Annotated in this window: 48 protein-coding genes and 1 tRNA gene (1 of these 49 running past the window's edge); 21 read left to right on the forward strand and 28 right to left on the reverse strand. The window is 42.9% G+C overall.

Features of this window, described 5'->3' with window-relative positions:
- The first annotated feature begins 215 nt into the window (after window positions 1-215).
- Both purM and purN read left to right on the forward strand, forming a co-directional pair.
- On the forward strand, window positions 216-1,265 hold the full coding sequence (gene purM / locus JMX50_RS01100) for a phosphoribosylformylglycinamidine cyclo-ligase (RefSeq protein WP_201628111.1): 1,050 nt from the start codon (window positions 216-218) through the stop codon (window positions 1,263-1,265).
- Window positions 1,265-1,966: a phosphoribosylglycinamide formyltransferase gene (gene purN / locus JMX50_RS01105; protein ID WP_201628112.1), complete on the forward strand. Its 702-nt coding sequence runs from the start codon at window positions 1,265-1,267 to the stop codon at window positions 1,964-1,966. Before purM ends, purN begins: the two co-directional genes overlap by 1 nt.
- 213 nt (window positions 1,967-2,179) lie before the next feature.
- On the opposite strand, the gene JMX50_RS01110 is transcribed toward purN, so the two are convergent.
- Window positions 2,180-3,568: an NAD-dependent succinate-semialdehyde dehydrogenase gene (locus JMX50_RS01110; protein WP_201628113.1), complete on the reverse strand. Its 1,389-nt coding sequence runs from the start codon at window positions 3,566-3,568 to the stop codon at window positions 2,180-2,182.
- 573 nt (window positions 3,569-4,141) lie between these two features.
- On the reverse strand, window positions 4,142-5,131 hold the full coding sequence (locus JMX50_RS01115; RefSeq protein ID WP_201563060.1) for a LysR family transcriptional regulator: 990 nt from the start codon (window positions 5,129-5,131) through the stop codon (window positions 4,142-4,144).
- A 935-nt stretch (window positions 5,132-6,066) separates the two neighbouring features.
- On the opposite strand from JMX50_RS01115, the gene JMX50_RS01120 reads away from it, so the two are divergent.
- Window positions 6,067-7,653, forward strand: a complete 1,587-nt coding sequence (locus JMX50_RS01120) for an isocitrate lyase (RefSeq protein ID WP_201620139.1) — start codon at window positions 6,067-6,069, stop codon at window positions 7,651-7,653.
- Window positions 7,654-7,944: 291 nt separating this feature from the next.
- Entirely contained in the window at window positions 7,945-9,639 is a 1,695-nt protein-coding gene (locus tag JMX50_RS01125) for a CYTH and CHAD domain-containing protein (protein ID WP_201628114.1), read from the forward strand.
- Between the two features lie 116 nt (window positions 9,640-9,755).
- Here JMX50_RS01125 and JMX50_RS01130 read toward each other — a convergent pair whose 3' ends face one another.
- Together JMX50_RS01130 and JMX50_RS01135 are read right to left on the reverse strand one after the other, a co-directional pair.
- Window positions 9,756-10,370: a nitroreductase family protein gene (locus JMX50_RS01130; protein ID WP_413786801.1), complete on the reverse strand. Its 615-nt coding sequence runs from the start codon at window positions 10,368-10,370 to the stop codon at window positions 9,756-9,758.
- Between the two features lie 190 nt (window positions 10,371-10,560).
- On the reverse strand, window positions 10,561-11,088 hold the full coding sequence (locus tag JMX50_RS01135; protein WP_201628116.1) for a L,D-transpeptidase: 528 nt from the start codon (window positions 11,086-11,088) through the stop codon (window positions 10,561-10,563).
- Between the two features lie 146 nt (window positions 11,089-11,234).
- Between JMX50_RS01135 and JMX50_RS01140 the strand changes: the two genes are divergently transcribed.
- Entirely contained in the window at window positions 11,235-12,521 is a 1,287-nt protein-coding gene (locus JMX50_RS01140) for a hypothetical protein (RefSeq protein ID WP_201628117.1), read from the forward strand.
- Window positions 12,522-12,798: 277 nt separating this feature from the next.
- Here the strand turns inward: JMX50_RS01140 and JMX50_RS01145 are convergent, their stop codons facing one another.
- Window positions 12,799-14,037 carry an argininosuccinate synthase gene (locus JMX50_RS01145; protein WP_201563070.1) on the reverse strand — a complete coding sequence of 413 codons (1,239 nt, stop codon included), beginning with the start codon at window positions 14,035-14,037 and terminating at the stop codon, window positions 12,799-12,801.
- A gap of 398 nt (window positions 14,038-14,435) precedes the next feature.
- On the opposite strand from JMX50_RS01145, the gene pyrC reads away from it, so the two are divergent.
- From pyrC to JMX50_RS01160, 3 genes are all read left to right on the forward strand, one after another.
- Entirely contained in the window at window positions 14,436-15,506 is a 1,071-nt protein-coding gene (gene pyrC, locus JMX50_RS01150) for a dihydroorotase (RefSeq protein ID WP_201628118.1), read from the forward strand.
- Between the two features lie 456 nt (window positions 15,507-15,962).
- Window positions 15,963-16,658 (forward strand): ribonuclease T, encoded by a 696-nt coding sequence (gene rnt / locus JMX50_RS01155; protein WP_201628336.1) that lies wholly within the window; start codon window positions 15,963-15,965, stop codon window positions 16,656-16,658.
- Window positions 16,659-17,006: 348 nt separating this feature from the next.
- Window positions 17,007-17,082: transfer RNA gene (locus JMX50_RS01160), tRNA-Glu, on the forward strand.
- Window positions 17,083-17,365: 283 nt separating this feature from the next.
- Here the strand turns inward: JMX50_RS01160 and JMX50_RS01165 are convergent.
- From JMX50_RS01165 to JMX50_RS01215, 11 genes are all read right to left on the reverse strand, one after another.
- Entirely contained in the window at window positions 17,366-17,989 is a 624-nt protein-coding gene (locus tag JMX50_RS01165) for a BLUF domain-containing protein (RefSeq protein ID WP_201628119.1), read from the reverse strand.
- Window positions 17,990-18,448: 459 nt separating this feature from the next.
- Window positions 18,449-19,246: a 2-C-methyl-D-erythritol 4-phosphate cytidylyltransferase gene (gene ispD, locus JMX50_RS01170; protein WP_227670847.1), complete on the reverse strand. Its 798-nt coding sequence runs from the start codon at window positions 19,244-19,246 to the stop codon at window positions 18,449-18,451.
- A gap of 132 nt (window positions 19,247-19,378) precedes the next feature.
- Window positions 19,379-19,687: an FtsB family cell division protein gene (locus JMX50_RS01175; RefSeq protein ID WP_183620640.1), complete on the reverse strand. Its 309-nt coding sequence runs from the start codon at window positions 19,685-19,687 to the stop codon at window positions 19,379-19,381.
- Between the two features lie 150 nt (window positions 19,688-19,837).
- A complete protein-coding gene (gene eno, locus JMX50_RS01180; RefSeq protein WP_201628120.1) occupies window positions 19,838-21,154 on the reverse strand; it encodes a phosphopyruvate hydratase in 1,317 nt (438 codons plus the stop codon).
- Window positions 21,155-21,512: 358 nt separating this feature from the next.
- Window positions 21,513-23,861 (reverse strand): heavy metal translocating P-type ATPase, encoded by a 2,349-nt coding sequence (locus JMX50_RS01185; protein WP_201628121.1) that lies wholly within the window; start codon window positions 23,859-23,861, stop codon window positions 21,513-21,515.
- 320 nt (window positions 23,862-24,181) lie between these two features.
- On the reverse strand, window positions 24,182-24,406 hold the full coding sequence (locus JMX50_RS01190) for a heavy-metal-associated domain-containing protein (protein WP_087814437.1): 225 nt from the start codon (window positions 24,404-24,406) through the stop codon (window positions 24,182-24,184).
- A gap of 205 nt (window positions 24,407-24,611) precedes the next feature.
- Window positions 24,612-24,866, reverse strand: a complete 255-nt coding sequence (locus tag JMX50_RS01195) for a heavy-metal-associated domain-containing protein (RefSeq protein ID WP_087814436.1) — start codon at window positions 24,864-24,866, stop codon at window positions 24,612-24,614.
- 36 nt (window positions 24,867-24,902) lie between these two features.
- The gene (kdsA, locus tag JMX50_RS01200; protein ID WP_201628122.1) at window positions 24,903-25,778 is read right to left on the reverse strand and encodes a 3-deoxy-8-phosphooctulonate synthase; all 876 of its coding nucleotides are present in this window, start codon (window positions 25,776-25,778) and stop codon (window positions 24,903-24,905) included.
- A 256-nt stretch (window positions 25,779-26,034) separates the two neighbouring features.
- Window positions 26,035-27,669 (reverse strand): CTP synthase, encoded by a 1,635-nt coding sequence (locus JMX50_RS01205; protein WP_201563085.1) that lies wholly within the window; start codon window positions 27,667-27,669, stop codon window positions 26,035-26,037.
- 230 nt (window positions 27,670-27,899) lie between these two features.
- Complete coding sequence (locus tag JMX50_RS01210; protein ID WP_201628123.1) at window positions 27,900-28,976, reverse strand: porin; 1,077 nt, start codon at window positions 28,974-28,976, stop codon at window positions 27,900-27,902.
- Window positions 28,977-29,557: 581 nt separating this feature from the next.
- Window positions 29,558-31,756: a malate synthase G gene (locus tag JMX50_RS01215; RefSeq protein WP_201628124.1), complete on the reverse strand. Its 2,199-nt coding sequence runs from the start codon at window positions 31,754-31,756 to the stop codon at window positions 29,558-29,560.
- A gap of 714 nt (window positions 31,757-32,470) precedes the next feature.
- On the opposite strand from JMX50_RS01215, the gene JMX50_RS01220 reads away from it, so the two are divergent.
- Complete coding sequence (locus JMX50_RS01220) at window positions 32,471-33,184, forward strand: tRNA-(ms[2]io[6]A)-hydroxylase (protein ID WP_201628125.1); 714 nt, start codon at window positions 32,471-32,473, stop codon at window positions 33,182-33,184.
- Window positions 33,185-33,367: 183 nt separating this feature from the next.
- Here the strand turns inward: JMX50_RS01220 and JMX50_RS01225 are convergent, their stop codons facing one another.
- The 6 genes from JMX50_RS01225 to mtgA form a co-directional block, all read right to left on the reverse strand.
- A complete protein-coding gene (locus tag JMX50_RS01225) occupies window positions 33,368-33,598 on the reverse strand; it encodes a hypothetical protein (RefSeq protein WP_201628126.1) in 231 nt (76 codons plus the stop codon).
- Between the two features lie 129 nt (window positions 33,599-33,727).
- Window positions 33,728-34,093, reverse strand: coding sequence for a hypothetical protein (locus tag JMX50_RS01230; protein ID WP_201628127.1), 366 nt, complete (start codon window positions 34,091-34,093; stop codon window positions 33,728-33,730).
- A 126-nt stretch (window positions 34,094-34,219) separates the two neighbouring features.
- Window positions 34,220-34,477 (reverse strand): hypothetical protein, encoded by a 258-nt coding sequence (locus tag JMX50_RS01235; RefSeq protein WP_201628128.1) that lies wholly within the window; start codon window positions 34,475-34,477, stop codon window positions 34,220-34,222.
- Between the two features lie 129 nt (window positions 34,478-34,606).
- A complete protein-coding gene (locus tag JMX50_RS01240) occupies window positions 34,607-34,777 on the reverse strand; it encodes a hypothetical protein (RefSeq protein ID WP_201628129.1) in 171 nt (56 codons plus the stop codon).
- Window positions 34,778-35,122: 345 nt separating this feature from the next.
- Window positions 35,123-37,402 (reverse strand): polyphosphate kinase 1, encoded by a 2,280-nt coding sequence (gene ppk1 / locus JMX50_RS01245; RefSeq protein WP_201628130.1) that lies wholly within the window; start codon window positions 37,400-37,402, stop codon window positions 35,123-35,125.
- Window positions 37,403-37,572: 170 nt separating this feature from the next.
- Entirely contained in the window at window positions 37,573-38,259 is a 687-nt protein-coding gene (mtgA, locus tag JMX50_RS01250; RefSeq protein WP_201563101.1) for a monofunctional biosynthetic peptidoglycan transglycosylase, read from the reverse strand.
- A gap of 334 nt (window positions 38,260-38,593) precedes the next feature.
- Here mtgA and JMX50_RS01255 point away from each other — a divergent pair, with 334 nt between their 5' ends.
- The 6 genes from JMX50_RS01255 (at window position 38,594) to JMX50_RS01280 (ending at window position 43,695) form a co-directional block, all read left to right on the forward strand.
- On the forward strand, window positions 38,594-38,923 hold the full coding sequence (locus tag JMX50_RS01255; protein ID WP_201628131.1) for a glutaredoxin family protein: 330 nt from the start codon (window positions 38,594-38,596) through the stop codon (window positions 38,921-38,923).
- 66 nt (window positions 38,924-38,989) lie between these two features.
- On the forward strand, window positions 38,990-40,177 hold the full coding sequence (locus tag JMX50_RS01260; protein WP_201628132.1) for an alpha-hydroxy acid oxidase: 1,188 nt from the start codon (window positions 38,990-38,992) through the stop codon (window positions 40,175-40,177).
- 154 nt (window positions 40,178-40,331) lie between these two features.
- Window positions 40,332-41,330 (forward strand): rhomboid family intramembrane serine protease, encoded by a 999-nt coding sequence (locus JMX50_RS01265; RefSeq protein WP_201628133.1) that lies wholly within the window; start codon window positions 40,332-40,334, stop codon window positions 41,328-41,330.
- A 76-nt stretch (window positions 41,331-41,406) separates the two neighbouring features.
- Window positions 41,407-42,219 (forward strand): MipA/OmpV family protein, encoded by an 813-nt coding sequence (locus tag JMX50_RS01270; RefSeq protein WP_201628134.1) that lies wholly within the window; start codon window positions 41,407-41,409, stop codon window positions 42,217-42,219.
- 129 nt (window positions 42,220-42,348) lie between these two features.
- Window positions 42,349-43,194, forward strand: a complete 846-nt coding sequence (locus tag JMX50_RS01275; RefSeq protein WP_201628135.1) for a DMT family transporter — start codon at window positions 42,349-42,351, stop codon at window positions 43,192-43,194.
- Between the two features lie 72 nt (window positions 43,195-43,266).
- The gene (locus tag JMX50_RS01280; RefSeq protein ID WP_201628136.1) at window positions 43,267-43,695 is read left to right on the forward strand and encodes an Hsp20/alpha crystallin family protein; all 429 of its coding nucleotides are present in this window, start codon (window positions 43,267-43,269) and stop codon (window positions 43,693-43,695) included.
- 102 nt (window positions 43,696-43,797) lie between these two features.
- On the opposite strand, the gene JMX50_RS01285 is transcribed toward JMX50_RS01280, so the two are convergent.
- The 4 genes from JMX50_RS01285 to fumC all read right to left on the reverse strand — a co-directional run bounded on the left by JMX50_RS01285 (window position 43,798) and on the right by fumC (window position 46,685).
- The gene (locus JMX50_RS01285; protein ID WP_320157649.1) at window positions 43,798-43,968 is read right to left on the reverse strand and encodes a HigA family addiction module antitoxin; all 171 of its coding nucleotides are present in this window, start codon (window positions 43,966-43,968) and stop codon (window positions 43,798-43,800) included.
- Window positions 43,969-44,139: 171 nt separating this feature from the next.
- Entirely contained in the window at window positions 44,140-44,409 is a 270-nt protein-coding gene (locus JMX50_RS01290) for a type II toxin-antitoxin system RelE/ParE family toxin (RefSeq protein ID WP_201628137.1), read from the reverse strand.
- Window positions 44,410-44,427: 18 nt separating this feature from the next.
- A complete protein-coding gene (locus tag JMX50_RS01295; protein WP_201628138.1) occupies window positions 44,428-44,859 on the reverse strand; it encodes an adhesin in 432 nt (143 codons plus the stop codon).
- 422 nt (window positions 44,860-45,281) lie between these two features.
- Window positions 45,282-46,685, reverse strand: a complete 1,404-nt coding sequence (gene fumC / locus JMX50_RS01300) for a class II fumarate hydratase (RefSeq protein ID WP_201563121.1) — start codon at window positions 46,683-46,685, stop codon at window positions 45,282-45,284.
- Window positions 46,686-46,826: 141 nt separating this feature from the next.
- On the opposite strand from fumC, the gene JMX50_RS01305 reads away from it, so the two are divergent.
- Window positions 46,827-47,549: a 5-formyltetrahydrofolate cyclo-ligase gene (locus tag JMX50_RS01305; RefSeq protein WP_201628139.1), complete on the forward strand. Its 723-nt coding sequence runs from the start codon at window positions 46,827-46,829 to the stop codon at window positions 47,547-47,549.
- Window positions 47,546-47,803 carry a hypothetical protein gene (locus tag JMX50_RS01310; protein WP_201628140.1) on the forward strand — a complete coding sequence of 86 codons (258 nt, stop codon included), beginning with the start codon at window positions 47,546-47,548 and terminating at the stop codon, window positions 47,801-47,803. Before JMX50_RS01305 ends, JMX50_RS01310 begins: the two co-directional genes overlap by 4 nt.
- A gap of 141 nt (window positions 47,804-47,944) precedes the next feature.
- Here the strand turns inward: JMX50_RS01310 and JMX50_RS01315 are convergent, their stop codons facing one another.
- A complete protein-coding gene (locus JMX50_RS01315; protein WP_227670848.1) occupies window positions 47,945-49,306 on the reverse strand; it encodes a Na+/H+ antiporter family protein in 1,362 nt (453 codons plus the stop codon).
- A 331-nt stretch (window positions 49,307-49,637) separates the two neighbouring features.
- On the opposite strand from JMX50_RS01315, the gene lon reads away from it, so the two are divergent.
- The 4 genes from lon to JMX50_RS01335 all read left to right on the forward strand — a co-directional run bounded on the left by lon (window position 49,638) and on the right by JMX50_RS01335 (window position 55,357).
- A complete protein-coding gene (lon, locus tag JMX50_RS01320) occupies window positions 49,638-52,256 on the forward strand; it encodes an endopeptidase La (protein WP_227670849.1) in 2,619 nt (872 codons plus the stop codon).
- A gap of 269 nt (window positions 52,257-52,525) precedes the next feature.
- On the forward strand, window positions 52,526-53,476 hold the full coding sequence (locus JMX50_RS01325; protein WP_201628141.1) for an META domain-containing protein: 951 nt from the start codon (window positions 52,526-52,528) through the stop codon (window positions 53,474-53,476).
- Window positions 53,477-53,515: 39 nt separating this feature from the next.
- Window positions 53,516-54,628, forward strand: a complete 1,113-nt coding sequence (locus JMX50_RS01330; RefSeq protein WP_201628142.1) for an META domain-containing protein — start codon at window positions 53,516-53,518, stop codon at window positions 54,626-54,628.
- 171 nt (window positions 54,629-54,799) lie between these two features.
- Window positions 54,800-55,357 (forward strand): superoxide dismutase family protein, encoded by a 558-nt coding sequence (locus JMX50_RS01335; protein WP_183620600.1) that lies wholly within the window; start codon window positions 54,800-54,802, stop codon window positions 55,355-55,357.
- 130 nt (window positions 55,358-55,487) lie between these two features.
- On the opposite strand, the gene topA is transcribed toward JMX50_RS01335, so the two are convergent.
- Window positions 55,488-57,671: the 3' portion of a type I DNA topoisomerase gene (gene topA / locus JMX50_RS01340; protein ID WP_201628143.1), read on the reverse strand. 495 nt of this gene lie beyond the right edge of the window; the window shows 2,184 of its 2,679 coding nt (coding positions 496-2,679); the start codon falls outside the window, past its right edge — the gene reads right to left on this strand; the stop codon is at window positions 55,488-55,490.

Consider the following 57,671-nt stretch of genomic DNA (forward strand, 5'->3'; position numbering starts at 1 on the left):
CAAAAAATCAGTCATTTTTTGTTTCTTAAATTTTTATTGCGCTCTATTTAGCCTTTATTAGCACTCTTCGTTAAATATCGGCCAAATATTGGTAAGTTGCTTTGCGAGAGGGGGTCGTTTTTGGGTATAATGCGCGCACTATCTGCAAAATTAACACGACCGATCCGCTTTTCTACTGACAGACCTTCATTCCCTATAAAATTTGTGAGATGACCATGAGTAACAAGCCTTCTTTAAGCTACAAAGATGCTGGCGTTGATATTGATGCTGGCGATGCGTTGGTACAACGTATTAAATCAGTGGCAAAAGCCACCTCTCGTCCTGAGGTTGTGGGCGGACTTGGCGGTTTTGGGGCGCTTTGTCGTATTCCGACTGGTTACACCTCACCGTTATTGGTTTCGGGCACTGACGGTGTCGGCACCAAGCTTAAACTGGCATTACAACTAAACCGCCATGACACCATCGGTATCGACTTGGTCGCCATGTGCGTCAATGATTTATTGGTGTGCGGTGCTGAGCCATTATTTTTCTTAGACTATTATGCAACTGGCAAGCTTGATGTAGATGTAGCAGCGACTGTGGTTACTGGTATTGGCGAAGGCTGTAAATTATCAAATTGCGCGCTTATCGGTGGTGAAACGGCTGAGATGCCAGGCATGTATCAAGACGACGATTATGACCTAGCGGGATTCTGCGTTGGTGTGGTTGAAGAAGCGGAAGTCATCACAGGCGAAAACGTCGCTGAAGGCGATGTATTAATCGCTCTTGCTTCAAGTGGCGCGCATTCTAATGGTTACTCATTGGTGCGTAAAGTCATCGAAGTCAGCGGTATTGATGTGACTACTAGTGATGAGCAATTAGACGGTCAGCCTATTCAAGATGCGCTGATGGCACCTACCCGCATTTATGTTAAAGCCATTAAAGTGTTGCAAGATACCCTTGGTAGCTCAGCCTTACATGCGATGTCACATATCACCGGCGGCGGCTTAACAGATAACCTACCACGCGTACTACCAGATAATTTAGCCGCTAGCATTGATACCAGCAGCTGGCAGTTCTCAGAGCTATTCACTTGGCTACAAACCCAAGGTAATATCGAACAAAGTGAGATGTACCGCACCTTTAACTGCGGCGTTGGTTTTGTCATCGTGGTGCCTAAAGATAAAGCAGAAGCTGCTATCAAAACGTTAAATGATGCGGGCGAAAACGCTTGGAAATTGGGTGAAATGGTTAGCCGTGAAGCGGATGCCGTGGTGTACCGTTAATGCCAGATGACAATCTAAAAAGTTTTGCAAAAAAATCAGCTAAGCCGTTACGCGTCGCTGTTTTGGTATCTGGTAGTGGTAGCAACCTGCAAGTCTTGATAAATGCCATGCAAGCTGGCGCGCTACCGATTGAGATTGTTGGCGTTATCAGTAACCGTGAAGATGCTTATGCCATCACACGTGCCAATGACGCCGCTATTCCCGTTGCTGTCTTATCTCACGTTGCTAGCGGCAAACGCATGGGTATCAAAACCTTTGAAACTCATGCCAGCGCGCAGTTAAGCGCTTGGCAGCCTGATTTGATTGTCTTAGCAGGCTTTATGCGGGTGCTAAGCGGCTCATTTATCGATAATGCGCCTGCGCCAATGATTAACCTGCACCCTGCTCTACTGCCTGCTTATAAGGGTCTAGATACCCATCAGCGCGCCATACAAGCGGGTGAACGTCATCATGGCTGTAGCATTCATGTGGTCACCGCTGAGCTTGATGCCGGCGCTGTTTTGACCCAAGCGCTGCTTGAAGTCAATCAAAAAGACACTGCTGATAGTTTGCAAGCACGCGTACAAAAAGGTGAACATCAACTGCTACCGTGGACGATATTACTAATTGCTAACGGTATTATTGACTTAAATAATCCGCATGATGATGCTGAATTGTCTTGCTTACCAGCTTTACCTTTAAAGCTATGGTTAAATGACTAAGGCTTGAAGTCTATTTATATATTTTAAAAAAGCAGAATCCGTAATTGGTTCTGCTTTTTTTATGTGCTTAAACAACAAGGTGTTTATAGCAAATTGCTAGCAAAAAAATACCCCGTTACGGAATAACGAGGTATTTAGAAAACTAGGCTTTTAACAAACTAAGCATTTAAAAAACTAAGCATTTAAAATTAGAAGCTTAAAACATTCTAATAATTAAACAGGTTTTTTACCAACCACGTGAACTGCTTTAATATTCACAAACTCTTTGATACCAAAGCCACCATGTTCACGACCATAACCTGAATCCTTAACACCACCAAATGGCAAGCCTGGATTGACTAAGTTATAACCATTGATATAAACCATACCCGTGTCAAAATGCTGCTGGGCTAAATTAATCGCCTTCTCTTCATCTTTTGAGAAGATAGCTCCGCCCAATCCATAACGACTGTCATTGGCAATTCGGAACGCATCATCTTGGTCTTTGGCACGAATAAGCGCTGCCACAGGACCAAATAGCTCATCTTTATAAGCAGGTTGATCTGGCTTGATATTTTCCAGAATCGTTGGTGGATAAAAAGAACCCGGCTTATCAGGTACTTCACCGCCCAAGGTAATGGTTGCGCCTTTGCTGACACTTTCTTGCACTTGTTTATGCAACTCATCACGCTGCTTGCTGCTTGACATCGGACCTACGTCAGTCGATTCTTCCATTGGATCGCCGATTTGATAGCCTTTAAACTTCTCAATAACCAAATCACGGAATTTGTCATAAACACTATCGACGACCACAAAACGCTTAGCCGCGATGCAAGTCTCACCATTGTTATATAAACGTGCGTGGGCACAAGTAGTGGCTGCTAAGTCTAAGTCGGCGTCTTCTAATACGATAAAGGCATCGTTTGAACCAAGTTCCATAACGGTCTTTTTCAGCACTTTTGCCGCTTGCTGCGCTACCACTCGACCAGCGACATCACTACCCGTTAAGGTGACACCACGTACTTTTTCGTGCTCAATGACTTTTTCGGACTGATCATGGCTAATGATGAGGGTACGGAATAAATCATTTGGCAAATCAGACTCATGCATGATTTTTTCAATCAACAAACCTGAGCCCGTCACGTTTGAAGCATGCTTAAGCAAGATACTATTACCGGCCATTAAGTTGGCAATGGTATAGCGGAATACTTGATACGCGGGAAAGTTCCATGGCTGGATACCATAGATAATACCGATAGGATTGTAGCTGATTAAACCTTTTTTAATGCCTTCGATATCGCGCTCATCATCCGCTAGCGCGGCAATTCCTTCACCAGCGGTGAAATCACAAATCGCTTTACATAGATCTACTTCACCTAAGCTCGCCTCCAAGGTCTTACCGCGCTCCTCGGTCATCAGCTTCGCAAGCTCTTCTTTATATTTCATCAGCGTCTCGCCAATGGAATTAATCACTTTGGCGCGCTCATCGGCACTAACCAAGCGCCATTCTGAAAAGGCTTTATGCGAGGCATCGATAATTTTATTAACTTCATCGCTGCTCATATAAGTATAGTTTTTAATGTCTTTACCCGTCGCTGGGTTCACAGTGGTAATATCTGCCATGATAATTATCCTTATTTATTTGATTATTATGTAATAAATGATTGATTAATAAAGATTCTTTTTAAGAACCGTTTTATCAATAGATGACTCAATATGATTACTAGATATAACTACTATCTAAGTCTTTATGCTATATAAATAATAGTATTGAGAGATGAACAAGCCACTTCACATTGAGATAGCTGTATTAAGAGAGATATAGGTAAAGGCGCTAACGATTAGCTCTTATTTCTTAATAATGCTTGTGGCAATTGTCTTTTTACTTAATGTCCATCTATCATAACAAAAGGATTTGACTATAGTTTTACAAGTTATGAAGAAGTGTGGATGAGATGTTAACAGTGTGTCATTGATAAATGTCATGCAAACTTTGCTGTAAATAAATAGCTTGAATCAAATCAATAAAGCCTGAACTTCTAAGAAGATGTGCTTATTATTAAAAAATGGCTTCATCCACAATGTACTATATGAGCTTAAAAACGCCCACATGAAGAAACGAGCATAAAAAAACCAGCACATAAGAGATGGGCTGGTTTTATTCATTTATTAAACGCTGATTTTATTATTAGCGTATTAGAATAAATGGTTAATAATCGGTATTTCTTGCGGTGGATTGTCTTCTTCATCGACGATTTGACGGGCCACATGCATGATAAGTTGGCGTAACCAGCGATGGGCTGGATGATGTTGCAATAAGGGCGACCACGCCATGGTCAGCTCAAACTCAGGGATAAAAAATGGCGGCTCTTCCATTTTAATGCTGTCATTATTGGCTTGCATTTTTGCCACCCGCGTCGGCAAAGTCGCAATCAAATCTTTATTGGCTGCAAGCATGGCGGGCATTTGATAATGGCGGGTAAAAACGCTAATTTGGCGTTTTTGACCTAAGCGTTGTAGCGCCTGATCGATAGAGCCAAGTCCGCCAGATTTTTCTGGATTGACGCCAAAGCCCACACCCATACCCGTTTTAGATACCCAAACGTGCTGCGCTTTTAGATAATTTTTTAGGTTAAAGCGGTTGGCATACGGACTTTCTGACGACAATAAACAGCTAAAGGTATCGCGCCAAACCAAAACTTGATGGAAGCTTTGTGGAATCTCATTAAAGCGGTTAATCGCCAAATCAACCCGACCCTGCTCCATATCACGATAGGAGACGTCAGATGGCGTCAAGAAATCCAAAATGACATTGGGCGCTTCAGAACGCAGTGCTTTGACAAGCTTTGGCACCAAAGTCGCCTCAGCATAATCTGAGGTCATAATACGGAAAACGCGCGAGGTACTATAAGGGCGAAACTCGGTACGCGGCTCGAGGACTTGGGTCAAATCTGCCAGTATCTCACGAATACGCGGCTGCAGCTCAAGTGCGCGCTCAGTTGGTGTCATGCCCTCTGATGAACGTACCAACAATGGATCATTAAACAATTTGCGTAAGCGCCTTAGAATATTACTCATCGCAGGCTGGGTAATACCAAGCTGCTCAGCAGCACGTGTGACGTTTTTTTCACGAAGCAGCACATCTAAATGCACCAATAAATTCAAATCAACCCGCTGCAAATTCATATATTTTTCTCTTTGCCTTAGAATAAATACCACAATAAGCTTGAGCAAGCTTGGCATTTTTCGCGCTGTTATTTTAACTAAAGCTGCCATAACAGCATAATATAACTATATTTTTTATTAAAATTTTCTAGAATATGCTTATTATAACTCAATTTAACCAGCATAAGCCATTGTTTTATATATACTATAAGCACATAAAATACCCAAGATAACAATCATAAATTAGATAAATCTTGGTAAGGCAGTTATAGTGATTGCCGTAGACCAAATACAGCGAAGACCACAAAAATCCGCTCTGCGCGTTAAATGTAATGAGTCTAACCGCTTAATAATAAAAGTATTTTGAAGATGAGTCGTGATAGCAGAATACGATTAAATGGGCAATGAGCCATTATAAATTATCGTGTCATCGCCTGTCTTAGAGACAGCATCGATTATTGTAACATCTCTTATCACCAAATATGATATTGCTAACCCATAATTGCTTAAACGTTGTATTGCTTAAACATTATATAGAAGCTTTTTAAGCATAGAATATTTTCAATTACTACCGCTATCATTTAGCCATCGTCACTTAACTATAATCATTTGATAGTCAGCACATATTTTTACCCACTAGCTTTTAACTGAATAATTTGTAACTGACAAGTTCAGCAATCGCCTTGTATTAATAGGCAGGTTTGTTTAGGGTAAGTAAGGCTGGATGATTAAGCGGCAACCTAGTTTTAACGATATTAAATTGGCTATATCACACAAACTGTCATATTTGATGTCATACAAGCTTGATATAGTGACAATAAGAACTAGGTTTAGGTTTTAGTAAAATACAAAGTTAGTAAGATACACATTTAGTAAGATAAAAAGTTAGTTGCCCCATCTTTAATTGTTTTAACAATTAAATTTTCGTTTTTTACACCCCACCAAGGAGACTATAGATGTCAACTGCATATAAATCAGCGATCGATTTAGTACGTGAATTAAAGCAAAAGCACGGTAACTGGCAGAACATTAGCGAGACTGATGCGGCACGTATGATGTCACAAAACCGTTTTAAAACCGGTTTAGATATCGCAAAATATACTGCAAAAATCATGCGTCAAGATATGGAAGACTATGACAATGATACGTCTCAGTACACGCAGTCTTTAGGTGCATGGCATGGTTTTGTTGCTCAGCAAACTATGTACGCTAAGAAAAAATACTTTGGTACGACGTCAAAAACTTATATCTACCTATCAGGTTGGATGGTTGCAGCCCTTCGTTCTGAGTTTGGTCCTCTTCCTGACCAATCTATGCACGAAAAAACCTCTGTGCCTAAGCTAATCGAAGAAATCTACACCTTCTTACGTCAAGCTGATGCTAAAGTACTAAACGACTACTTCCGTGAGCTAAACGCTGCAGAAGAAGCTGGTCAAGACACTTCAGCTATCCTAGAAAAAATCGAAAACTTTGATTCACACGTTGTGCCAATTATTGCTGACATCGATGCAGGTTTCGGTAACGAAGAAGCGACTTACTTGCTAACTAAGCAAATGATCGAAGCTGGTGCTTGTGCTATTCAGGTTGAAAACCAAGTATCTGACGCTAAGCAATGTGGTCACCAAGCTGGTAAAGTAACGGTACCGCATGAAGACTTCATCTCTAAACTAAATGCTATTCGTTATGCATTCCTAGAGCTAGGTGTTGAAGACGGCATCATCGTTGCTCGTACTGACTCTGAAGGCGCATCACTAACGCAAAAAATCCCAGTATCAAATGAGCCAGGCGACCTTGCTTCTAAATACATCGACTTCATCGAAATGGAAGAAGTGACTTTAGAAAATGCAAAAGAAAACGACAGCTTACTTAAGCACAACGGCAAACTAGTACGTCCAGTTCGCTTGCCAAACGGTCTATATCAGTTCCGTGAAGAAACGAACATCGACCGCGTTGTCCTTGACTGTGTCACTGCTCTAGAAAACGGTGCTGATCTACTATGGATCGAAACACCAACTCCAGACGTAGAACACATCAAAATGATGGTTGACCGTATCAAAGAGCAACAGCCTAAAGCTAAGCTTGTATACAACAACAGCCCATCATTCAACTGGACGCTTAATTTCCGTAAGCAAATCATCGCTCAGTGGGAAGAAGAAGGCAAAGACATCTCTGCATACAATAAAGATGACTTGATGAGTGCTGATTACGATGGTACTGAACTTGATACAGCGGCTGACGAAGCGGCTAGAAACTTCCAACGTGATGCATCACGTGAAGCAGGTGTATTCCATCACTTAATCACGCTACCTACTTATCACACTACTGCTCTTAGCGTTCATGAACTTGCTAAAGGCTATTTCGGTGATGACGGTATGCTTGCTTATGCAGCTGGCGTACAACGTAAAGAAATCCGTGAAGGCATCGCTTGTGTTAAGCACCAAGCAATGGCCGGTTCTGACCTTGGCGATGATCACAAAGAAATCTTCTCTGGTGAAAACGCCCTTAAAGCTGGCGGCGGCAAGAACACGATGAACCAGTTCTAATGTCCGACCACTTATAAGTACACTTTATAAGTACACTTTATAAGTAAAAGTTTTAAGAAAAGCCGTCCTATCTTGTAGGGCGGCTTTTTTATGCGCTATACATAACCCCATCTCCTGCAATAACAGTGCTACTTAAGCAATCGTTTCATTAACTGCCGTTCATTTACTCACTACTCCTATTACTTGAGTCAACCAAAACAAAAGTTTTACTTGTTATTCACCGATAGCTTTCATACGATGGTAATCACTTAGATAATAATTTACATAGTATTAAAATAATCGGGAGCCATCATGCAAGAGATAGAGCTAAAGTTTTTGGTACCAGAATCACGACTAAAAGGCTTGCTGCGTCAAGCACAAGTCAAATCATCTGAAGTAACGCAACTGGCGGCCCATTATTATGATACCCCTGACCAACAGCTTGCACAGGCGGGTATTGGCTTACGTATTCGTAAAGAAGGCGATGCATGGGTACAGACCATCAAAGCGGGTGGCGACGGTATTGCGGCACGTTTAGAGCACAATGCGCCACTGGATAATGAGCAGGTACAGGCTATGCTCGATAGTAATACGCTCATGCCCGATTTAAGCATTTATAAAAACACCTCTGTCGCTCCTGCTTTGGCTGAATTTAAACTAAAAAAGCTGGCCAAAAATCTTACTCGGTTATACGTGACCGATGTCGAGCGCACCACACGATTGCTGGTAGATGAGAGTGACGATGAAGCAAATAACCATATCGAGATGGCATATGATTATGGAGAAATTATCCACGGTAATGATGATAGCCAGCGCGACGCTATTCAAGAAATTGAGTTTGAGCTAATATCAGGCGATATAGACTTTTTATTTACCACGGCTAAAACTTGGTGTAAGCGTTATAAGCTTTGCCTGTCTACGGTGACCAAGGCTGAGCGTGGTAGCTTGCTGATTACAGGGCAACATCATAGCCTAGCCGTCAGTGCTGACCTTGACCAGCTGACTATCAACAAAGACAGCAGCATGCCTGCATTTATACGGGCAGTAGTGCATAACTGTCTGTTGCAAATACTACCAAACAGCAGTGCCATCGTCGCGAGCAGCGAAGATGATGACCATATCCTGCAACTGTACATTGGCATTGCCCGCTTGCAAGCTGCCCTACAAACATTCGCCAGCTATTCTGACGAAATCAATCCAGACTGGCTACCAATAATAAAACAAACAGCGGCTTTAATTAATGACTACCAAAAGCTTGCCTATCTCGCCTCCGATATAGAGCCTGATTTACAACAGCACGGCGCACCTATCGTCGATTGGACAGCTGACATTGATACGCTCAAGATTAACCCAAAAGATGCCGTCGGTGCCAATGATTTTCAGCTGACCTTACTTGAGCTGATTGCCTTTACCATGAGCGACCCAAGCCTTGAACCGCAAGCGGATAAACCCGTCATCGATAAGCTGGCAAAAACGCTATCTAAACAGTATGCAAAGCTTGGCAAAGCGGCGCAAACGCTACAGAGTAAAAAGGCTACGGACTCAGATAGCATCACTATAGAAAATAATGATTTAAAAAATGACGAGTTACAAAGTATTGACTCAGAAGATAGTGACTTAGAAAGCAGCAATTCAAAAAGCATCAACTCAAAAAAACTTGATGTAGAAAATAGTGATACAGATGACAAGGATGCAGAGCAAGCAATGAGCAAGCTGCATCAGCAGTTAACAACCTTACTTTATATCAGTGAATTTGCCACGCCATTATTAGAGAAGAAAAAGTCAAAAAAGAAAACCAAGCGCTGGCTAAAACGTTTGGTCAAAGCGCAAATAGCTTTGAATCACTATCGCAATCATATGATGTATCAACAGCACTATCAGTTGAAATCAGAGACAGATAGCAATGCGCTATATGGCGCTGGTTGGTTTGCAGCCATGCTAACAAGAGACCATAAGCGCAGCGAAAAACGCTTGGCTAAAGTGATAGACAGCTCAATATTTTGGTAAAAATGCTCATAGCATTATGAATCAAGCTTAGAATAAACAAAGCTTTAAATAAAAATCTTAGCATAAAAAAGACAGCTCATTATATATGGGCTGTCTTTTTTATAAACTTAGCGCTTTTATAAACCTAGCACTTTCATACGCTCGCTAACTGGCTGATAGGTTTTCTCGCCAGCAGGCTCAACAATGTTACCGAACGGCATTTGCGCAACCAATTCCCAACTATCTGGAATAGAAAATGCTTTAGCGGCATCTTCATCAACAAGCGGATTGTAGTGCTGTAGGTTGGCACCAACGTTCAAGGTACGTAGCTCTGTCCACATGGCATATTGATGCATGGCCGAGGTTTGCTGAGCCCAAACTGGGAATCTGTCTGCATATAACGCAAATTGCTCTTGCAGCGATTGAGTCACGTTTTTATCTTCATAAAACAGCACAGTACCCGCGGCAGCACGGAAGCCGTCTAGCTTTTGCTTACTGCCAGAAAAGTCGCCATCACCGACAGCTGCACGCAGTTTCTCTTCGGCGATATCCCATAGCCGCTGATGCTCGGCACAAAACAATACCACCAAGCGCGAAGATTGTGAATTAAAAGCAGAAGGCGTATGCAATAAAACACGCTCGGCCATATTGACAATTGCTTGTGGCTCTACTGGTAGCTCATTGCCCAAAGCATATACCGAACGGCGTTCATCAAAGGCTTGTTGTAAAGTGACTAGACTTTCTTTAGACATCATCATTATCCTGATAATTATAATAGAATGTAGGTTAAACGTGCCGTATTTGGCATGACACGTTGATATTAACAAGGAGGCTATTATATCAATATACTAAATAACGTCTAGACTCTATAAAGTTTATTTTATCAATCACTCTATAAAGTTATTCTGTTTTACTTAAGCTTGAATGAGTAATAAATAGCAGTTAATTAGCGATAATCGTCACTGCTGTGCCCTCTTTAACCTGCTCGAATAATTCCATAATATCCTCATTACGCATACGTATGCAGCCATGTGAGAGTGGCGCGCCCATCGGCTCGCTGTCTGGCGTACCATGAATATAAATATAGCGCTGATAGGTATCACAGCCACCTTGGCTATTGCTGCCCTTATTAATTCCCTCTTCCAAACCACTTAACCAAAGAATACGGCTTAATATCCAATCGCGCTCAGGCTGGCGCTTGCCAAGCTCTGCACTATATATCTCGCCCGTAGGAATACGGCCAATGAATACCGCATTTATGGGTTCATCTGTGCCTATCTTCTTGGCGATAAAATGTTTGCCAAGGGGCGTGCAGCCGCTATCTTGCTGACTGCCAATGCCATTTTTGGCGGTAGATACCGTATATTGAGTCACTTCTTTATCATCTTGGTAAAGAGTTAAATTTTGCTGAGCAATATTAATCACTAAATGCACATTAGATTTTTTATTAAAGTTTTCGTTATTCGTCATAAAGGGATTCCAGCGGTCATTCACCTAATTGATATCATTATTGATCGCATAATGAGTAAGTTGAGTGAATTTTTCTATTATTAAGGGATTGTATCAAGGCTTTTGGCACCGTAATATAGGGGCACACTTTTTGATGCTAGCAGATTATGACGACTATTTCACCGACACGTGTGTCGATGTATGATTTTCTCTATCAAGATACCAAGCCGATGGTGTCATTATTGGCAGATGTTGCCAAGCTTTCATTACCACAAGCACGATTGGCAATGGATGCCAGCTTGCAAGCCATTGTCAGTGCCTTGCTTGCTTATCAGCAGCATAATGATGGGCAAGCGGTGAGCAAAAAACTGTTTGGGCGCGGCGCGGTTAAAGAGCTGCGCCAATATAACTCGATGAATTTTTCCACCATCAATGCGACGTTATATCATCGCCATGAAGCGGCGGATGCGATATTTTATGATAACGCCCGCGTGATTAAAGCCAGTGAAGACATTGCCAAACAGATTGACGCAACGACATCGCAAGTGCAGATATTACTCACTTCTCTATGCGTGATTGTCTTACGCGAGCTGGCTATTTTAGCCGAATATAGCCAACTTGATAACGACGAGATGGATAAATGGTTCGCCTTACAACCGCAGTTTTTATCAGCTGCTCGTTTTGCCGCCAATGAACCAACTTCTATCGAATCGAATGACGCTAATGAAGATAAAAGTTTAACTGCGCCGACAGAAGGCGTTTTGGACTCGGCAGCTGAAATAAAAGCAGGAGCAGAAAACAGCCTTAATACAGAACGTACCTTATTAAGTATAGAGCAGCTCGCTAGCACGCCACCAACTTTCAACCCTTACTGGCATGAATTGACGACATTTAAACCTGAACGTCATGAGCCGGTGCAAGACATGCAACTGGCGACGGGTAATTATTTAAAAGTCATCGGGCGCTCATCTGCAAATGCTCAGCAAGGCAAACATAATGACTTGCTCATGTTTGCGGAAATGACCGCTATCAGCTTACCGCACCAACGCTGGTTGCTGCAATTGGCTAAAATTTCAGAAATATACTTGCAGCGTAATCGCCTACGTATTACCTCCGAGCCTGCCAGCGCACCAAAACCACCTTTGGTCAGTTTGGGTCTAATCGGTAGCAATAACGACAATACGCCGACCACCACCAGTGAAAAGCCCATTGAATACGACGCGCCTATACCTCTCTGGAAAAATCCCGTTATCTTGATTATTATAGCTGTTATCGGGGTGCTTGGCGGGCTTGCCGCTCTTAAATATCAAAGCCAAAAATCTGATGGCATGTTACTGGCGACAGAAGAGGTCATAGAACAAGACCTTATTAAGGAGCGTCAACAGCAAGATGTGGCTATCGTCATGGTAGACGATGATGAATATGGTGCTGAAGACGCAAAAGCAGCACAATGATAAGTGGCAGCAATTAATACATAACTTTTTAATCATCAAAAAATAGTCGAACCAACCTGCAAAAACCCATAAAAAAAGGCGCTAACTTAATAGCATCGTTTTTATTTCTTCTTGCTTATGTTGTGCCGCTAGTAGACTGACTTTAAAATCAATATAGTGCGACTGGAATGAATTTTTCGTAGCCTCTGTGATAACAGCAAGCAAGGAAAATTTATAACAGTGGCACGTGACTATTAACGTATCGTCTATGTCTCGAATTGACTACCGCAAATCTGGCTTACTTCGATAAATCACGACCACGGCTGGCTTCAATCGCCAAACGCAGACCATTTAAACGGATGAAACCTTCGGCGTCTTTTTGATCATAAGCGCCCGCATCGTCTTCAAAAGTGGCGATTTTTTCATCGAACAATGAATCATCTGACTTACGACCAACAACGCTTACAGAACCTTTATATAATTTAACGCGTACGGTACCGTTGACATATTCTTGCGATTTGTCAATCAAGGCTTGTAGCATCATACGCTCAGGGCTGAACCAATAACCGTTATAGATAATTTTAGCGTAACGTGGCATCAGCTCATCTTTTAGATGCGCCGCTTCACGGTCAAGCGTCAATGATTCGATACCACGGTGTGCTTTTAGCATAATAGTACCCGCTGGGGTTTCATAGCAGCCGCGTGACTTCATACCGACATAACGGTTTTCGACGATATCTAAACGACCGATACCATGCTTACCGCCTATCTCATTAAGCTTAATCATCACTTCATAAGGCTTAAGCGCTTCACCATCGATAGCAACGATGTCGCCTTGTTTGTATTCTAATTCTAGATATTGTGCTTCGTCAGGTGCTTCTTCTGGGCTAACTGACCAGCGCCACATATCGTCTTCTGCTTCGGCGTATGGGTCTTCTAAAATACCACCTTCATATGAGATATGCAGTAAGTTGGCGTCCATTGAATACGGAGATTTTTTCTTATTGCCGGCATAATCGATAGAAATATTATGTTCTTCAGCATATTTCATCAAGCTTTCACGGCTCGATAAATCCCACTCACGCCATGGCGCAATGGTGACCACATCAGGAGACAAAGCAACGGCGCCAAGCTCAAAACGTACTTGGTCGTTACCTTTACCGGTCGCACCATGACTGATAGCATCGGCGTTATGTTCTTTAGCAATTTCAACCAAACGCTTGGCAATTAATGGACGCGCGATAGAAGTCCCTAGCAGATACTCGCCTTCATAGATGGCATTGGCGCGGAACATCGGGAATACGTAATCACGGGCAAATTCTTCACGTAAGTCTTCGATATGGATATGCTTGATACCCATTGCTTCAGCTTTGGCGCGCGCAGGCTCAACTTCTTCACCTTGACCAATGTCAGCGGTGAAAGTAATCACTTCTGCATCATAGGTTTCTTGTAGCCATCTGGCGATAATTGAGGTGTCAAGACCACCTGAATATGCCAAGACGATTTTATTAATAGTTTTTGGATCAAGCTGAGCCATGAAGAACTCCTAATATAAGAATTTATTGTCGAATACATTTAATGGGACGTAAAATGCGAATGATGGGATGAAATCAATAAAAGATAGATTGCCTGCTCAGTGTACATCATATTTACTAACGGCAAAAGTGGCACTGCCATCAGGCACTGGGTTTTCCCTTATATTTGAGGTTAATTCTATAAATCCGGTTATTTCAAATAACAGTCGCTGTAAACAACCCTCGTTTCTAACAAGATTCTTAAAACTCTGGCAAAAGTTAATCCGGTAAAAATCGCTTATCATTTATGTACAGATATTTTTCCGCATATTTAGTCAGGTAGGCAAATCTGTTATGATAGCAGCACAGCAAGACTCCCCCCTTCACTCCCGTATATGACGATATAGAGCGCGATGACACCATGACTGATTCGATTAGAGAATTAAACATCCTGCAGCCAGATGATTGGCATATTCATTTGCGCGACGATAAAGCGTTAGCAACCACCGTTCCGCATGCCGCCCAAAGCTTTAACCGCGTCATCTGCATGCCAAACTTGGTGCCGCCTGTTAAAAATGTTGATGATGCCCACGCTTATCGTGCGCGTATCATGCAGCAGTTAGAAGCAAGTAATTTGAGTACTGAGCGCAAAGCAGCTTTTGACCCACGGATGACCTTGTATCTCACGGATAACACCAGCGCCCATGATATCGAAATGGCGGCAAAATCAGGTATCGTCCAAGCGGTCAAGCTCTACCCTGCTGGCGCAACCACCAACTCTGCTGATGGCGTTACTGATATCAATGCCCGCGTCGATATCTTTGAAGCGTTAGAAAAATATAATCTGCCATTACTACTCCATGGTGAAGTGACTCACGACCATGTCGATATTTTCGACCGCGAAAAACGCTTTTTAGACGAAGTATTGGCACAAATCATCGTTAAATTTCCGACCATGAAAATTGTGATGGAACATATCACCACCAGCGATGCTGCTGACTTTGTTTTAGCCCAAGGTAACCAAGTTGCTGCCACCATTACGCCGCAACATCTGATGTTTAACCGCAATCATTTACTGGTCGGTGGTATTAAGCCGCATTTTTATTGCTTGCCTATTTTGAAGCGTGAAAGCCATCAAAAAGTATTGTTAGATGTGGCCACCAGTGGCAATCCGAAATTCTTTTTAGGCACAGATTCTGCGCCTCATGCAACGAACGCAAAAGAATCTGCTTGCGGCTGTGCCGGTTGTTATAGCGCCGCTAATGCGCTACCGCTATATGCCACCGCTTTTGATAGTGTCGGTAAAATTGATAAGCTTGAAGGGTTTGCGAGCCGCTTTGGCGCTCAATTCTATGGCGTACCAGTCCACGAAAGCACCATTACTTTGATAAATACGCCGATGCAAGTACCAACCGACTACCCTTACTTTGATGGCTCGTCGTTAACGCCGTTAATGGCGGGCGAGATATTACCTTGGTCTATTAAAGCCTAATAGTGATAACGTAAAACTGCCTGCGTCTCTATTATCTATTCGATCCCCTATAAAATAAACATCGTGCTACTGGTATAAATTTTGCGCAGCCTCTGGAGTGCAAAGCGCACAGCAAGCAAGGAAAACTTATACCAGTAGCACATTATAATATTTGTACTTATTTTATTTAGGGCTACATCCTATGATAGACAATGCGCTTCTGCTAAAAGGCAACTTCATTAGCAAAAGCAATACTCGTATCATAAGATGTTTATTTTTTAGTGATTTTTAATTTAATTCTTTAACTTAATTTTTTACTTCAATGCCACAGTACGACTGATAAAAGCGATTTAACTTGATATGACCATTCAAAACGATGCCGCCCTACCTGAAACCGACGTAAACAATACTAGCAATGTCACTAATACTAGCAATGTAATTAACACGCCCAATGGCAACACAGACGAACAAGCGCCCATGACCTTAAAAGAGCGTTTTCGTAAGTTCTTGCCTGTCGTCGTCGATGTCGAAACGGCCGGCTTTAATGCGCAAACCGACGCCTTATTAGAGATTGCTTGTATTCCTGTGCTGCTAAATGAGCAGGGTGTGTTTTATCCGGGCGAGGCTTTAAATGCTCATATTGAACCCTTTGAAGGGGCAAACCTTGAGCCAAGCGCCCTCGCTTTTACCGGTATTGACCCTAAAAACCCACTACGTAAAGCCATTGCCGAAGATGAAAAAACAGCGCTACGCCGTATTTTTAAAGGTTTAAAGGAAGTGCGCCGTACTGAAGACTGCCGCCAATGCGTCCTTATCGGCCATAATGCGCATTTTGACTTGGGTTTTTTGAATGCGGCGGTGCTGCGTACCAATAGCAAGAACCATAACCCATTTCACAATTTCTCAGTCTTTGATACCGTGACCCTATCTGCCTTGGCGTTTGGACAGACGGTATTAGCACGTGCCTGTAAGGCGGCTGGCATCGACTTTGATGGTAAAGACGCTCATTCAGCGCTCTATGATACCCAAAAGACCGCTGAGCTGTTTTGTCATATCCTAAACAGCTATCCTATGCTATCGAATGCGATGCATCTTGAGCAGAGCAACTCGGAGGTGACAGAAGATAGCGCCGCAGACACTACCGTACAAGCAACCGATAGCGACACCAAATAACATAAAGCACACGCCCTCCATTGTTAAACGCAAATAATAGTGCTATCTATAGTTAATAACTTGCTATGGATTATTTGAGCTTAACAAAAGGGACTTTGCTATGGAGCCACAGTTTAAGTTATGGGCAACCATCATCGGTTATATGCTGCTCGCTTTAACCATTAGCACTTGTACGTCGTTATGGATTCGGCATCATTTAAAGCGTAATGACCTACATCCACGCCGCGCGCTCAAAAAAAGATATTTAATTTTAAAAAGACGCAGAAAAAGGCTTGACAGAAAACGCAGACGCCATTAGAATACGCACCACTTCAGCATAAAGGTGAAAGCAGCTGAAGCGTTGTACTAGTCCCCATCGTCTAGAGGCCTAGGACACCGCCCTTTCACGGCGGTAACGGGGGTTCGAATCCCCCTGGGGACGCCACTATTTGGCGTCACTTGTTAGCAAGTTTGCTGTAAAGCATTGATAAGACTAATAAGCGTACCATCAAAAAGCCCATTCACATTTTTTGTGAGTGGGCTTTTTTTATGCCTGTTGTTATACCTGCTCATTTCTCATGCGTTGTTATAATTTCGTATCAGTGACAATGCAGCGGTTTATGATGACTTTTTATGATAAATTTATAAAAGCAAAAAGCTTATGACAGCAAAAAGCCAGCGATTAATGCTGGCTTTTTTAATATATGAGTTTTATTTTTTAGAAAAGCCTACCAAATCTTATCTGCTAGCACCAGCCAAAGTAGCGCCAATACAATCAAGCCGCCCAATATAGTCTGAATAAGGAAAAAGGCTTGGTGCTGTCCGACTACTTTGCCCAAGGTTACCCCTAAGGTATTATATTTTATCGGCTGCGTATCAAGCTCGCCGGATTTTTCTTGTTCTTCATAATAACCTTGCAGAATATCTAAAAACCGCTGCCATTCATTAGCGCCCCACGTATTGGGCTTAAACGGCATAAAGGCTTTAAGCTTAGGCTCATTCACCATCCAACGCTCAAGTGTAATAGAACGTAGTGACCAGCCAGCAAAACGGCGCTCAGCAATCGCTGAAAAATCCAATATCTTTAAATCTTGATGTCGATCATCTACCAATAAGCGATTTTTTAGATTGGTTAATGCTTGCTCAGAACCTTCCACACACTGGAAAAAGTATCCGTTGCCGTAGCAAAGAATACCAGTAATATTATCGGCTTTGTTCAGCTTAATGGCGACTTCTGCGATGTCGTTAAGCGTACTCGCACTTGCAAGACCAGTCGACGTAATGTGGCTCAGATATACAAGCTGGCAGAGATCTGGCGTTACTGGATTTGTCGAATCATTGACTGTTGACAATCAGCTTCTCCCTATTTTCAGGTAAATGTAGCTAAGACAACCATACTAACTTTCGATAAAAAATACTGACAAGACGTTTGAGGATAGCAAATACGCTTGTTATACTATTGATTTATAAATGTTTATATTAATTGTATTAAGTTGGTTACATCATAGGCTATTTTCGTCATCAAAGCAATATATGTTTATCTTAAGCCTCTACTTATTAATACTAAGCTGTGCTTTAGAATTATTTATAGGCAAAATATGATATGAATATGTCTTCCTAGAATAGGCAATTTAAAAGTTTTAGAGACATAAAGAGAAAAAATAGGCGCATGAAGTTATAAGCGCTCAATTTAGTTATTGAGAACGTTAAGATTGATAGCAAAACAGGTTAGGTAGAAAACAGTTTACATAGAGAATAAGAATCATAAAGGAAGAGTGCTTTATCGCTTCTTATAAGTGCTTTATCGCTTTCTATAATAGTTCGGATTGGGCGGTAAGAATCGCTGCGAGCAAGATAGCGTCGTCAGGATAAGTCAGTTTGATATTTTGTCGACTGCCAGACACCAAGCGAATCGGCAGCTCTAAATGTTCAAAAGCGCTGGCCTCATCGGTAATTTCTAGCTGATTCTCAGCAACATAGGTTAATACTCGCTGCAACTCACCTAAGCGAAATACTTGCGGCGTTTGTGCTTGCCACATATGACTACGGTCGATAGTGCGCTTAGCGTAAGAGTGGGTGCTGCTGCTATTGACAGGCTTATCTATAACGCCGTTTGTGGTCTTAGATTGAGCATGAGGCTGGGTGTAGGACTGTTTTAAGGTATCCGCTACTGGCGTGGCGAGAATAGCGCCATAAGGCTCTAGCATCGCCGCTTCAATCACCTTATTGATATCCTGTTGCGGCACCGCAGGACGTGCAGCATCATGTATCACGACCAAGTCTGAATCTTTAGCACCTGTCTGACGAATGGCTTCTACCCCTGCTTGTACCGATTGCCAACGCTCAGCGCCGCCACTGGCATACTGTATCGGCAGCGCAAAATTGAGTGTCTTTGCCGTGCTGTCATCTGCCCCTATAACCAATAAGCACTTATCAATATAAGCACTATTAGCAAGCCGCGCCACGCTATGCTGTAGCAAGGTCTGCCCTTGTAGCATGGTATATTGCTTTGCGATAGAGGCACCAAAACGACTACCGCGACCAGCAGCAACAATCATGGCATGTATATGTGGTGTGGTATTCATAAGGTGGCTTTGATTGATACTCATGGTTGGATTCCATGATGATAGGACTGGAGAGAAGTGAAAAAGAGGTTTAGATTTTAACCATAAATACTTTAAGACCAATAATGTGACTACTGTAGATAGTAGAAAACACTCATTTTGTAAAATTAAGAGCGATTAATAACGGCTGTGCGTCGTCGGCGCTGTTGATACTTGTACAAAGGTCTCATTTGGCTTAATTAAGCCCAAATCTAAGCGCGCATGCTCTTCTACTGCTTCAAGACCGGTCTTTAAGTCATGAACGTCAGTGCGTAGCAAATTATTTGCCGCTACTTGGTTATCATTTAAGCGCTGCTGCTCATCAATCTGTGTCAGCAATTTATTATGCTCAAACTGACCGTTTTCGCCTAGCCAATATTGATATTGCAGTCCTAAAAGGACGGCAACGGCTAAAGCAAGTAGCATAAATTGGCTAAAGTATTTCATAAATTGATCACGCCAAAACGATAAAGAGACAATAGAAAAGAGATAATAGAGTAAAGTAAAAAACTAAGTAGGCTTATTAAGCGATATATCATCACATCAATGACGATATATCGCTTAGCTTTAAGCCTAACTGCTTAGCTGTATAGCTTATTAGCCACGTAGACCGATAAACTCTTCACGGCCACGGTAGCTTGCACGTACTTGTTGCTCGATACGTAATAACTGATTGTATTTCGCGACACGGTCTGAGCGGCATAGTGAGCCAGTTTTAATCTGACCAGCAGCCGTACCCACTGCCAAGTCTGCAATGGTGCTGTCTTCAGTTTCACCTGAACGATGCGAGATAATCGTTGCATAGCCGTTTTTCTTCGCCAGATAAATCGCATCTAGCGTTTCTGATAAAGTACCGATTTGGTTAAACTTAATCAAAATCGCATTGGCAATATGCTTATCAATGCCTTCTTGCAAGATAGCAGGGTTGGTCACAAATAAATCATCACCGACCAATTGGACTTTATCACCAATCTGCTCAGTCAAATACTTCCAGCCATCCCAATCCGACTCATCAAGACCATCTTCGATAGAGATAATAGGATATTGACGCGCCAAGCCTACTAAATAGTCAGAGAAACCTTGGCTATCAAAGGATTTATTACCCTCGCCTGCCAAGATATATTGACCGTCTTTATAGAATTCACTGGCCGCGCAATCTAAAGCCAAATGAATATCTTCGCCAGCTTTATAGCCAACTTGCTCAATCGCTTGCATGATAACAGTGATAGCTTCTTCGTTGCTACGTAGGTTGGGGGCAAAACCGCCTTCATCACCGACCGCTGTATTCAAGCCTTGTGATTTGAGGACAGATTTTAAGCTGTGGAAAATCTCCGTACCCGCACGCAGCGCTTCTGAGAAGCTAGTGAAACCAACGGGCTCAATCATAAACTCTTGGATATCAACCGTGTTATCCGCATGCTCGCCACCGTTTAAGATGTTCATCATCGGTACAGGCATCGTCAATGACGTCTGATTGCGCAAGTTTGCAATGTATTGATGTAGTGGCAGACTTTGTGACTTGGCAGCCGCTTTGGCAGTCGCAAGAGAGACTGCTAGCATAGCATTAGCGCCAAGGCTGTCTTTGTTTTCTGTGCCATCTAGCGCAATCATCGCATCATCAATACCTTGCTGCTCGGTGACATCTTTGTCCATTAGCGCACTGCGAATCTGGCTATTAACGTTGGCAACGGCTTTTTTGACGCCTTTACCCATGTAGCGATCTTTGTCGCCATCACGCAGCTCAAGCGCTTCACGTGAGCCAGTAGAGGCGCCACTTGGGGCAGCAGCACGGCCAATAGTGCCATCAGCTAGGATTACATCGGCTTCAATCGTTGGGTTACCGCGCGAGTCTAAAATCTCACGAGCGCGAATGTCTTTAATTGCGGTGACGTTGGTGGTTTCTTCAGCGTACATAATGTCTGTTAATTCCTTTGGTCATGCCAAGTTTGTGGGATAAATAACGGCAACTAGAATACAAAAAAGATAAAAAATATCGTATAGCAAATATGCCCAAACCAGTCTTGCCTATTTATACAATTTATATCATCTGATACCAGTGATACAATCCGCTTATTTAGCGCATGATTTTGCGAATAGTGAAAAGTTGGTTTGGCACTTTAAGCGTCGGCTATAATGCTTGGCATCATAGCATAAATTTTGCCAAACTTCCCTTATCTTACACCAACTTGCGCCCATAAAAACCTATATGAGCAGCGATAGTAGTCGTTACCAAAGCGTTTTGTTAGTGCCGCTATTAATAGTGATATAACGCTTACGCTTTTGTTAAACGTTTGCTGTTGCTATGTGCGCCAGAGACAGTGTTATCCAGTTCAACCTCGGTTTTAAATCGTGTCAAACGTAACGCGTTCATTAATACCGAAATAGAGCTGAGCGCCATTGCAGCCGCGGCAATCATAGGATTTAAAAAGCCGAAAGCGGCAAGCGGAATACCAAGGCAATTATAAATAAAAGCAAAGAATAGATTCTGCTTGATATTACGCACCGTGGCATTCGCAATTTTTTGCGCCGCATCGATATGCATCAGTGACTCGCCCATCAAGCGCGCAGAAGCACTGTGCTGTGCGACATCCGTACCTTCAAACATGGCAAAGCTGGCATCAGCGGTAGCCATCGCTGGCGCATCATTGACGCCGTCCCCTGCCATAGCAACTTTATGACCCGCCGTTTGCAATAAAGCAATTTGGCTTGCTTTATCACGTGGGCTCATTTTACCGTAAGCTTGCTCGATACCTAACTGCCCTGCCACATGGTCAACGACCGATTGCTTATCACCACTCATCAAAATGACATTGATGCCAGCATCTTGTAGCGCTCTTATGGCTTGCGGCGTGTCATCCTTTAAGTCATCAGCAAGGGCAAAAGCACCTAGCGGCTCATCGTTAATACTAATAGCGACCGTACTGGCGATTTGCCATACTTTTGGCATCAGCTTTGGTAGCGTCAAATTAGCAAACTCTGCGCTACCAACCTTTATTAAGCCTAAGCCTTCGATATTTGCTTGTATACCAGCGCCCTTTATCACACTGATATCAGTCACACTCATCAACGGCAAGTTTCGCTCAGTAGCCGCGTTAATCAGTGCCGTCGCTAATGGATGGCTGGCATGTGCCTCAACACTTGCGGCAATTTGCAGGACATCATCAACGGCTAGTGATTTATCTACCATCACATTATCAACGATGGTCGGCTTACCGATGGTTAATGTGCCTGTCTTATCCAAAACAACGGTATCGATATTACCTGCCGCCTCTAAGCTTTGCGCGTCTTTAAACCAAACACCATGACGCGCGGCGACACCCATACCAGCCATGATAGCAGCTGGCGTCGCTAGACCAAGCGCACAGGGGCAAGCAATGACCAATACCGACACGGCATGCATTAACGCCGTGTCAAGCATGCCCGTTAGCCACCATGTCAGTCCAAAGGTGATCAAGGCAATCGTCACCACGACAGGAACAAAAATAGCCGTTACTCTATCAGCAAGGCGCGCTAAATTGGCTTTTGAGCCTTGTGCATCGCTGAGCGCTTGTACCATATCACCGAGCTTGGTATCACTACCTTTAGCACTAACGCGATAGAGTAAGCTGCCATTTTCAACGAGAGCGCCTGCTAGCAGTCCATCACCTACTTCTTTTTTGAGCGGTACGGACTCACCGGTTAAATGGCTCTCGACACACCAGCCACTACCATCGATAACTGTCCCATCGGTTGCCACGCGGCTGCCTTGCTTAGCACGCAAGATATCGCCTACTTGTACATCTTGCAGCGCGACATTATGAAAGTCGCCATTCGGCTGCTGTTGTTCAACTTCATCAGGGGTTAATGACAATAATAAATCGATACTGTTTAGACTGTGCTTTTTGGTGCGCTCTTCAAGATATTTACCGGTACGCACAAAGGCAATGACCATTACGCCTGCTTCAAAATACACTGCTGGTCCGTGTCCACTACCATGACCGCTTTGCAGCAGACTATTTAACGTACCATCGCCATGGGTCAGCCATAGATACGTTGAATACGCCCAAATGGTGACCGTACCGATGACCACCAGTACGTCCATATTGGCAAGACCACCTTTAATAGATGCCCAAGCGCTTTTGTAAAAGGGTAATGCCAATCCAAACTGTACAATCGTCGCTAGGATAAACTGAATCCAAACCGGTGGCATCCACGCCATACCTTGCCCAACAAGCATGCCCGCCATACCCACTAAAAACGGCAGCAAGCAAACCCATAACCCAATCAAGCGCCACGGGTATTCAGTCGCGGTATCCTCGTCTGTTTGTGCAAACAAACTATCGGCTGCTTGCAAATTGGCCACGAAGCCGGTTTTATTTACCCATTCTGTGACCTGCTCAGGCGTGGTCTGCGTTGGGTCATAATCAACATTGGCAGTCTCGCCAGCGAAGTTTACACTCACCTCATATACCGATGGTTTTTTGTTTAGTACCTTCTCGATTCTTGAGGCACAGGCCTGACACGTCATTCCATCAATGGCCAGTTGCAAGTGTGCACGCGTAGGCGATGTCGTCGTATTGGACTGAATATCAGTTTCAACATCATAGGACTGCTCATTGCTGGTACGGGTAGAATCATTCATAAATAGAACTCGTTGTTGCGTTATAGCGCTTTATAGCGTTTATCAATTGATATGGCCATAAAAATATCAGTGGAGGGAAAATCTAAATGAAACAAATAAAGCATTTTAAAGTTGAATATGAATCTTAATGGATAGTAAATATTAAATGGATACGAATAATGGCTATTCAAGTATGTGACTCTCTATAGCTTAATAACGCTCAGCACAATGATAGAAGCAACTTAATATGTATGAATAGTGATTGCTCATTAAAAAAACCATTTAAATATCCATTAAAAAACCAGCCATGATAGCTGGTTTACTTAACTAAATGACAATGCTTACGAGTTAGCAACGGTTGCATCGAAGCCTGCCTCATCGATAGCAGCAGCAATGACTTCTGCACTGGTTTTGCTATCATCAAAGGTGACTGTCGCTTGGTTGTCTGCAAGCTCGATACTGATATCATCTAAACCATCGATATCGGCGGTGGCATTATGGACGCTTGCCACACAGCCGCCACAAGTCATGCCATCAATTTTAATAATACGGGTTTGGTTTGCCATGAGAGGCTCCTTATTTTTATAACTGAGTTTTTATGAGTGAGTATTTTTATGACTTTAATAAACTGCTGTCATCGCTGTTTTCTAAATACAGTCATTGCAGCATTGAACTAGCATAAGCCCAATTAAGCTGAACAACAAGTTTGATTGCTCGTATCTTTACGAAACCGCTTTATGAAAGTGCATCTTCTTTATCAGTGCCTCACCGCTAATCATGATAACGTGGATTTTGCGGGGCATCGATAGGAAACGGCTGAGTGACGTAATCGACCATACTGATTGCCGCAACGAAAGCATGGATGGTCGTTTGCGTATCATCATAACGGATAAAGGCAACACCATTTTCAGGCTCCAGCTCAATTTCAGTGACACCGGTAATGTTTTTTAGCGCCGTCATCACGCTCTCAAGCCCTTCGGTATCATCGATATTTTCGATACTTACCTGCGCTATTTTAATCGCCATCGTCTTACCCTCTCATCGATATCATTGTTAACATCATTAATGCGTGTCCAATACCTCAAACCCTTTAACCAAATCATCGATCTGCTTTAGCTGACGTAAAAATGGCTCTAACTGACTGGTTCGCAACGCACACGGGCCATCACACTTGGCGGTTTCTGGATTTGGATGCGCCTCTAAGAATAATCCAGCTAGTCCTGTTGCCATACCTGCGCGGGCAAGCGTTGTGATTTGCTCACGGCGTCCGCCGGCACTATCACTACGCGCACCCGGCTGCTGCAAACTGTGCGTTACATCAAAAAATACCGGAATATCCATCTGCTTCATGGTATCAAAACCAAGCATATCGACGACCAGATTATTATAACCAAAGGCACTACCGCGCTCACAAAGTATCAGCTTATCGTTACCACCTTCAAGGCATTTATTAACGATATGACGCATCTCATGCGGCGCTAAAAACTGCGCTTTTTTAATATTAATAATCGCATCTGTTTTTGCCATCGCATGCACCAAGTCAGTCTGACGCGATAAAAACGCTGGCAGCTGGATAATATCAGCAACTTCAGCGACGGGCGCTGCTTGATACGGTTCATGGACGTCAGTGATAATCGGCACTTGGAATTTTTCTTTAATTTGCCCAAGCCAATCGATACCTTGCTCTAAACCCGGACCTCTATAAGAATGTAAGCTTGAACGGTTGGCTTTATCAAAACTGGCTTTAAAAACATAGCCGATACCCAAACGCTGACATATATCGACATACTGCTCGGCAATCTCAAACGCCAATTCTTTTGACTCTAAAACATTCATACCACCGAATAATACAAACGGCTGATCATTACCGATATTGATTGTATTGCCATTTGGCGTCTTAAGCTTGATATGCGATTGCGCCGTTAATAGATTTTCCATGAAGCGGTAACCCTCATTATTGTTATTTACTGTTATTACGAACAGTTATTATTAATGCTACTCCCCCGTATTGTAACCGATAGCCCCATGAAAAAAAGTATCTAAGCGTAATTACATCTCGCTGATACTGTAGATTACTTCATAAAAGCGCTATTGCTAGAAACCGCTATTAAAAAATAGCTAAATAAAGTCCAAAAAAAAGACCAATCCGAAAATCAGTCTTTTTTTTAACTATCAAGCTGTCATGCGATAACGATTATTTATTATCGCTATAGGTTCTTGCTGCTTTTACAAAGCTGTTAAACAGTGGATGACCACCGCGTGGCGAGCTGGTAAATTCAGGATGGAACTGTACCGCGACAAACCAAGGATGAGTAGGAATCTCAACCGATTCGACCAAATGCTGCTTAGCCGAATAACCAGATATGCTCATACCTGCTTGCTCTAATGGCTCAATATAACGATTGTTCATCTCATAACGATGGCGATGACGCTCAGTAATATTGGTTGAGCCATAGATTTGGGCAAGCTTACTACCAGCAACCAGTTCCGCTTGCTGTGCACCTAAACGCATAGTACCACCAAGGTCTGAATCATCGCTACGAATCTGCAATTCGCCGCGCTCATCTAACCACTCGGTAATCAGACCAATAATAGGTTCAGCCGCCGTACGATGGAACTCAGAAGAGTTGGCATCGATATGTAGCACATTACGAGCATACTCAATCACAGCCAGCTGCATACCAAGGCAGATACCAAGATAAGGTACGTTGTTTTCACGCGCATAAGTAATGGCTTTCATTTTGCCATTGGTACCGCGCTCACCGAAGCCGCCCGGTACTAAAATAGCATCAGCATCGTTTAGACGGGCAAATAAAGCATCATCCGTTTCTAACAATTCAGCATCAATATAGTCGATTTTAACATCGGCTTTATGGGTGATACCAGCGTGCAGCAAGGCTTCATTGATAGACTTATAGGCATCCGGTAATTCAACATACTTACCAACCATCGCTACCGTTACCGTCGCTTCAGGATTCAGCTGTGCTTCAACCACTTTATCCCAATCGCTTAAATCCGCTTCTGGTAAATCAAGACCAAAACGCTCACAGATTAAGTCATCAAGATCCTGCTCATGCAGGGTGCGCGGAATCTGGTAAATACTTTGCGCATCTTCACACATGATAACCGCACGCTCTTCTACGTTGGTAAAAAGCGCAATCTTGCGGCGATTGTCTGGTGAGATATGGTGATCTGAGCGGCAAATTAAGACATCAGGCTGCAAACCGATCGAACGCAGCTCTTTTACTGAATGCTGGGTCGGCTTAGTCTTGGTTTCACCAGCACTGGCGATATAAGGTACTAATGTTAAATGCATCAGCATGGCGCGATTGCGACCTAGCTCTACTTGCATTTGGCGTACAGCTTCCATAAAGGGAAGTGATTCGATATCACCAACTGTACCGCCAATCTCGATAATGGCGATGTCATAGCCTTCGCCACTGGCAAGAATTTTGCTTTTGATTTCATCAGTGATATGCGGAATCACCTGTACCGTACCGCCTAAATATTCACCGCGGCGCTCTTTATTCAAAACGTTTTGATAGATACGACCACTGGTGAAGTTGTTGCTCTTACTCATCTTTGAATGGCGCAAAAAACGCTCATAGTAGCCCAAATCTAAATCGGTCTCAGCGCCATCTTCAGTGACGAATACTTCGCCGTGCTGGAACGGGCTCATCGTACCTGGATCGACGTTGATATACGGATCCATTTTGGTCATCGTCACTTTTACGCCACGTGCTTCTAGCACGGCAGCAAGGGATGCGGCGGTAATACCTTTTCCTAGTGAGGACACTACCCCACCGGTCACAAATATAAACTTGGTCATAGTACTCTGTCGGTAATTGGTAAAGAAGGATTTTACTAAAAATACGCCACAAAATATAGGGCAAAAGCGCAAACTCTTTAAAACACTCAGTTTTTAACGCTTAATCATCTTAAGTGCGTAATCATCGTAAATACGTAGCTATTATAACCCACTGCAGCTTTAAAAAGGTCACAACAAAAAAACTCACCCCGAAGGATGAGTTTTTTTAGAGTCAGATTCTAATGCTTAGATTAGAATTTGTATTCTAGACCAGTACCAATTACGAATATATCAGCATCGCCATCGATAACAGTGTATTCATTTCTACCTAAACTATCTTCGCCACTCTTATATGCAGCCTTAACGTTTTCAGCGTTATTCACACCAGCGTAAGCATGCATGATCATGTTGTCTTTAAAGAAGTACTTACCACCAACAACGATTTGATCTGAATCAGCGTTATTCCAACCGTCTAAGTTATCAGTTTTGTTGTACTGTGCATAGATAGAAGCTGGACGGGCAAAGTTAGTTAAAGGCATTGCCGCACTAACAATCAAACCTTTCTCTTTCTTAGTATCGCGAGAGTAATCAAAATCAGCTACTTGATATAAAGCGCCTAGAGTAACAGGAGCTGCCATGAATTTACCTAGATCAACAGTTGCAGTACCACGGATGATATCACCAAGAATATTCTGATCTTTGTCATAAGCAACGCCAGCTGTGAAGCCTGTACCTTGATCAAACATAGCCGCAACACCAAAGCCAGAGTTGTCATTGCGATTCTGATCATCAGAGTTGTACATTGCAGAAATCTCTAATGGCAGACCATCGTATTTTGGCGCAGTCCAAATGATTGAGCTTTTGATACGATTACTATCAGCCATATTCAGTGCTTCAACAGCGCCGTTTTCTAATTTATTTCTACCTAGGTTATCCCAATAGCCGCTGTCAGCAGTGACAACGTTGTTAATTCTGTCTAAAGTAGATTGGTTTTTACCAACGCGGAATTCACCAAACTGTTTGTTTACAACACCAAGATACGTATCGCGGTTAGTGAAACCGTCTCTATCACCATCGATGCTTGTGCCGTATTCCAACTGATAGATTGCATCAGTGTTAGCCGTCATGGCTTCAGAGCCTTTGATACCAATACGTGAAGCATGAGAGTTAATCTCTATTGTATCTTCATCATAATTGTAACCAGGGCCTTCAAACTCAGCATTAACATAGTCAGCTGCTAAAAAAGCTTTACCATATAGAGTTGGGGCTGCATTGGCTGCAGATACAGATAGGGCAGCGATTGCTGTAGCTAAAAGTAGTTTTTTCATGGGGGTATCTCCACTTTACAATTTTAGTAATGAGCGAGCTATTATTAGCCGGTGCCCAAAATGGTATCGTCACAAATCCTCAAAGATATAATGTGTAACTGGCTACCGAGATTAGTCAGAAACAAGTGTGGCGAAGTTCTATTACCGTAAGATGAAAAAAACCATGACTTACATAACTGGGATCGAAATCGTAACTGCCATGTAAACGTTGGTCTTTATCGCTCTGTTGCGTAACATCCGTTACCAAACTCATACTTCGAGTACAAGCATAACAACTTTGACATAATTTGCAACATATTTTTTACGTCTCTAATGACAAAAAATCTTCAAAGCCATGTCCACTATGAGGTTTAACCTATATTTAATTAGGGACAAAACAACACCCCTACTCGTCATGGACGAATAGAGGTGTTATTGAGAAATATCAGTAATAAGAATATACACTATATTTAATATGCTTATTAAAAACAAAACGTTAGCAGGCTACTTATACATAGATAAATAGCCTTAAAGCAAAGCTCGTTAATAATAACTAACGCTAGTTATATTATTTAATTAACTAACAATATGGCTCGATTAATTTAGCAGTTGGCTTTTAGATCAAGGCGTGCTTGATGGAGCAATGGCTCAGTGTAGCCACTTGGCTGCTCGCGACCTTTAAATACCAAATCACAAGCCGCTTTAAAGGCATACGAGTTATCGAAGTCATTTGCCATCGGCTGATAGCCATTATCGTCAGCATTTTGCTCATCGACGACTTTTGCCATGCGCTTCATGGTATCCATCACTTGTTGCTCACTGATGACCCCATGATGTAGCCAGTTGGCGATATGCTGGCTTGAGATACGCAATGTCGCACGGTCTTCCATTAGACCCACATCATTGATATCAGGTACTTTAGAGCAACCAACACCTTGGTTTACCCAGCGTACGACATAACCTAAGATGCCTTGAGCATTATTATCAAGCTCTTGCTGCTTCTCTTCTTCCGTCCAGTTGGTGTTTTTTGCCAATGGAATGGTCAAGATGTCATCTAAGCTGGCACGCTCACGTGATTTTAGCTTGTCTTGCACCTCAGCGACATTCACTTGATGATAATGCATGCTGTGTAAGGTGGCGCCCGTTGGTGATGGTACCCATGCTGTGCTAGCGCCCGCTTGTGGATGTGCGGCTTTGGTTTCCATCATCTCTTTCATCTCATCAGGCTTCGCCCACATGCCTTTACCAATCTGAGCGTGACCTTGTAGACCCGTCTCTAAACCGATATCGACGTTCCACTGCTCATAAGCTGGCTGCCATGCTTCTGACTTCATATCGCCTTTACGTACGAAAGGTCCGGCGTTCATGCTGGTATGCATCTCATCACCGGTACGATCTAAGAAGCCGGTATTAATAAAGATAACGCGCTCTTTGGCTTGGCGAATCGCTTCTTTTAGGTTGACCGTCATACGGCGCTCTTCGTCCATGATACCGATTTTAAGGGTATTACGTTCTAAGCCCAATAAGTCTTCTGAGGCATTAAACAAATCGTTTGCCATTTTGACTTCTTCAGGACCATGCATTTTTGGTTTAACGATATACATCGAACCTTTACGCGAGTTTGATAGCTGGTTGTTACCTTTTAAATCATTTAAAGACAATAGCGGTGTAATCAAACCATCCATCAAGCCTTCAAAAATCTCTTCTTGACCATTACCCAAATCGACTAAGATCGCAGGGTTTTGCATCAAATGGCCAACGTTACGGATTAGCAATAATGAGCGACCTGGTAAGGTAAAGATGTCGCCATCTGGCGTGGTATATTCACGGTCTGGGTTTTGTTTACGTGTACGGGTTTTGCCGCCTTTTTCAAAGGTTTCTTGCAAATCGCCATTCATCAAACCAAACCAGTTGCGATAGACTTCTACTTTTTCTTCAGCATCGACGGCAGCGATTGAATCTTCACAATCTTGAATTGCTGTAATGGCTGATTCTAATAGCACGTCCTTAATATTGGCTGGATCGTCTTTACCAACTGGATGGCTGCCATCGATTTGAATTTCAGCGTGTAAGTTATTATTCTTTAATAAGATACCGGTTGGGCTTGCTGCATCACCGACAAAACCTGCAAATTGAGCAGCATCTTTTAATTCAGTGCTGCTATCGCCTTGTAGCACTTCAAGCTTGCCATCGACCACTTTAAAACCGGTTGCATCGTTGTATGAACCTGAGGCTAACGCAAAGTTTTCATCCAAGAATTTTTTGGCATAGGCGACGACAGCGGCGCCGCGAATTGGGTTGTAGCCACCTTTTGCTTCTTGACCATTTTCATCGCTGATCACGTCTGTGCCGTACAAAGCATCATATAAGCTGCCCCAACGAGCGTTTGTCGCGTTCAATGCATAACGGGCGTTACGTACGGGTACGACTAACTGCGGTCCTGCGATATGGGCAATCTCGTCGTCGACGTTTTGGGTGCTGACTTTGAAATCTTCGCCTTCTGGTAACAGATAGCCGATTTCTTGTAAAAATGCTTTATAAGTAGGATAGTCAATGTCGCCGTCTTTGGCAGGATTGTCTAGATGCCATTGATCAATCTGGGCTTGGATTTTGTCACGGGTCGCAAGCAGCGCTTTATTACGCGGCGTAAACTCCTTAATGACCTTTTCAAAACCTGACCAATAACTGTCTGAATCCACACCGACTTTCGGCAGCACTTCGTTTTCAATAAAATCGAACATCTGCTTATCGATGGCAAGAATGCCCTTCTGAATACGATTGGCGTTAGAAGACTGGCTCATATTGTTATCCTTATCTGTTCGTGAAGTGTGTTAATCCCGGGTTACTACTATCGCAGTTAAGATCTAAGTTGCTACTATTTAGACCAGCTTTAAGCAAATACTAAGGTGATAAACCTTACTTTTTGCGCTAGCATGGATAGTTGATATAATGCTGAGTATCAACTATTCACTAGCAATCAATAGTAAGACAGAATGTCCCAAAAGCAAAATCTCATCCTACTATCAAATAATGAAATAAACAAGGAAACATCATTCAGCAAGTAAATACTTAGGCTGTAGATAAATGATACCCTATAAGACGTATGGCTTTAGATGCTATAAACGCCTTGTTTAAGCACAATGATGGAAACGATGGATAAACTGTAAGTAATCATTACCATAGTAATTTATGCTTAACGGTTATCTATTAAGCTAAGGCGTTTAAAAGTATCAAACACGTCAAATGATCCATTATTCCAGATGCTATTAAAGATATTTGCCGCTATATAGTCAGTTCAATATAAAAAAGGCAGGTTAAAAATAGCCTGCTGCTGGGATAAATTTTTCTTGCTTGCTGTGCGCTTCGCACTTTTCGATGCTTTGCAAAATTTATCCCAACAGCCATGTATTCTTTTTAAGTTGAATCGACTATAGCAGACTTATTTATTTTCAGACCTTTTTATCATTATTCAATAAATGCTGTTTTACAACTACTCAATAAAGCCCAATAAAACTATGACTATCAATACACAAAACCTTGCAACTTTAACCCAAGAAAATGGCGCTCAAGAAGAAAATAATCAAGAAGACAGCGTCGATATTGCGCAATTACGAACGCCTATAAAGGTAGACCTATCTCCTATTTATGAGTTTTTGGGTACGCGAACCACACAAGCGTGGGTAAATGCCGCCATTGCTGACTTGCCATTAATCATTCAAGACCATGCCAATTGTGAAAAAAAAGCGGCTGGTACAGCAATGAACTTATTATTTCGCTATGAGTTTTCTTATGATTTACAGTGCAAATTGGCGCAGTTGATACGCGAGGAGATGCTGCATTATGAGCAGGTGCTCGGCATCATGAATGAGCGCGGGCAAGAGTGGCAATATCTAAGTGCCGGACGTTATGCTAAAGGTATGCTGAAACATAAACGCACCTACGAGCCAGCAGCGATGATAGATGTATTGATTATCGGAGCATTTATTGAAGCGCGTTCTTGTGAGCGTTTTGCTGCATTGGCTGAAGTCATCAACGATGAGCGTTTGGCGAAATATTATCGCTACTTACTTAAATCAGAAAGCCGTCATTTTGAAGATTATCTGGCATTGGCGCAGTCATTGTCAGAGGATAATATCGACGAGCGCGTGGCGTTTTTTAAAGCGGTAGAAGCGGAGCTGATATCGAGCCCAGATACCGAGCTGCGTTTTCATAGCGGTGAACCGGCTTAATTATAGAATCTGTGCCATATCTTAATGGCTAGGATTTTAACCACTCTAAAAAGCGGTTTAAACACAAAAAGGTGCAACAATCAGTCGATATGAGAATCGGCTAATTGTTGCACCTTTTGGCTTTATACTTCTTCACTTCACACTGTCTAAGTGTCTACTTTCTTAGCATACTGTCTAAAACTGTTATTTATCGCTCTCCATTAAAGCGCTGTCGTATTCTTTATGACTTTTTCCGACATGATGTGGATCATGGTCATTCGTTAACCGTGCTGCTTCAGCTGGATTGGCTGTTTGCAATGCATCATCAGCAACAATTCCATTATTGTCATCGGCATCTTTAAGCGGCATATCATCATTTAAATGAGCCGTTTTTAAATTACTCGTTTCTGCATCCCTATCATCTGGCATATTCATGGCAATTCCTTTTCTAACCTTGTTAGCATCACTAGTATATAAAGTAGTATATAAACGGCTATCTAAACGAAAAACAGTGGGCACATTAACGTCTAGCGCCTCATTAAATTAATGCTGAAAATATAAGTGTTAAAAATCTTTTTCATCAGGATTTAGCACGCGTGTTTGAGCATTATCAATGTTTGCATAACGGTTTAAGTCATTGATACCTGCACTTTTAGCCGCATTACCAACCATCGTATGCTCATTGATACCTTCGTCAAAGGCACTGCCCTCTTGGTCACGGCGATCTGGCTGACGTGCAGGATTGTCATTATCGTTGACGTGTTCTGAATTAATCACGCCTTCTTTAAAGGTATCTGTCCCTTTATTTTCAGTAATGCTATTGTCAATTTCAGTATGAGCATCAGCTGTATTAGTAGTATTAACATCAGCATCGTCTAGACGCGTCTTGGTTAAAGCGGGATCTTTGGTTTGCGTATTTTCATTTTGCATCATGGCATCCTTATCATGTGTAATTATTATCATGTTCTGATCATATTGGATTATTGCGGTTATCGTTATTATTATTGGTCACTGAATTTCTAATATTGCTTACTTATTTATAAATTAAACAACGGCTTAACGCGATTCATTACCTTTTTGCGATAAATCATAAGCGTTTAAATCCGCGACATTTTTGCCGCCTGCTGGTAAGTCCTCTTCTTTACGAGGGTCGGAATATATCTCGTCCGTTTCCTGTGATTCCTGCTGTGGTCCATCGATATTAGGCTCATGTTTACGCCCTTCATAACTGTCTTGGGCATTGTCTGGATGTAAGGCTGCTGGATCACGAACGGGTACCGCTTCTTCATGGTTTAGATGGGTATTAGTTGGCATGGCGCGTCCCTCGCATTTATGGTTTAGAGCATTATTTAATTTTTATGCAGTAATAAATATGCTCATTGCTACTAATTTCTTTGTGGTACTGGTTGCTTTTTAGATAAATTAAAATTAGTTAAATTAAAATCACTTATCAGTACGCAAATCATCATCAATAAAAAAAGTCTGTTCTTCTTTACTCAATTCTTCCGGCACATCGACTTCTTTATTGTCGGCTAGGTTTTTTTCGATTCGCTGACTATCAGCTTGCTCTGCTGCTTTTTTAATATCTGAGGTATCGTTCTTGGCATTGCTCATGATTCATTCCTATTTTTTATAATTGAGGTATCAGTAATAAAGCCTGTATCAATTATAGGAAGAATTCTCAATCGCTAACCAGTGCACTGCGGTATCAATGTGTGAATAAATGTGAGGTTACCAGACAGTTTGTAACGCATGTTTCATCTTTATACTTATCATCATTCTCAATAGAGATTATTAAGACAAAAAAGCCAAGCGTAGATTAAATCTATGCTTGGCTTTGATTTAGAATAGTTTAAGTAAGAATGTTAAAGGTCAATACTATCTAGGTTCACCCAAGATAGCAGTAAGCAACGCTAATAAAAGCAGATTAACTAAAAACTGACTATTAAAGCCATTTCGCTAAACTGACTCGCCAACGCGGTTGATGACTTTTAACAAATAATCTTGCGCGATATGCGGCAGCTCACCTGCAGCAGGTTCAATTTGATGCCAAACGCCATTACCGTCAAGTGTCCACGCTTGCACATTGTCTTTGAGGTAATTTAATAACCCATCTTCATAAATCTGTTTAAAGAGCTTTTTATCTTCAATGGGAAATGCCACCTCGACGCGATGGAACAAGTTGCGATCCATCCAATCGGCACTGCCGCAATATAAGCGCTCATCCCCATCGTTATGGAAATAATAAATACGCGTATGCTCCAAAAAACGCCCGATAACAGAACGCACAGTGATATTTTCAGACAACCCTTTTACTTGCGGGCGCAGGCAACACATTGAGCGCAAAATTAGCTCAATCTTAACCCCTGCTTGTGACGCATCATATAATTTATCAATCAGGCGACGTTCGGTCAGCGCATTAACCTTGACCATGATATGAGCGCGCTTGCCTGCTTTCGCATGGGCAATCTCATCATCGATAAAGCTCATTAGCTTTTCATGCAAGGTAAACGGCGCATGCAGGAGCTTTTTCAAATTGGCAGGTTTGCCCATCCCCGTCAGCTCTTGGAAAATTTTATGCACATCTTCTGAGATATCGGGGTCGGCACTAAATAAACCATAATCGGTATAAACTTTGGCATTGGCAGCGTGATAGTTACCAGTGCCTAGATGCACATAACGACGGATTTTATCGTCTTCACGGCGAATGATAAGCATCAGTTTGGCATGGGTTTTGTAGCCAACAATACCGTAAACCACCACCGCGCCAGCTTCTTGCAAATAATTGGCAACCGCGATATTAGACGCTTCATCAAAGCGGGCGCGTAATTCAATAACCGCCGTGACTTCTTTACCATGACGCGCTGCTGCCGCTAGGGCTTTGACGATTTCTGAATTGGTACCTGAACGATATAGCGTTTGCTTAATGGCCAATACTTTTGGGTCACTTGCCGCTTGCCATAATAGATTGATAATCGGTGAAAAGGCATGAAACGGATGATGAACCAAGACATCGCCTTTACGCATCGCCGCAAACATGCTGGTCGCTTTATCGAGCTTATCGACTTCACGGCGAAATGGTTTTGGTACGACATAAGTAAACGGCTGATAACGCAGTGCTGGAATATTAAAATCAAACAGCAAGCGCGTTAAGTTCACCGGTCCATTAACGCGGTATAATTGATTGTCATGCAGCTCAAACTCATTGAGCAAATAATCACTAATGGGCGTCGGACAGTCGGTGGTGACCTCTAAACGTACCTTGTCGCCAAAGCGGCGGTTTTCAAGCTCGCCTTCTAATGCCTTGGCAATATCATCGACATCGTCTGCCAAGTCTAAATCTGCATTGCGTGTCAATCTAAACTGATGGCAACCCGTGACATTCATCCCAGGGAATAGCTCACCAATATGTTCATGAATCACGGCTGATAGCATCACATGGTGCTCTTTACCACCTGTCAGCTCATCAGGCAGACGAATCACGCGCGGCAAACTGCGCGGTGCTGGTACAATCGCCAAATTGATATCACGACCAAAGGCATCTTTGCCTTCCAAGGTAGCGATAAAGTTTAAGCTTTTATTCACTAAACGTGGAAATGGATGCGCTGGATCAATACTGATAGGTGTTAATACCGGTGATACTTGCTCGGTGAAATAGCGCTTCATCCACGCCGATTGCTCGCTATTTAGCTCATCACGTTTTAAGTAGCGAATATCTTCTTTGGCAAGTGCGGGCAGGATATCTTCATTTAAAATACGGTATTGCTCAGCGATGGCAGCATGAGTGATAACGGATATCTCTTCTAATACTTCGCTTGGGCGCATACCGTGGACACTGGTCGATACATCACCCAGATTAAGCTTTTGCATGATGCCGGCGACGCGAATCTCAAAGAACTCATCGATGTTAGATGAAAAAATAATTAAGAAAAATAACCGCTCTAATAAAGGATGACGCGGACTGGCTGCCTGCGCTAATACCCGCAAATGAAACTGTAATAATGACAGGTCGCGATTGATATAGCTGCTCGGCGAATAGCTGCCATCTTCTGAACGTTGCCAATCAATGTCAGTCAGGTTCTCAGTTAAGACCTCAGTTAAACTGTTAGTCGCACTATCGGTTAAACCATCAATCGAATTGTTACTCACTTCAATAAGGCTTGTGCTTACTTCATTGTCAGTTTTTATACTCATATCAATACTGTCATTAACTTCATGCTTATTATCTATCTCTGCCATCTTCCCACTCCTTTAGCGTTATCGATACGCCATCATCTTTTGTTTTTATACTCAAACACGGTTCAGAAGTTTTTATACTAATTTTTTTAAAGAGGCTAATTCTATATCTTATAACATAGCACAATTAGGCTTACCGCCATTTGAAATCACTAACAGTTTAAGCGAGCAATTTAAGCCGATTGTGGCAAGACGGCATTTTTCATCCGTTTTTTAATGATGCGTTGTTTGTTACGCAAGCGTTTGTCGCTTTGATGACTTTCATAGTATTTCGGATTGGTCAGCATGGCGATGAGTAAAGCAGATTCGTCACGGTTTAGGTTGGCAGCTGATTTATCAAAATAATGATGGGCGGCGGCATCGATACCATAAATGCCATTGCCAAACTCCGCCACATTGAGATAAGCGGTCAAAATGCGCTGCTTATCCCACAAAGTTTCTATCATTACAGTGATAATCGCTTCCTCAGCTTTACGGCTATAAGAGCGATGCGAGGTGAGAAATAGGTTTTTAGCCAATTGCTGGGTGATCGTTGAGCCGCCCGCTGACATTTTGCCAGTTTCTTCGTTCTTTTTCTGTGCCGCCTTAATGCCTTTCATATCAAAGCCATTATGCTGGCTAAACGTCGAATCCTCACTGACAATCGCCGCTTGTTTGGCAGATTTGGCAATGGCGTCATACTCAGCCCACGTCTGGGTGACCGTGCCGCCCGTTAAACGATGGGTCAGCATAAACATACTGTTATTAATCGGCTGAGTTTTCCAAATCAACAGTAACCCTGCGACCAATATATGGAATGCCACGACCAACAACATGAATGCCAATAATAAACGTTTGATAAATTTGCCAAAACTTGTCATGCGTGCGATATCCGAGTGGTGAAAAAATAGTCATATAAAAAGCGGCCATCTATAAATGGCGCGCTATAAACGGCAAGCGATCAATAAGATGCTAATAATGCGCAATGATAAATAGCAGGTCATCTTACCTAATCTCACAATCGCTGTCATTATTTACCCCATTTCTTTATCATGTAAATAGTGTTAAATGACATGAATGACTTTGCTTAAATTACGGAAGATAAATACTTAGCATTAGACATTATTAGCGCTAGACATTATAAACAGACGTTAGAAGCAAATATCTCAAAAGGTAGCAACTATCAAAAATAGAAATCAGTATAAGAGTAAAAATATGGATAATGATAATGGCAATTGTAATACGATACCAACACTACGGGCACATATGATTGCCGCCAACCCCAATCTTGGTACGGACGAAAATCAGGATAAATGGTGGCTACTCGGCACATCTGGCTGCCATCTTTGTGACGTCGCAGAACAGTTGCTCACCCAGTTTCAAGCGGTGCAGCCGATAAGCTATCAGCATGTCGATATTGCCGATTTTGATGAGGCGCTTATGATGGAGTTTGCTACCACCATTCCTGTGATATTAACGCCATCAAAACGCTTGAATTATCCGTTTTCAGTGTTGGATTTGCAGCAATTATTAGTAGCGTCATAAAGCAGTCTTTATAAAACAACCAGCATAAGAGCGCTATTATAAAACAATCATAATAATGAGAAACCTATGAAAGATTTAAAAAAAATAACGGAAATTGAGGACTTGCGCCGTGTTGCCGAGCGTAAAGTACCACGCATGTTTTATGATTACGTCGATTCGGGCTCATGGACTGAGACCACTTATCGCCATAATGAAACCGACTTTGACCGTATTAAATTGCGCCAAAGGGTTCTGGTCAATATGGAAGGGCGCTCGCTTGCCACTGATATGTTGGGCTCAAAAGTCAAAATGCCCGTTGCTATCGCACCAACTGGCTTTACCGGTATGATGTGGGCGGATGGTGAGATTCACGCCGCACGGGCAGCGGAGAAATTTGGCGTGCCCTTCTCGCTTTCGACTATGAGTATCTGCTCTATCGAAGATGTCGCAGAAAATACCAGTGCGCCGTTTTGGTTTCAGCTATATGTGATGCGCGACCAAGAGTTTATGGCAAACCTGATTCGCCGTGCTAAGGCGGCCAATTGTTCTGCGCTTATCTTAACCGCGGATTTACAAGTGCTCGGACAGCGCCATAAAGATATCAAAAACGGTCTATCCGCGCCGCCAAAGCCTACCCTTGGCAATATATTAAACCTCATGACCAAGCCGCAATGGTGCATGAATATGCTCGGCACCAAACGGCATAGCTTTGGCAATATCGTCGGTCATGCCAAAAACGTCGAGGATATCTCATCGCTCTCAGCATGGACGGCTGAACAGTTTGACCCGGCGCTGAGCTGGGATGATGTCGCGCGCATTAAAGATATGTGGGGCGGCAAGCTCATTATTAAAGGTATCATGGAACCTGAAGACGCCATCTTGGCTGCTCGTAGCGGTGCCGATGCATTAGTCGTCTCAAACCATGGCGGCCGTCAGCTCGATGGGGCGCTGTCCTCCATTGCCGCGCTCGCTGATATCGTGCAAGCGGTACGAGCGGATAACAGCAATATTGAGATTTGGCTCGATAGTGGCATTCGCTCCGGTCAAGATGTGCTCAAAGCGTTGGCTGTAGGTGCTAATGGCACAATGATTGGTCGCGCGTTTTTGTATGGGCTTGGCGCTTATGGTGAAGATGGCGTGCGCCGTGCGCTAGAGCTTATTTATAACGAGTGTGATATCAGCATGGCGTTTTGCGGTCACACCGATATCAATCAAGTGACGGATGACATTTTGGTCAAAGGCACTTATGAGAATCTTAAAATCAATGCTTATTAAAAAGCCAAACGTTATTAAAAACCAGACCTTATTGAAAACCGCTTCTTATTAAAAAGGCAGCCCTTATTAAATATTCATAACCCACTTATGGGTGACACGCCCTAACCCTAGCCTTTATACTCTCCTCATCACTTTCTATTGATAGTTTGCGTTTATGACCATTCAACAATTATTAAAAACCGCGCCCGTCACCACTTTGCTATTAGTCAGCTTTATCGGGCTATTTATCATGCAGGTGCTGACTGGGGTCGATGCCAATAATCCATCGACTGAAGCATTGCTAAAATGGGGTGCCAATGCCTTGCCTTATACCATGGACAGTGAACCATGGCGCTTGGCAAGTAGTGCGTTTTTGCATATTGGTCTGATGCATTTATTGTTTAATGGTTTTGCCATGTATTTCTTTGGGCAAATCGCCGAGCCGATGTTTGGCTCAGCAAAGTTTTTGGCGTTATTTTTACTGGCGGCAATCGGTGGCAACCTACTGAACAACCATATTACGTGGCAAGACATCTTAGATGGCACTGGACAACCGGGCATATCGGCGGGCGCGTCTGGCGGTATCATGGGTATCGGTGCCGCGCTATTGATAGCCGCACTGTTTAAAATATCAGTCAATGGCATGGTGTTAAATCTTAAGAGCCTAATCATTATTATGGGCATCAATTTGGTATATGGCTTTGCCGTACCGGGGATTGATAATGCCGGTCATATTGGTGGCGCGGTCACGGGATTGGTGATTGCATTGGCGTTTGCCATTGCCTACCGTCAGCGGTTGGCTGCTACGCTACAGCATGTACCTAGCGCACCTCAAGACATTTATCAAACGACGTATATCAATTCTCCCGTAAGTAGCGATACTGACTTTTCCACCCCTACTTCTACCCTCGCTCCTCGCTTTGATAATGAGGGTAATTTTGATAATAACAGCAGTTTTAATCACGACTCTGCTGTAAACTTACCTATAAATGTGAATGCTAATCACGCAAGCCTTAATCACAGCCAACTTAACGAACAACAAACAGCGACCAAATCGACGCTTATTTGGCAATTGCTACCGTGGCTGGTCATGCTGCTGATCAGTATCGGCTTTATATGGTGGTGGCAAGATATTCATCAGCAAATATTACAAGTGCTAGCAGCCATTGAGTAAAATGCCAGACTTATTTATTATTCTATTTATCGACTCTGTTTTTACCATTTATCCCACCCACTTATGAGAGCAAACCATGTTTAAATCATCAGCGCTATCGAAACCGTTGACGCGCACTGTCCTTAGCGCATTGACCGCCACTGCCCTATTTAGTGTCGCCAGCATCTCTAATGCCGCACTGTTTAAAAACAACTTACCGACTGATAAAGATGCCATTTTAAGCGTCGGCGTCAACGTCATGGCGGTCAAGTCGGCTTATGATTTGGAAGACAGCACCGACATAAAAGTATTGCCGGGTGTGTTTTATGATAACAACAGAATCTATGCACGCGGTGCGCAAGCGGGTGCTTATATCATCAATGATGGCACCAATCAGCTAGCCGCTTATGCTCAGCTCGATGGCAGTGAATTCGATCCTGATGATGCGACTGGCGCGCTGCAAGGGCTGGATAAACGTAAGGCTTCAGCCGCTGCCGGTCTATCGTATCTACGTCGTACGCCTGTTGGCGGTTTCCGCCTGCAAGTCGCGACTGACGTTTTAGATAATAGTGGCGGCAATACGGCGCGCTTGACTTACCTTGCTAAAATCACTAAAGATAAGCTGACGGTCTATCCAAGCATTGGCTTTGAGTATCATGATGCTGACTACAATAACTATTATTATGGCGTTAGTGCGCAAGAGTCAGCGAAGACAGGCGTCACTGCTTATGAGTCAAATAATAGCTTAAACCCTTATATCAATATTAGCGCTAATTATGATTTTAATGAGCGCTGGGCAGGATTTGCCAATCAAAGCTTAAGCTATCTGCCAAATGAGCAATACGATAGCCCGATGGTTGACTCGCGTACGGATGCAACAACGACGCTAGGACTTTTGTATAAGTTTTAGCATTTTGAAAGTGTGATAAGAAAAGCCGAGCATTTTGCTTGGCTTTTTTATTGTGTTAATTCGTTGATATGAGACACTAGCCTATCATATAAATTCCAGATTTGATTTTATATACAGGATTGCACCATTATGTTCCACGCTACTCTCTGGGTGATTGGAGCACTCACCTCATTTTGTTTAATGGCCATTGGTGCTCGTGAGCTAAATAGTCAAATTGGTATTTTTCAGATTTTATTCTTCCGAAGTATCGTAGGCTTGCTAGTATTATTGCCAATAATGTTTTTATCAAAAAAGAGCAACTTTTTATTACCCAAGCGTATTAAATTACACTTAGTGAGAAATTTATTTCATTTCGCGGGACAATATGGCTGGTTCTTAGGCATAGGACTACTTCCATTAGCCACTGTTTTTGCTATTGAATTTACCGTGCCCCTTTGGACGATAATCATCTCGTATTTCTTCTTAAAAGAGTCTATAACTGTAAGAAAGGTTATTGCCGTATTACTAGGCATTCTAGGCGTAATAGTCATCGTACAGCCAAGCTTAGAGGTAGCCCGTTATGGGTCATTAATGGTTTTGGGTGCGGCTATTTGCTATGCCTTTTCCCATGTGGCCACAAAATCGTTATCCAATACTGAAAACCCAATCAGCATCACTTTTATGATGTGTTTAATACAAGCCCCTCTGGGACTACTTTTATTTATAAAAGGGTGGACAACGCCAGCAGGTATTCAGTGGCTATGGCTCGTCATTATAGGTGTCACGGCGCTATCAGCACATTATTGTATGACTAAAGCCATGCAACATGCAGAGGTCACATTCGTGGTCACTATGGATATGTTCAGATTACCGCTCATCTCACTCATTGGCGTACTCTTATATGCTGAGCACTTTAGCGTGGCTTTGATACTTGGTATGCTGCTAATAGTCGCTGGTAATTCGGTAAATATCTATGGTAAGGAAAATAGGCCTTGAAATCCTGTAGACCAGCTTCATATATATAGTAGGCAAGATACACTGTAAACTATCAAACATGAGGAGACTGTTATGAGTCAGTTAATCACACGCAATTCTATCTTTGACAACTTCTTTGATGATATGGCACCTAGCTTTTTGATGCGTCCCCTACATGGTGATGCACTACCTAGCGTCAACCAAATCAAGATTGATGTCAACGAAAAAGACAATAAGTTTTACGTCAATGCTGAGATTCCTGGCGTCGCTAAAGAAGACATTGATTTATCCATTACTGGAGATATTGTCTCTATTAGCGCAGAAATCGAACAAAAAGACGAGCAAAAAGAAGGCAATAAGATACTACGCAGTGAGCGTTACTTTGGCTCAGTCTCACGTAGCTTCCAGTTGCCAGATAAGGTAAAAGTCGATGAGGCAGAAGCGTCATATGAAAATGGCGTATTGCAGTTGGTACTGCCAAAAGAGACCGGCTCAGATCGTAAGAAGCTTGAAATTAAATAATAACTAACAAGTTTCGATAATAAGCTAAATAAATTGCTTAAATAGCTAAGGGCACATGAGTTTATCATGTGCCCTTTTTTTGCTTACCCTATCATATTTGGCTTAAGCGTATTTAATAGGCTCAATATCATCCAAGAACTGAAGATTATCAGTCTCAACCAAACGCAGCTCATAAGTAGATTGCAGATTTAGCCAAAACTGAGCGCTACCACCAAAATACTTGGCTAAACGCAGGGCAGTATCTGCTGTAATGCTACGCTTCTCACGTATGATTTAATTGATACGTGCAGGTGTGACAGCAAGCTTTATCGCCAATGCATTGGCGCTCATATCGAGCGGTTAAAGAAAGTCTTCTCGTAGTACTTCACCCGGATGAATAAGACACATACCGTTCTTATTCATAGTGTGCTCTCTTCGATATTTTTAATAACATTTTTCATAGAATCAATGATAATCCACGATTTCTACGTTAGTAGCGCCTTGTTCTATCCAAGTAAAGCACAATCGCCATTGCCCATTGATACGAATACTGTGCTGACCTTCTCTGTCACCACGCAAAGCTTCTAGTCGGTTGCCGGATGGAGCTGTTAAGTCTTCAAGCATAGTTGCACTATCTAGCAGTAGTAATTTACGCTCTGCAACGTTTTTAATGGCAGACCAAAAAAAAGACCTTGCTGCATTATGCCACAAGATCTTTTTTTGTTTATCAATCAATTCTCAACTTGCTACAAACTAGCCTTTAAGCTTTTTGATAGATTTAACATTACAGCCTTTATAGATGATTTCACTGCTGGCATCTTGGATATTAGCCGATGATTTATGATAATTATTTAAACGCAGTGCGCCAGTCATAATACTAAAGTTTTCTTCATCACCAAACACGGTATCAACCGTATCAGAACGACCTAAGTTAATGGGTAAAAATCTTTTTTTGCCATTCAGATTGGCTTCTGCAAAAGTCGGTAGGTTTTGCTTATTAAAACCATAAGTGACACTAACTTTCTTGTTGTTTTGGCAAGTATAGTTGACCTGTCTGTGTTTAACAGCGCTATCATAGCTCTCGCTTGGCTCCATCACTTGGTCCGAGTAAGCCATGGCAGAACCAGAACCCAACATTGCCATCAAAATACCAGCTGATGATAAAGCGGCAGTTAATTTTTTCATAAAATCACCTCAATGATATAATTAGAATGGTCATAGATAAGAAAAATTATGGACGTTAGCGGCGAACTATTTTTAGTTGGTCTGATTGTTCGCTCTTATTGTCTTTGTCGTGATTTAGAACTGTTATTCACGAGTTCTTATCTATGCGCTCATTATAAGCAAAATTTTTGTTGATGCTGTTATAACTATTGGTTTACTTGTTGTCTGAGCGTAAGACATTGTTTCTCTCAATGCATGTGCTTCAATTGATAGACAAAAAAAAGACCCTGCACATTCCTCTATAAAGGATGGCAAGGTCTTTTTTACAACTTACTTCTCAGTGGAACAAATATGACACTGCTACAAGGAAGACGGGCGCAAATGGTACCTGTCGTACATTAAGCGAGTCTGACACCGTAGCAGGTCGTTATTTATTTTACGAATTAAGAAGGATGCACCATATCAGCAGGTGTTACCCACTCATCAAACTGCGCTTCAGTTAACAGTTCTAACTCAACGGCAACCTGTTTCAAAGTTTTATTTTCTTTATAAGCAGTCTTAGCGATTTTCGCCGCATTTTCATAACCGACATGACGATTCAATGCGGTAACTAGCATTAACGAGTTATGCAAAAAGTCATCGATTTTGTCTTTGACTGGCTCGATACCAACGGCACAGTTTTCATTAAAGCTGTTGCACGCATCACCCAATAGCTTGATAGATTGCAATAAGTTAAAGGCAATCACTGGCTTATAAACGTTAAGCTCAAAGTTACCTGACGCGCCAGCCATGCTGATAGTGACGTCATTACCCATCACTTGAGCGACAACCATGGTCATTGCTTCTGATTGGGTTGGGTTTACTTTACCCGGCATGATAGATGAGCCTGGCTCGTTCTCTGGAATTGTCAACTCGCCCAAACCACAACGAGGACCTGATGCTAACCAACGTACATCGTTAGCGATTTTATTTAAGCTACCTGCTAGCGTTTTTAGTGCGCCAGAAGCAAATACTTCAGCATCACGAGCCGCTAGTGCTTCAAATTTATTTGGTGAGGTGACAAATGGCAGACCAGTCAAGGTTGATAACTGCTCAGCTGCTTTTACCGCATAATCAGGGTGAGCGTTTAAACCTGTACCAACCGCAGTGCCGCCTAGTGGCAATTCATATAGACCTTGTAGCGCGTTATCAATACGAGTCAATGAATGGTCAAGTTGGCTCACATAACCGCTGAATTCTTGACCTAGGGTCAAAGGTGTGGCGTCTTGCAGATGCGTACGACCGATTTTAACGATGCTATCAAATTCTTTGGCTTTTGCGTCTAGTGTATCGCGCAATGCTTTTACCGCTGGAATTAATAAGCCATTGATTTCACGAGCAGCGGCAACACGAATCGCCGTTGGGAAGCTGTCGTTGGTAGATTGTGCATGGTTGACATGGTCATTTGGGTGAATTGGCGTGTAGCTGCCGCGCTCATTACCAGCAATCTCATTAGCACGGTTGGCCAATACTTCGTTCATGTTCATGTTTGACTGCGTACCAGAACCAGTCTGCCATACAACCAATGGGAACTGATCCGTTAGACCACCGTTGATGACTTCGTCAGCAGCTTGGACGATTAAGTCGCGCTTATCGCCTTCGATACGCTCAAGGCTAGCATTGGTAATCGCAGCGGCTTTTTTTACTAATGCCATAGCTTCAATCATCGGACGTGGCAAAGTCTCGCCACCGATTTTAAAGTTCTCACGGCTACGCTGTGTTTGCGCGCCCCAATAAGCGTCAGCTGGGACTTCCACGTTGCCCATGGTATCTTTTTCGGTACGAGTTGCCTGATTCTGTGTCGACATAACTACCCTCTTTGATGGTTTGTTGTATAGCTGCTTTGAAAAAAGTGCAACACACGCTGCACATAAAGGAAAATACGATGTAAAGTGGCGTTATGATAGCATGACTTATCACAAATTTCTCCAAGTCCGTGAGGCTAACTGATGTCTAAAAACACCAGCCAACAACATTCTGCTACTGCATTATCTGATTCTTTATCTCAGTTCGCGACTGATGACTCTCGCTCTAAAAAGGAGGTTAAAGTCGCTGATAGCTTGGCTAATCCACCCAGACGACAATTTACGCGCCAGCGTCGGCAATTAACGGCTGGCGAACGTAGACATTACGCGCGCATGGCAAGCTTGCATTTAATCAAGTTGGAACAGCGCTTACCTCCGCGTGCGCGTATCGGCTTATATTACGATGGCTTTGGTGAGCTACCCACTCAGCCACTGTTGGATTGGTGTCGACGCTTAGGCTATTTACCTTATCTGCCTGTGGTTGGTTCGTTCGGTCGTACTAGAAATGGTAATGATGATAAACGTCTGCGCTTTGTACCTATTTATCAGTCGAAACTGCTGAATATACCGACGCGCATTCATAGCTTAGGGATGAAACAAAACCATCATCGCCGATTGCTTTGGGCACAAGAATTAGATGTGATTATCTGTCCGCTCGTGGCGGTTGATAAAGATGGTAATCGTATGGGCATGGGTGGTGGCTTTTATGACACGACACTTGGTAAAAGCCATCAAGCAGGGTTAAAAAAGCCGTTAAAAATCGGCTGGTGTTACGACTTTCAAGTGGTTGAAGAGTTAACGCGTCAACCATGGGATGTACCATTAGATGGCATAATTACGCCAAGTGGCTTGAGGTGGTTTCGATGAAAAATGACAAACAAGCGATGGATTCTAACTCTAGCGCTGATAATGTTGAGGAATATTTGCAAACATTAGGAAATGACGATGCTAGGGAGATGCTCTACTACAGTCAAGAACAAGCCTTTAGCTCTGATGAGCTATCGAGCGTAATCAATGAAGCGCGTTTAAATGAGTTGCTTGCGCAGAGTGATGCTTTTTTGGCTGGATTAAGTGGTGAAATTGGAGATTTTGATGAGGATAATACTGATAGTGGCGAATGAATAATATCGAGCAATTTGTAGGGTGTGCCCTACGCAACTGAGAAAAAATATAAATTAAATTCTTATAAAAAATCAAAAAAGGCGAATGATTATAAAATCACTCGCCTTTTTTATATCTATTGTCAAAGTCTAGATTATTGATTAAAGCACCATCGCCGCAATCCAACCAAACACCAATAACGGAATATTGTAATGGATAAAGGTCGGCACCACACTGTCTTTGATATGGTCATGCTGACCGTCAACGTTTAGACCAGAGGTTGGTCCAAGCGTTGAATCTGACGCTGGCGAACCGGCATCACCAAGCGCGCCAGCTGTACCAATAATCGCAACGGTTGCTAAAGGTGAGAACCCTAAAGAGATACATAGTGGTACATAAATCGCCGCCAAAATAGGAATAGTCGAAAAAGACGAACCAATACCCATGGTCACAATCAAGCCAATGAGTAGCATAATAAATGCAGCCATCGCTTTATTACCCGCAAACAATGACGCCGCGCCATCAACCAACGGCTGAATCTGTTCGGTCGCTTTCATCACTTCGGCAAAACCTTGGGCGGTAATCATAATAAAGCCAATCATCGCCATCAGCTTGATACCGTCATTAAAAACGGTATCGGCATCACGCCATTTGACCACACCCGTTGCCATAAAGACGCCAAAACCAAACATTGAGCCTAGCAATAATGAATCAGTATAGAGCTGTACGACAAAAGCGGTGACGATAGCAATGAGCGCAACAATCGTTTTCATTTTACTTTGCGTTTGTGCGCCGGCTGCTGTTTTGCTTAAAGCATCTTTTTCTACTACCGCATCGCGAGCTTGTTTATCGATGGCCAACTGCTGATACTGGCGCGGCTTACGATAGCTGATAAATACCGCCACTAGCAAACCAACGAGCATGCCAAGTGCCGGAATCGCCATAGCTTTGGTGACCGAAATATTCGATACATCAATACCGGCCTCACCGACATTTTTTAGCATAATTTGATTGAGGTAAATATCGCCAAAGCCATAAGGGATAAACATATAAGTGGTCACAAGACCAAAAGTAATCAGACAGGCAATCAGGCGTCTATCAATGTGCATGCGATTAAAGGCGAGCAATAAAGGCGGTACAAGCAGTGGAATAAAGGCGATATGAATCGGGATTAAGTTTTGGCTAAAGCAGCTCATGGTAACCAGACCGGCAAACAGCATGTATTTAATCATGCCACTGGTACCACCGGCATCAATGCGCTTAATGACCGCCCCTGCCAAAGATTGCGGCAAGCCCGAATGCGCAATCGCTACTGCAAAAGCACCCAATAAGGCATAAGACAGCGCGATTTGCGCGCCATTACGGATACCTTCTTGAAAGGCATTTAAGGTATCGGTCATGCCAAGACCAGCAATCAGCCCACCTGCCAGCGCCCCGATTAATAAACTGAGTACCACGTGTACCCGCGCTAAAGACAGCCCTAGCATGATGACTACCGCTAGTAGCACCGCATTGATGGTCATATTCTCGCCCCTTACCCTATGTTTTGTGGCCCGCTATTGACACGCTATTGTCACATTGCCGACCTATTTATTTCGCCCTAGCGTTTTAACTCACACGTTAATCCATATAGTTGCTATTTGAACGGAGCGGTTAAGACGCGCGTCATTTTACCTGATTTTAGCCATAAAGCCCACGCGCAAAACCTAGCAGACATCAGCGACAATGCAAATAAAGGCGCAATATTCTCCTTGCGGTTGGTCATATAGCCTTGCAATTTCATTTAGCAGCACCATTTATCTAAACATGAACCACTAACTTGACTTTACAAGTCTGGTGAACGAGGAAGAATATATGAGTGAACATAAAATTGCCCAAGACAATATCGACATCGATGTCGACGTTTCATCTAACGTTTCTGATGATAATGCGCTAAATACTTCATCTGGCGATATGTTAGAAAACGAGTCGGCGTCTGAAACGGTTAAAAAAGAAACTGTCGAAGACAATGAGAGTAAAGACAGCGATTCTGAAGACATTAAAGCTAAAGACGCTGAAGAAAACTATCTACCGCTACTAGCATTACGCGATGTGGTTGTTTATCCGCATATGCAGATTGCCTTGTTTGTCGGTCGCGCGCCCTCGGTAAAAGCCGTGGAATTGGCACAAGCCGAATATGGTAATAAAGTATTGGTCGTGGCACAAAAAGACTCGCTGACCGAAGATATTGATCAAGACAACTTGTATCAGTACGGAACTGTGTGCCGCATCGTCAGCACCATGCCGCATGATAGCGATGAAAATTGCATCAAAGTATTGATTGAAGGTCAATACCGCGCGCGCGTCAATAACATTGAAAATCATGACGAGCTATTGATGGCAAGCTTTGACCGTGCTGACCTCGATGTCAGTATGGATGAGAGCCAGCAAAAAAACACCATCCAAGCCTTAACGACGTTGTTTGAAGGCTATGCCGACGCCCGTCTACGTAATGCTCGTGAGCTAACTCGTGTGGCAAAACGCATCGATGATTTACTTGAATTGGTTTATTTCATCTCAACCCGCGTGTCGATGGATTTGGATATTAAGCAGTCGTTTTTAGAAGAAGACGATATCAAAACCCACATCAATACCTTGACCGAGTATTTGGTTAAGCAAAGTGCTGAACAAAATATCGAGCAAGATATCCAAGATGCGGTTCGTCAGCAGATGGAAGACAACCAGCGTGAGTACTTCTTAAACGAGAAAATGAAAGCCATCAAGAACGAGCTGTCAGATATGAATGATGGTGCTTTCGATGGTGAAGACGACGTGGCTGAGCTTGAACAGCGCCTAGAAGATGCTGACTTGCCAGAAGATGTGCGCAAAAAAGCAGAGCAAGAGCTGAAGAAACTCAAAATGATGCCACCTGCATCGAGTGAATCGTCAGTGGTGCGCAACTATATTGAGTGGATTTTGGATACGCCGTGGAATGCGACAACCAAAGTTTCGATTAATTTAGAAAAAGCTAAAACGGTATTAGACGAAGATCATTATGGCTTGCAAGATGTCAAAGACCGTATCTTAGAATACCTCGCCGTACAGTCGCGGGTGAAAAAACTGCGCGGGCCGATTCTTTGTTTAGTTGGTCCTCCGGGTGTTGGTAAAACCTCATTAGGTGAGTCGATTGCGCGCGCTACTGGTCGTAAGTTTGTGCGTATGGCGCTTGGCGGCGTCCGTGATGAAGCGGAAATCCGTGGTCATCGCCGTACCTATATCGGTGCGATGCCGGGTAAAATTGTGCAGTCATTGGCAAAAGTCGAAGTCAAAAACCCGCTATTTTTATTAGATGAAATCGATAAAATGGCGCAAGACTTCCGCGGTGATCCAGCGTCAGCCTTGCTTGAAGTGCTCGATCCATCACAGAACGATACCTTTAACGACCATTATTTAGATATGGACTTAGATTTATCGCAAGTGATGTTTATCTGTACCGCCAACAGCATGGATATCCCGCCTGCCCTGCTTGACCGTATGGAAGTCATTCGTCTACCGGGTTATACCGAAGAAGAAAAGGTCAATATTGCGCAGAAATATCTTGTGCCAAAAGCAATTAAAAATAATGGCCTTAAAGAAGGTGAAATTGAGATTGTAGAAGCGGCATTGCATAGCATCGTGCGTAGCTATACCCGTGAAGCCGGTGTGCGTAACCTTGAGCGTGAAGTCAATAAAATCTGCCGCAAAGTGGTTCGCGGTTCGGTTGAAACCCATGGCGCACGCGCTCCTAAGAAAGCAGAACGTGAGCTGGTAGTAGTCGATGACAAAAACATCGATGACTATCTAGGCGTCCATCAGTACGACTACGGTCTAGCAGAAGAAGAGCCTGAGATTGGTCGTATTACGGGTCTTGCTTGGACACAAGTCGGTGGCGAGCTATTAACCATCGAAGCGGTGGCGATGAAAGGTAAAGGCGAGCTAAGCTTTACCGGTTCACTCGGCGATGTCATGAAAGAGTCGATTCGCGCTGCAATGAGTGTGGTGCGTGCTCGCGGTGACAGCTTAGGGATTGATTACGAGACCTTTAAAACCACTGACGTCCACGTGCATATGCCTGAAGGCGCGACCCCGAAAGACGGTCCATCTGCTGGTGGTGCGCTCACGACAGCGCTGGTCTCTGCCTTAACTGGCATTGCCATTCGTCCAGATATTGCGATGACAGGCGAGATTACCTTGCGCGGTAAAATCCTACGCATCGGTGGTCTAAAAGAGAAGCTACTTGCTGCGCATCGCGGTGGTATCAAGCATGTGTTGATTCCAGCGACCAACGAGCGTGACTTGGCTGATATCCCTGATAACGTTAAAGCTGGTCTGACTATTCAGCCAGTCGCGACGATTGACGAGATATTAAAAGTAGCGTTGGTGAGTATGCCAGTGCCACTAAAACCTGCCAAAGTAACGGTTGATAAAACCTCAAGCAAAGCGCTGCATAACTAATCTGATTCGTTACTAATCCAGTCTTACAAATTAAAGAGCCGCTTATCGTCATGATGGGCGGCTTTTTTTGGTAATAATAAAAAACAATCTGGTCAAAACCCTGTGCTATATTTTAGACAAATGTTTATTTGGTAATAGCCATAATGTTAAACCACCTGATTTTAAACCGCTTAACTCTATCTGTATTACTTACTGTTTCGCTTCCGGTAGCATTAACAAGTTGTCAGTCTAATATTGCAAAAGATAATTCTACACCTACTAACTCAATAGTGACTGGCTCTAGCACTTCTGCTCCAATACTATCTGAGCAAGTGATAAATGTTGAAAGTGTCAATCACTTTGATTGGAAATTGGTGCGCTGGATAGACAATCAAGGTATTGTTAATGATGTCGATACCGTACCGCCGTTAATGCTTGACGTGCGTCCTAGTAATTTAGTGTTTAAATATGACTGCCAGCGCTATCGCTTAAACCATGATGGTTATCAAGATTACACTTACAGCTCATACGGCGTAACTACCATTACGCAGCCTTCTTGCTTAATAACTAATAAACAAGCAGCTCACAATATCTTTCAGTATTTAGAACGATTATTTCCTGAATACGGCAGAGGACGTTTTAACCTTAGAATCACTTCACCATCTACACAAACAAAATCGTTTTCATTTTTGAATAAACTTACTCCAAAAAAACCAGCGCCTTATGAGCTGGTCTTAAATGTTCAGGACAAGCAGCTTGTATTTGAAGGTACACTTAAGACCCTACAACCAGTAACGGGACTAGCCATTACTTATGAGTTTCTAAAAGAATATCAATGGCGATTGGTAAGCGCAGTCGATAGCAATCAAAAAACCATCATTGAGCTTAGTCGTCCAGATTTTCCAGTGACTGCCTATTTTGCTTACCCAATGTATAACGATGAGCATCATGTTGGCTTTAGCTCTGATTGTAATGGTGTTGGTGGTTCTTACATTTTAACGCCTGACAATAAATTGTTGATTGGTTCAAGCCCCCAAACTATGATGGGGTGTAGTCCTAAACGTGAAGCGGCAGAAGATAAAATCAGCGAACTTGAACAGTTAAGCAAAAGCCAATTGACCTTACAAAGATTACCAAATACCAATCTCGACTCCTCAAGCTTACCCTATTATTTACTTACTCAAAAACTTGATACGGGCGAAACACTCATTTGGAAAAACGAAGTAAAGGAAACACCTTAGCCCCTATTCATTTTCATATTTTTTAAAAAGGATTTTACAATGCTCCTGCCAAATATAAAGCGCTCATTAACTATTATCAGCTTGTCTGTAGCAGTGGGATTAATGGGTTGCCAGTCTGCGCCATTGAATAGTATCCAGCAGACCACTATCGTCAACGCCCCTGTTATTAAAGATAAATCTAACTTTACTGACGAGATAGTAATTAAAGAATCACAAGTAATGCAATGGGTAGCTCACTATGACTGGCAATTGGCGCAAGTAATTCATCAAAACGGTAACATAGTCGACATCGAAAATTTTGCACCGATTACCTTAGCAATAGAACCCAGTGCAGTCAGATTTTATCAAGGCTGTGAACAGTATATGATGGATTTTCAGTCGATGTCCGCGCCGCCTTATCCCTATTATTCTCATCTTGCTAAAGTACCCACAACTTGTCATAACGATACTAACTCTGATAATAAAACTGTGATTACAGAGGATAATAGTATTCAATCGTTATTTGTTAAGTACGCACCTGTTAGGCTTAATTTTGAGTTATTGCCAACTTCGCATTTAACATCAGAATCAGCGCCAGTCGCCATACAAGCTGCCCCTAAACGTTTGGCACTTAATATCGAAAACGGTAATCGCTTAATTTTTATAGGCTCACCTAAAGCATTAGCAGCTCCCACTGGATTGCCCATTACTAACGAGTTATTAGAGCAGTATCATTGGACGCTGGTGAGTGCCGTCAGTAATACTTATGAGGCAAAAGGGGAATTAACTAGAAAATCTTTGGGCAATTTTTATCACCCCGATCACCCTATTTCAGCGAGCTTTGAGAGTTGGCCTAACAACCAATACGCATCCTTTAGCTCAGGCTGTAACGGCTCGCGCGCGCCCTATTTTTTACTCAATGATAATACTTTCAAAGTCGGCACCATCATTAGCACTGTAATGGGCTGCGGTGAGACAGGCAATAGAATCGAGTCCGCTTTGTTTGATTTGATGCGTGATAGCAGCAGTCAGCTAACGCTAAGTTTGCAACCTTCACAGCCAATATCGCCAACAGCAGACAATCAGACCGATATGCCTCGTTATAATTTATTGCAAACGATGGCAACAGGCGAAACCTTAGTATGGCAAAACGAAGTAAAGAAAATACCGTAAACCATTTGCAAACCCATACGATACTTACATTTATTAACCGATTGTTGCGCATTTGATGAATAACTATATCTAACGCTTGGCTATACTGGTTGCGGTATTAGGCAATATTTGAATATCTTAACTAAAACTATAGAAACTCATCATAACGATTAAATATAAATGGAGATAATAATGAATAAGACGATGCTTGCAAGTGCCCTATTATGTGGTTCAGCGTTGGTAATGACGGGTTGCCAAACCGTCGAGGGTCAAATGCAAACCGGTAATCCACTGAGCCAACCTGCGCTAAAATCTACTATCAATGCAGTCGCTGGTAATAAAAATGAAGTGGGTCAAGTATTCCTACGTCCAGTTGATGGCGGCGTACAAGTCTACGGTAAGCTCATGAATCTGCAACCAGGTAAAACGGTATCACTACACATCCATGAAACGGGTAGCTGTGCTGATATGGGTAAAGCGGCAGGTGGTCACTTTAATCCAGATAACAAACCGCACTCTAACCCTGATGATATGAATGGTCATGCGGGCGACTTGCCGAACTTAACCGCCAATGCCGATGGTGTTGCTACTATCAACTTTGTAAATAAGAAAATCTCCGCTGCTGATGCCGGTAAATATAGTGTTAACCGTTTAGCCTTTATCGTGCACAGCGGTGTTGACGACTATACTAGCCAGCCAGCTGGTAATGCAGGCGATCGCGTTGCTTGCGGTATCATCGAAAAGAACTAATCGTATTTAGCCAATAACTTTTAAAGCTCAATACTGTTAGTATCATTAAAATTGATAGCATAAAAAAACCTCTTAGATTATCTAAGAGGTTTTTTTATTTGAAGTGAGTTATGGTAAAAGTAAAACAGGTTTACTCTTCTACCCATTCACCATTACGCCAATACACACCCCAACGCGTGGCTTTGCCGTTTTTCTCAGAGCCGATATACTGCTCTTTTTTCTTACGCGACCAGCGCAAAATGGTTGGATTGCCATCAGGGTCTTCGTCTGGACCTGCAAACAGATACTGGAATTTATCTTCCATCTTATCTTTGATTTCGCGTAACTCAGCAAGCTTTGGCGGACGTGTTTCGCGTACTTTCGGGAACTTAGATGCTGCTAAGAACATCCCAGCCGCGCCTTCACGTAAGATAAAGTAATCATCGTGCTTGGTTGATTTTAGCTCTGGCAAATGGATAGGATCCATACGCGGCGGCGCAGCTTCGCCAGTTTTGAGTACTTTACGGGTATTGTCACATTTCTGACAAGCAAAGTATGGACCAAAACGTCCGGTTTTTAGCTCCATCTGCCCATCACATTTATTACAGTCGATGGTTGGGGCGTCTGAACCCGGTACTTCAAACTTACCTTCTTCTAAGATATAACCGTCGCAATCAGGGTTATTACCACAGATATGCAGCTTAAGACCACCGTCGACGATATAGCCATTCATGGCCGTACCGCATTTCGGGCAGCGCTTTTTCTCCATCAAATCTTTAACTTCAGCCGCTTCGTCATCGCTGTCGCTATCATCAAGATTGGCAAACGCTTCGACTGGCATTAAGTTCTTAGTGCCTTTACAGCGCTCTTTTGGTGGTAAATTATAGCCAGTACAACCTAAGAATACACCCGTTGAGCCGGTACGCAGCTGCATCGGACGATCGCAAATATCGCAATGTACATCTGGCACATCGGTTGGATCATTCGGACGCATGCCGTCTTTTTCTTTGGCACGATCTAGGGTCTTTTTAAAGTCGCCATAGAAATTATCGAGGACATCTTTCCAGTCGGTATCGCCTTCAGCGACATGGTCAAGCTTGTCTTCTAGCGCAGCAGTAAAGGTATAATCCATCAAGTCTGGGAAACTTGCCGTCAATCTGTCAGTGACGATATCACCCATTTTTTCAGCAAATAAACGCTTATTTTCAAGCTTCACATAACCGCGATCTTGAATGGTCGAGATGATAGAAGCATAAGTCGATGGACGACCGATACCTTTTTTCTCAAGCTCTTTGACCAAGCTTGCTTCGGTATAGCGCGGTGGCGGCTTGGTAAAGTGTTGACTAGGATCAAGCTTATCGAGCGTTAACTTATCGCCTTTTTTGACATCTGGAAGCAAAGTATCGTCAGTCTTCGCTGGTGGCATGACTTTAGTAAAGCCATCAAACACTAAGGTACGACCGCGGGCTTTTAGCTCAACATCATTGGCAGCGACGAATAGATTCACTGATAAGTATTTTGCTGGCAGCATCTGACAAGCCACAAACTGACGCCAAATCAGCTCATATAGACGTATCGCATCACGCTCAACCCCTTTTAGCTGGGTTGATTTCATATTGACGTTAGACGGACGAATGGCTTCATGCGCCTCTTGTGCGCCTTGTTTATTGCCATAGAAGTTCGGCTTTTCTGGCACATACTTTGCGCCATAGCTGTCTTCGATATATCCACGAACAGCAGCCAATGCATCACCCGACAAGAATGTCGAGTCGGTACGCATATAAGTAATATGACCGGCTTCGTATAAACGCTGCGCCAAAATCATGGTTTTCTTAACTGAAAAACCTAAGCGCGTGCTTGCTGCTTGCTGCAATGTTGAGGTAATAAACGGCGCACTGGGACGCGATTGCGTTGGCTTCTCTTCGCGCTCTTTAACGATAAAGTCGCTTGAATTAAGCACTGCTAATACTTTATCGGTCTGTTCTTTATTGACAAGCTTTAGCGTTTTGCCACCTTGCTTGGTTGCCTCTAAACGAATCGCAATTTGCTCAGCGTCTGTGGCTTTGCTGGCTTTACTATCAGCAATATGGGTATCAGCATGAATCTGCCAGTATTCTTCTGGGATAAAGGCGCGAATCTCATGCTCACGCTCAACCACCAAACGCATGGCAACGGACTGGACACGACCTGCTGACAGACCGCGAGCAACCTTTTGCCACAGCAGCGGCGATACCATAAAGCCAACCACGCGGTCTAAAAAGCGCCGCGCTTGTTGGGCGTTAACACGGTCAATATCAAGTTTTGATGGTTGCTTAAAGGCATTTTGAATGGCGGA

The sequence above is a fragment of the Psychrobacter maritimus genome, assembly GCF_904846345.1.
GTDB classification, from domain to species: domain Bacteria; phylum Pseudomonadota; class Gammaproteobacteria; order Pseudomonadales; family Moraxellaceae; genus Psychrobacter; species Psychrobacter maritimus.

Excerpts from the sequence above, each read along its gene's own strand:
- purM (WP_201628111.1), top strand. The coding sequence starts at position 216 with ATGAGTAACAAGCCTTCTTTAAGCTACAAAGATGCTGGCGTTGATATT.
- purN (WP_201628112.1), top strand. The coding sequence starts at position 1,265 with ATGCCAGATGACAATCTAAAAAGTTTTGCAAAAAAATCAGCTAAGCCG.
- JMX50_RS01110 (WP_201628113.1), bottom strand. The coding sequence starts at position 3,568 with ATGGCAGATATTACCACTGTGAACCCAGCGACGGGTAAAGACATTAAA.
- JMX50_RS01115 (WP_201563060.1), bottom strand. The coding sequence starts at position 5,131 with ATGAATTTGCAGCGGGTTGATTTGAATTTATTGGTGCATTTAGATGTG.
- JMX50_RS01120 (WP_201620139.1), top strand. The coding sequence starts at position 6,067 with ATGTCAACTGCATATAAATCAGCGATCGATTTAGTACGTGAATTAAAG.
- JMX50_RS01125 (WP_201628114.1), top strand. The coding sequence starts at position 7,945 with ATGCAAGAGATAGAGCTAAAGTTTTTGGTACCAGAATCACGACTAAAA.
- JMX50_RS01130 (WP_413786801.1), bottom strand. The coding sequence starts at position 10,370 with ATGTCTAAAGAAAGTCTAGTCACTTTACAACAAGCCTTTGATGAACGC.
- JMX50_RS01135 (WP_201628116.1), bottom strand. The coding sequence starts at position 11,088 with ATGACGAATAACGAAAACTTTAATAAAAAATCTAATGTGCATTTAGTG.
- JMX50_RS01140 (WP_201628117.1), top strand. The coding sequence starts at position 11,235 with ATGACGACTATTTCACCGACACGTGTGTCGATGTATGATTTTCTCTAT.
- JMX50_RS01145 (WP_201563070.1), bottom strand. The coding sequence starts at position 14,037 with ATGGCTCAGCTTGATCCAAAAACTATTAATAAAATCGTCTTGGCATAT.
- pyrC (WP_201628118.1), top strand. The coding sequence starts at position 14,436 with ATGACTGATTCGATTAGAGAATTAAACATCCTGCAGCCAGATGATTGG.
- rnt (WP_201628336.1), top strand. The coding sequence starts at position 15,963 with ATGACCTTAAAAGAGCGTTTTCGTAAGTTCTTGCCTGTCGTCGTCGAT.
- ispD (WP_227670847.1), bottom strand. The coding sequence starts at position 19,246 with ATGAGTATCAATCAAAGCCACCTTATGAATACCACACCACATATACAT.
- JMX50_RS01175 (WP_183620640.1), bottom strand. The coding sequence starts at position 19,687 with ATGAAATACTTTAGCCAATTTATGCTACTTGCTTTAGCCGTTGCCGTC.
- eno (WP_201628120.1), bottom strand. The coding sequence starts at position 21,154 with ATGTACGCTGAAGAAACCACCAACGTCACCGCAATTAAAGACATTCGC.
- JMX50_RS01185 (WP_201628121.1), bottom strand. The coding sequence starts at position 23,861 with ATGAATGATTCTACCCGTACCAGCAATGAGCAGTCCTATGATGTTGAA.
- JMX50_RS01190 (WP_087814437.1), bottom strand. The coding sequence starts at position 24,406 with ATGGCAAACCAAACCCGTATTATTAAAATTGATGGCATGACTTGTGGC.
- JMX50_RS01195 (WP_087814436.1), bottom strand. The coding sequence starts at position 24,866 with ATGGCGATTAAAATAGCGCAGGTAAGTATCGAAAATATCGATGATACC.
- kdsA (WP_201628122.1), bottom strand. The coding sequence starts at position 25,778 with ATGGAAAATCTATTAACGGCGCAATCGCATATCAAGCTTAAGACGCCA.
- JMX50_RS01205 (WP_201563085.1), bottom strand. The coding sequence starts at position 27,669 with ATGACCAAGTTTATATTTGTGACCGGTGGGGTAGTGTCCTCACTAGGA.
- JMX50_RS01210 (WP_201628123.1), bottom strand. The coding sequence starts at position 28,976 with ATGAAAAAACTACTTTTAGCTACAGCAATCGCTGCCCTATCTGTATCT.
- JMX50_RS01215 (WP_201628124.1), bottom strand. The coding sequence starts at position 31,756 with ATGAGCCAGTCTTCTAACGCCAATCGTATTCAGAAGGGCATTCTTGCC.
- JMX50_RS01220 (WP_201628125.1), top strand. The coding sequence starts at position 32,471 with ATGACTATCAATACACAAAACCTTGCAACTTTAACCCAAGAAAATGGC.
- JMX50_RS01225 (WP_201628126.1), bottom strand. The coding sequence starts at position 33,598 with ATGAATATGCCAGATGATAGGGATGCAGAAACGAGTAATTTAAAAACG.
- JMX50_RS01230 (WP_201628127.1), bottom strand. The coding sequence starts at position 34,093 with ATGCAAAATGAAAATACGCAAACCAAAGATCCCGCTTTAACCAAGACG.
- JMX50_RS01235 (WP_201628128.1), bottom strand. The coding sequence starts at position 34,477 with ATGCCAACTAATACCCATCTAAACCATGAAGAAGCGGTACCCGTTCGT.
- JMX50_RS01240 (WP_201628129.1), bottom strand. The coding sequence starts at position 34,777 with ATGAGCAATGCCAAGAACGATACCTCAGATATTAAAAAAGCAGCAGAG.
- ppk1 (WP_201628130.1), bottom strand. The coding sequence starts at position 37,402 with ATGGCAGAGATAGATAATAAGCATGAAGTTAATGACAGTATTGATATG.
- mtgA (WP_201563101.1), bottom strand. The coding sequence starts at position 38,259 with ATGACAAGTTTTGGCAAATTTATCAAACGTTTATTATTGGCATTCATG.
- JMX50_RS01255 (WP_201628131.1), top strand. The coding sequence starts at position 38,594 with ATGGATAATGATAATGGCAATTGTAATACGATACCAACACTACGGGCA.
- JMX50_RS01260 (WP_201628132.1), top strand. The coding sequence starts at position 38,990 with ATGAAAGATTTAAAAAAAATAACGGAAATTGAGGACTTGCGCCGTGTT.
- JMX50_RS01265 (WP_201628133.1), top strand. The coding sequence starts at position 40,332 with ATGACCATTCAACAATTATTAAAAACCGCGCCCGTCACCACTTTGCTA.
- JMX50_RS01270 (WP_201628134.1), top strand. The coding sequence starts at position 41,407 with ATGTTTAAATCATCAGCGCTATCGAAACCGTTGACGCGCACTGTCCTT.
- JMX50_RS01275 (WP_201628135.1), top strand. The coding sequence starts at position 42,349 with ATGTTCCACGCTACTCTCTGGGTGATTGGAGCACTCACCTCATTTTGT.
- JMX50_RS01280 (WP_201628136.1), top strand. The coding sequence starts at position 43,267 with ATGAGTCAGTTAATCACACGCAATTCTATCTTTGACAACTTCTTTGAT.
- JMX50_RS01295 (WP_201628138.1), bottom strand. The coding sequence starts at position 44,859 with ATGAAAAAATTAACTGCCGCTTTATCATCAGCTGGTATTTTGATGGCA.
- fumC (WP_201563121.1), bottom strand. The coding sequence starts at position 46,685 with ATGTCGACACAGAATCAGGCAACTCGTACCGAAAAAGATACCATGGGC.
- JMX50_RS01305 (WP_201628139.1), top strand. The coding sequence starts at position 46,827 with ATGTCTAAAAACACCAGCCAACAACATTCTGCTACTGCATTATCTGAT.
- JMX50_RS01310 (WP_201628140.1), top strand. The coding sequence starts at position 47,546 with ATGAAAAATGACAAACAAGCGATGGATTCTAACTCTAGCGCTGATAAT.
- JMX50_RS01315 (WP_227670848.1), bottom strand. The coding sequence starts at position 49,306 with ATGACCATCAATGCGGTGCTACTAGCGGTAGTCATCATGCTAGGGCTG.
- lon (WP_227670849.1), top strand. The coding sequence starts at position 49,638 with ATGAGTGAACATAAAATTGCCCAAGACAATATCGACATCGATGTCGAC.
- JMX50_RS01330 (WP_201628142.1), top strand. The coding sequence starts at position 53,516 with ATGCTCCTGCCAAATATAAAGCGCTCATTAACTATTATCAGCTTGTCT.
- JMX50_RS01335 (WP_183620600.1), top strand. The coding sequence starts at position 54,800 with ATGAATAAGACGATGCTTGCAAGTGCCCTATTATGTGGTTCAGCGTTG.